The organism is Symplocastrum torsivum (genome assembly GCF_059505465.1).
In genome coordinates this window covers 1-41751 of sequence record NZ_JCACKQ010000058.1, presented here as the reverse complement: position 1 = coordinate 41751, position 41751 = coordinate 1, and the positions used below count along the sequence as shown (strand labels likewise).

Annotated in this window: 29 protein-coding genes and 1 pseudogene; 9 read left to right on the top strand and 21 right to left on the bottom strand. The window is 46.7% G+C overall.

Annotation, left to right across the window (positions count from 1 at the left end; translation table 11 throughout):
- Window positions 1-161 precede the first annotated feature (161 nt).
- Entirely contained in the window at window positions 162-458 is a 297-nt protein-coding gene (locus tag AC5JL3_RS18515) for a helix-turn-helix domain-containing protein (protein WP_496075882.1), read from the bottom strand.
- Between the two features lie 159 nt (window positions 459-617).
- Between AC5JL3_RS18515 and AC5JL3_RS18510 the strand changes: the two genes are divergently transcribed.
- Window positions 618-782, top strand: a complete 165-nt coding sequence (locus AC5JL3_RS18510; RefSeq protein WP_496075881.1) for a hypothetical protein — start codon at window positions 618-620, stop codon at window positions 780-782.
- Window positions 783-849: 67 nt separating this feature from the next.
- On the opposite strand, the gene AC5JL3_RS18505 is transcribed toward AC5JL3_RS18510, so the two are convergent.
- Window positions 850-4017 carry a plasmid replication protein, CyRepA1 family gene (locus tag AC5JL3_RS18505; protein WP_496075880.1) on the bottom strand — a complete coding sequence of 1056 codons (3168 nt, stop codon included), beginning with the start codon at window positions 4015-4017 and terminating at the stop codon, window positions 850-852.
- A 1024-nt stretch (window positions 4018-5041) separates the two neighbouring features.
- On the opposite strand from AC5JL3_RS18505, the gene AC5JL3_RS18500 reads away from it, so the two are divergent.
- On the top strand, window positions 5042-5254 hold the full coding sequence (locus AC5JL3_RS18500) for a hypothetical protein (RefSeq protein WP_496075879.1): 213 nt from the start codon (window positions 5042-5044) through the stop codon (window positions 5252-5254).
- A 55-nt stretch (window positions 5255-5309) separates the two neighbouring features.
- Window positions 5310-6497: a DNA cytosine methyltransferase gene (locus AC5JL3_RS18495; RefSeq protein ID WP_496075878.1), complete on the top strand. Its 1188-nt coding sequence runs from the start codon at window positions 5310-5312 to the stop codon at window positions 6495-6497.
- A 25-nt stretch (window positions 6498-6522) separates the two neighbouring features.
- Here AC5JL3_RS18495 and AC5JL3_RS18490 read toward each other — a convergent pair.
- Window positions 6523-6771, bottom strand: a pseudogene (locus tag AC5JL3_RS18490) (SinI family restriction endonuclease); the annotation flags it as partial.
- 99 nt (window positions 6772-6870) lie between these two features.
- On the opposite strand from AC5JL3_RS18490, the gene AC5JL3_RS18485 reads away from it, so the two are divergent.
- Window positions 6871-7641 (top strand): TdeIII family type II restriction endonuclease, encoded by a 771-nt coding sequence (locus tag AC5JL3_RS18485; RefSeq protein WP_496075877.1) that lies wholly within the window; start codon window positions 6871-6873, stop codon window positions 7639-7641.
- 264 nt (window positions 7642-7905) lie between these two features.
- Here AC5JL3_RS18485 and drmB read toward each other — a convergent pair whose 3' ends face one another.
- The 4 genes from drmB to AC5JL3_RS18465 are packed head-to-tail and all read right to left on the bottom strand — an operon-like array spanning window position 7906 to window position 15976.
- Window positions 7906-9837, bottom strand: a complete 1932-nt coding sequence (gene drmB, locus AC5JL3_RS18480) for a DrmB family protein (protein ID WP_496075876.1) — start codon at window positions 9835-9837, stop codon at window positions 7906-7908.
- On the bottom strand, window positions 9830-13327 hold the full coding sequence (locus AC5JL3_RS18475) for a helicase-related protein (RefSeq protein ID WP_496075875.1): 3498 nt from the start codon (window positions 13325-13327) through the stop codon (window positions 9830-9832). Before AC5JL3_RS18475 ends, drmB begins: the two co-directional genes overlap by 8 nt.
- The gene (locus tag AC5JL3_RS18470) at window positions 13320-14903 is read right to left on the bottom strand and encodes a DISARM anti-phage system protein DrmE domain-containing protein (protein WP_496075874.1); all 1584 of its coding nucleotides are present in this window, start codon (window positions 14901-14903) and stop codon (window positions 13320-13322) included. Before AC5JL3_RS18470 ends, AC5JL3_RS18475 begins: the two co-directional genes overlap by 8 nt.
- A complete protein-coding gene (locus AC5JL3_RS18465; protein WP_496075873.1) occupies window positions 14900-15976 on the bottom strand; it encodes a hypothetical protein in 1077 nt (358 codons plus the stop codon). The genes AC5JL3_RS18470 and AC5JL3_RS18465 overlap by 4 nt, the downstream gene beginning before the upstream one ends.
- A gap of 310 nt (window positions 15977-16286) precedes the next feature.
- Between AC5JL3_RS18465 and AC5JL3_RS18460 the strand changes: the two genes are divergently transcribed.
- Complete coding sequence (locus tag AC5JL3_RS18460) at window positions 16287-16433, top strand: hypothetical protein (RefSeq protein WP_496075872.1); 147 nt, start codon at window positions 16287-16289, stop codon at window positions 16431-16433.
- Window positions 16434-16512: 79 nt separating this feature from the next.
- On the opposite strand, the gene AC5JL3_RS18455 is transcribed toward AC5JL3_RS18460, so the two are convergent.
- The 14 genes from AC5JL3_RS18455 to AC5JL3_RS18390 all read right to left on the bottom strand — a co-directional run bounded on the left by AC5JL3_RS18455 (window position 16513) and on the right by AC5JL3_RS18390 (window position 36963).
- Window positions 16513-17376: a tyrosine-type recombinase/integrase gene (locus tag AC5JL3_RS18455; RefSeq protein ID WP_496075871.1), complete on the bottom strand. Its 864-nt coding sequence runs from the start codon at window positions 17374-17376 to the stop codon at window positions 16513-16515.
- A gap of 119 nt (window positions 17377-17495) precedes the next feature.
- Window positions 17496-18416, bottom strand: a complete 921-nt coding sequence (locus AC5JL3_RS18450) for a ParB/RepB/Spo0J family partition protein (protein ID WP_496075870.1) — start codon at window positions 18414-18416, stop codon at window positions 17496-17498.
- Entirely contained in the window at window positions 18406-19188 is a 783-nt protein-coding gene (locus tag AC5JL3_RS18445; RefSeq protein ID WP_496075869.1) for a ParA family protein, read from the bottom strand. The genes AC5JL3_RS18450 and AC5JL3_RS18445 overlap by 11 nt, the downstream gene beginning before the upstream one ends.
- A 279-nt stretch (window positions 19189-19467) precedes the next feature.
- Window positions 19468-20469: an ABC1 kinase family protein gene (locus AC5JL3_RS18440; protein WP_496075868.1), complete on the bottom strand. Its 1002-nt coding sequence runs from the start codon at window positions 20467-20469 to the stop codon at window positions 19468-19470.
- 346 nt (window positions 20470-20815) lie between these two features.
- Window positions 20816-21376, bottom strand: coding sequence for a hypothetical protein (locus AC5JL3_RS18435; RefSeq protein ID WP_496075867.1), 561 nt, complete (start codon window positions 21374-21376; stop codon window positions 20816-20818).
- Between the two features lie 33 nt (window positions 21377-21409).
- Window positions 21410-21841 (bottom strand): acyl-CoA thioesterase, encoded by a 432-nt coding sequence (locus AC5JL3_RS18430; protein WP_496075866.1) that lies wholly within the window; start codon window positions 21839-21841, stop codon window positions 21410-21412.
- Window positions 21842-21901: 60 nt separating this feature from the next.
- Window positions 21902-22357: an SRPBCC family protein gene (locus AC5JL3_RS18425; RefSeq protein WP_496075865.1), complete on the bottom strand. Its 456-nt coding sequence runs from the start codon at window positions 22355-22357 to the stop codon at window positions 21902-21904.
- Window position 22358: 1 nt separating this feature from the next.
- Window positions 22359-23972: a Dyp-type peroxidase gene (locus tag AC5JL3_RS18420; protein ID WP_496075864.1), complete on the bottom strand. Its 1614-nt coding sequence runs from the start codon at window positions 23970-23972 to the stop codon at window positions 22359-22361.
- A gap of 85 nt (window positions 23973-24057) precedes the next feature.
- Window positions 24058-25278: a hypothetical protein gene (locus AC5JL3_RS18415; RefSeq protein WP_496075863.1), complete on the bottom strand. Its 1221-nt coding sequence runs from the start codon at window positions 25276-25278 to the stop codon at window positions 24058-24060.
- Between the two features lie 248 nt (window positions 25279-25526).
- Window positions 25527-26735 carry a HEAT repeat domain-containing protein gene (locus tag AC5JL3_RS18410; RefSeq protein WP_496075862.1) on the bottom strand — a complete coding sequence of 403 codons (1209 nt, stop codon included), beginning with the start codon at window positions 26733-26735 and terminating at the stop codon, window positions 25527-25529.
- 344 nt (window positions 26736-27079) lie between these two features.
- A complete protein-coding gene (locus AC5JL3_RS18405) occupies window positions 27080-33037 on the bottom strand; it encodes a type I polyketide synthase (RefSeq protein WP_496075861.1) in 5958 nt (1985 codons plus the stop codon).
- A gap of 3 nt (window positions 33038-33040) precedes the next feature.
- Window positions 33041-33967 (bottom strand): hypothetical protein, encoded by a 927-nt coding sequence (locus AC5JL3_RS18400; RefSeq protein WP_496075860.1) that lies wholly within the window; start codon window positions 33965-33967, stop codon window positions 33041-33043.
- Window positions 33968-33970: 3 nt separating this feature from the next.
- A complete protein-coding gene (locus tag AC5JL3_RS18395) occupies window positions 33971-36010 on the bottom strand; it encodes a CRTAC1 family protein (RefSeq protein ID WP_496075859.1) in 2040 nt (679 codons plus the stop codon).
- Window positions 36007-36963 carry a DUF1702 family protein gene (locus AC5JL3_RS18390; RefSeq protein WP_496075858.1) on the bottom strand — a complete coding sequence of 319 codons (957 nt, stop codon included), beginning with the start codon at window positions 36961-36963 and terminating at the stop codon, window positions 36007-36009. Before AC5JL3_RS18390 ends, AC5JL3_RS18395 begins: the two co-directional genes overlap by 4 nt.
- A 602-nt stretch (window positions 36964-37565) precedes the next feature.
- Between AC5JL3_RS18390 and AC5JL3_RS18385 the strand changes: the two genes are divergently transcribed.
- The 4 genes from AC5JL3_RS18385 to AC5JL3_RS18370 form a co-directional block, all read left to right on the top strand.
- Window positions 37566-38057, top strand: coding sequence for a recombinase family protein (locus tag AC5JL3_RS18385; RefSeq protein ID WP_496075883.1), 492 nt, complete (start codon window positions 37566-37568; stop codon window positions 38055-38057).
- Between the two features lie 598 nt (window positions 38058-38655).
- Window positions 38656-39543 carry a hypothetical protein gene (locus AC5JL3_RS18380; protein ID WP_496075857.1) on the top strand — a complete coding sequence of 296 codons (888 nt, stop codon included), beginning with the start codon at window positions 38656-38658 and terminating at the stop codon, window positions 39541-39543.
- Window positions 39544-39775: 232 nt separating this feature from the next.
- A complete protein-coding gene (gene xisF / locus AC5JL3_RS18375; RefSeq protein ID WP_496075856.1) occupies window positions 39776-41371 on the top strand; it encodes a fdxN element excision recombinase XisF in 1596 nt (531 codons plus the stop codon).
- 20 nt (window positions 41372-41391) lie between these two features.
- Window positions 41392-41751, top strand: a 360-nt coding sequence (locus AC5JL3_RS18370) for a transposase (RefSeq protein WP_496075855.1), incomplete at its 3' end; no start/stop codon positions are given.

Below are 41751 nucleotides of genomic sequence, written 5' to 3'. Positions count from 1 at the left end.
ATTAGCTGATTGGAGTGTTGAACAACTGCAAGGTGTCTTGCCACAACCTCCTCAACAGAAATGAGCGATTTTCCGGGGAGCTTGTTAGGCAACCACTTCAAAATTTTGTGAGGGTGCTTCTCCGGCTCTCCCTACTCCCGTTTGCTATTTCTCAGTGAGGTCTATTGACCCAGACAAAGGCGATTCAAAAGTGTTGTTGGGATATCTTCGTAGCACTCCAACATGATATCCGCCAACGCCAAGTACCAACGGTGGTGAGGTCTAGAGGCTCGTTCGTTGCGTCCTCTTGTGAACCATCGACTGACTGTAGCGATGTCACAGTGGCATAATTGTGCCATCTGAGCATAAGTCACTGCCCATTTGGCATAGAAGTCTTTAGGTGTCATTTCAACTTGGCAGTTGGCAAACTGTTCGATTAACCGCAATTCTCGCGGTCCTATGGGACGTGGTTTAGTCATTGTCTTCATCTAAATCTGTAGAATTTGGCACATTTAATTGGGTAAATCTTTGCTTTTCAGTCGCGAATGACCGAGGCAGGGCTTTGGCTCTCTTGCTCTTGAACGGTCTAGCCTGGAGTTAGTCCACACCGATTGTGCGTGGGTTGATTCCACTGGCTCTTGTCGCGCTCTCAGTGGAGGAGAAGGCTTCGCTGGAGCAGCGCTTTTCGCTCGGATTTCCTATATCGAGATGAACTCGCTAGTCGTGGACTGTATCGACAACAGCAAGCGAAGGGAGAGTACACCTACAGCAATATCGCCCAGATTGAGGGTGGGCGGCGCTAGTAGAGAAGTGTGGAGGTTTTCTCCGTGAGTGAATTGTCTAGCCTCAGGAAATCTCCCCAATAGGTAGTTAAGTGTCTGTATTTTGCTCTGACGACAAATAACTTTTTCCGATTGAGCCGCTCTCAAACAAGGAAATCTGTTGTGTAGTCTCCCCCTCCTTTAAAGATCCAGTCTTCATATTTAAGGGGGGGATGACTACCACTGCTGTTTGAGAAGTGAGAGGATTGAAACTCTGATTTTGAGGCGCTTGTTCTCGCTTGTGTTGTCGATAGTTCAGGACGGACATGGCAAAGTCCCACACCTCCAGGTCTAGACCGTAAACCCGCACCTGATGTCCGCGACGACCCCGACGATAGAGTAACTTGAGCTTGAGACCGAGCTGCTCCAGTAAAACCCCCAGAATCCAAATCGGCGAAGCATCCGGTTTAAAAGTCACGTTAAGGACCGACTTAATCACGCCAGCATAAGTCTGACAGCACTGCGATAGAGCCACAAGTTCGGGGTCATCGGGGTGAAACTCTCGCTGCGGGTTCTCTAGCAGTCCCTGCACAATCTCCAGTAAACCAATCCGCTGGCGAACCAGGCGTCGAAGCGAGTAGTTTTTCCAATCGGTGCAGACCTTAAATCGTTCTCGTTCACGAGCGTCTCGATCCAAGACCACCTCTGCGGGGGCCAGTGCTAGCTCCAGTTGGATGAGTTGACTTCGCCATCTCCCCTTATTGTCCTGGCACACTAGCTCGACATCGGGTGAGCGCCCATAGAAGTCTTTGATATAGTAGTGCTCCAGTTGTTGGCGCTCCTCCAAATTGAGTCGGTCTGCCCGAAATTCCAAAGCTTCCGCCTCTACCTCTGAGATGTCCTGGGCTTGGGCAATCGCCTGTGCATTCATCAGTAGGACTTGCTCTCTTGATTCCTGCCAACGCTTCTGGGTCTGTTGGTTATTGTACCCTTCCATCCGAATCAGGGTGTGCCCTTCATCCTCCAGCAACAGCGCCAAGTCAACCCGGAGGTTGTTAAGTGAGAAATGATGCCGTGCTAAAAGCTCACTCCACAATTCCAGGTAATTGTCATCCTCAACTCCCCGTGCCCCCGTCTCCGGGTTGATGTGAATCAACAGCTTGGCTGTTGCCTGGTTGTTCTGGAGGAGAGAAAGGCGGATTTGAGTAGGATTAGTTGGCTTGTAGCCCCCCCTCAAGCGGGGATTGACCCAGATATGGTTTTCCACCTCCTCCGATGGACGGTAGCGAGAGAAACTCTGGGCGCATTCAGTTGCTTCCTGAGTTCCGCCAAAGTACAACCCAAAGCGGGCATGGAAGTGGAAGTCACAAATGTCCACCCCAGAAACTAGGCTCGGGGAATAACAGACGACACGATACTTCTTTGACTCTTCATTTGGGTCCTTGAGGAAAGCTTGCTGAAGCACTTCCCCAGAGTTCTCTCCGTGAATGGTCAAGATGGGTAGTTCCGGAAAGGCTTTTCTTAGGTCTTGCTCTAGCGTTTTACAGAAATTGAGGGAGTCACTTGAGACGATAAAGTTCTGTCCATTCAGTAACATCCTCACCATCGTGTCGTTCAAGGCGGTGTGATTTGAACCCTCATACCAGTAAATCTTCCTCCCTTGCCCCTGGTAGCGGTTCTCCACAAGAAAGGGCTTTTCCCCCTCACGTAGCTTGGACAGATAGTTCAAGGTAATATTGCTGAGATTAGCATCAAGGGCAATGACATACCGGGCCGTGCGGATGAAGTAGCTGAACACCTGTAGGAGCAGGTGATGGTTTTCCTTAAAGTTCCTGCCCTCCTTTGTGCAGAGGCACTTCAAGATTTGTTCCACTTCATCGAGAATCACAAAATCGTAGCGATTGCCCTCAGTGGCGATTTTCCACAAGCTATCAAGGGTGCAGGAGAGTCGCTGAACTCGTTCTAGTTGGCTCTTACACTCTGAATACATCTTTGTGCCCAGCCGCAAAGACAGCGAGCGTAGTAAGCTAACCAAGTGACCAAGGTTGAGGACTTTCGCTCCTGGATATTGCTGAAGCAGCCGGGAGAGCCACTCCGTTTTGCCCCCTCCCTTGCGAGCTTTGATGCCGATTAAGCCCCCTTGCGTCGGTAATGGGAAATCAGGTAGGAAGCGTTCGTTGAGGCAGAGCGCTGGCTCTAGAGTTAGGCGCTCCTGACGACAGTAACGGTTCAAGGAGACGGCTTGCTTCAACAGGGATTCAACGGCAGCGGCACCTCCCTCGCCACAGGCAACGATGAAATCATCAACTCCGGTCTTGTCTACTCCCGGTAGCTGTGGCAGTTTGACCAGCCACACTAAACAGCCAGCCTGAGCCAACAAGCCGCCGAGTTTTTTCGATTCCCGGCGTACAGCCTGGATTGTCTTGGGTTTGGTTTCAGCATCAAAGACAATATAGATTGTTCTCCCCGAAGTGGCAAAGGGAGCGAGGAAGGGGCGCAGTTGCTTACCCTGACCGTCGGGATTGAATGCTCCCATTGTGATGCCAGAAAGGGCAAGTGCCACATACCCCAAGCTCAGGAGACAGCCGGCTTTCTTCATCCCCTCTGTAATAAAGATGGGAATTTCTGGGTGATTGATGACCCAGTTCCAAAAACCCCACTGCCTGTCTTCGTCCGTGAGCGGTACTTCGTAACGTTGTGACACTTGCTGCCAAATTTCGTCAGTCACGGGAACAAAGCCCCCTAGCACCCGACCCGTACCCACAGGGTTTTCGTACTTTCGGACTTTACCCTTGTGGGAGTCGAAACGAGGATGTGCCAGCTTAACCTGGAAGGGAACTTTTGCCCAGTCATCCTCCGGGTCAAGGGTATAGATGATGGCAGCGTACTCAGTGGCTCTGGCCTGACGACCGAAGCGAACGACGTGCCAGTTGAGAGCCTCATGAATGGGGTAGCGAACTTCCCCACCCGCCTCGGACTCAGTGTCAGCGACAAGTTCAACAGTGCTGTGAAAAAGTCCCAAGCTGACTCCGCTTTCTTGCGTCCATTCGTGTCGGGTTCTCTCTTGAAACCGAACAATCAGTTCGCTGCTGTTTTCCCTGAGTCGGTCTGGTGGTTGAGTTGTAGACGTGGCAGGCAAGCCAGCACCCACGTTATTGAACGACGGCTCAGAGGTACATTCCTGCACAACGTTGGTGAAGGCTGATGTTGAAGTCGTAGAGCTAGATCGTGTGAGTGAGTCGGTCGGGATGGTGTTATCGAAGTTATCGGAATTCATTTTCTCTGTCCCTCATTTGAGTAGATGGACACAGAGAGCCATGTATTGACTAGTCGTGGTAGTTAGGAGTGCTACGACTAGGATTCTAAAAATTTGTGATTATACAAGGTCTCTCCGTCCAGGGTTTGGAGGGAGAGAGAGCTATGTGTCAGGTGAAGGAAATTCTGTTTGGCAAAAACGTCCTTATTGTCTGTTGGACACGGCAAGCCCTCAATCCCAGATGTGGAGAGAGATAGAGAGAGCAATGCCTTAGGTCAAGATCTGTCTTTTATAGCCCTACTGTAGGAGTTGCTAGAAACTACAGAATAGCCCTACAATAGACACACAGATCTATAGGCTATCTAACTGTCAAGTCGCCAAACTAATCGAGTTAGATTCCTCTATCCCTGACTGAATTAATTTCCCAAAAGCCCCTACTATTTTGCGGTGGGGGTTTTTTGGGTTCTAGTCGTTGGTTCTAGAACATGGCGCTCACCTCAACAATTTCAAATGTGGAAACTCTGGCGGTGAGCCTCCCAGACTCCTCTGGCTGATTAACCAGGTATTGGCTTATCTGGTGGTGAGAATGGACAGAAGTGAGAGTGTTTTCTGGGGTTAGGTACATGTAGCTCACCTGATGATTGTGGATGCTATGTTTACTCATTATTCTCTGAGCCTGTGATTAGTGCAACTGTTCTATTAAAGTATTCAAGGCCGTGTGAATACTTAAAGCCCTTAACGTTATAAACTTGCGGCTTTGGTTTCCAAACGTTTAAAGTTCGCATCCTTGCCATTTCGCCTCTAAATTTGTTCAGGATGAAAAGTTCTTGGATATTCCTTGACTTCAACAACTGTTGACTCTAATAATTTCCTACCAGATTGAAAGGGTAAGTGGATTTTTTGTCGAAGTTAGTTAATTAGTTAATCAGCCTCCCACTAAATGGTCATTTTTTTGGACGCTCCTGCGGACTAATGTTATATAACTTATGTATATAACTTAGTTAACAACTAAGTTATATAATTAACTGAGAGCTTAAAAGGGGAGATGGCGAAAAGAAAACTAAAGAAAAGTGATCGCACTCTCCACGGTGAGCAAAAGCAGAGATACAGCCTTAGCCTAAGTCCGTCAATTGTTGCCTATGTAGACAAGCGGGCAGCAGAAATTGGTATTTCTCGCTCTGAATTTTTTGAGCAACTGGCTAGAGCAGATCAAGAAGACCCAATTCTTGAGTTAGAGGAGGATGGTTCCGATGCCTAAGACCAAGGTAACGGTTAGAGCATAGAATGAAAAGTTTCAAAACCTACGAGGAGAAGTGATAGACGGTCAACTAATATCGATTAGCCTGTTTTCTGGAGCCTTCGGGCTAGACCTGGGATTAGAGCAAGCAGGATTCCGCACGGTTAGCGTGGTGGAATATGACGCGGACTGCACAAAAACCATAGCTCTTAACCGCCCACAACTTAAAGAGAGCGCTGTTCCTAGAGATGTGCAGCAGGCTACTGCCGAGAGGCTTTTTGAGGAGGGGGGAGGTGCCTTGGGCATCGGTAGATCCTTGCAACCAGGGGAAGTAGATTTAGTTGCTGGTGGTCCCCCCTGCCAACCGTTTAGCACCGCCGGGAAGCGTCAGTCCGTTGGCGATCCGCGTGGCAGTCTGTTCATGGATTTTGTCAGGCTTGTCCAAGGCATCCAACCGCGCTTCTTTATTATGGAGAATGTCAAGGGGTTACTCTCGGCTCCGCTCCGTCATCGACCCCATTCCCAACGCGGGGCTGGTTATCCACCTTTGGAACCCGATGAGATGCCTGGTGCAGCCCTGAAAGTGGTACTTTCAGAGCTGGATAGCCTAGGCTATAAGGTTGTTTATGGTCTCCTAGAAGCTGCCGATTACGGTGTCCCTCAGAACCGACAGCGGGTGATCTTCATTGGCTCAAGGGATGGTCTGCTGGTGAATTTACCCCGACCAACTCACAACCAGAAGCCTTCTCAAGGACGGCAACAGTGGTTAACGCTTAGAGATGCGATCGCATCTCTAACAGACCCTGAACCGGAGTTTGTCCCTTACTCGGAGAACCGTCTCAAATACCTACGACTCCTCTCAGCAGGGCAAAACTGGAGGTATCTACCCGACGAACTCAAGAAAGAAGCGATGGGTGGAGCTTATAATTCTGGAGGCGGCAAAGTAGGATTCTACAGGCGGTTATCATGGGACAAGCCTTCACCCACTGTAACCACCTCTCCACATCAGAAGGCTACGGATATGTGCCATCCAGAAGAACTTCGTCCTCTAAGTGTCCAGGAATGTGCGCGGATTCAAACGTTTCCCGATGACTGGATATTCTGCGGCTCGACCACTTCTAAATATAGGCAAATCGGTAATGCCGTGCCTATGCTGCTTGCAAAAGCCATTGGTGAACACATTCAAGATCTAATTGCGGGGAGGAATTTACACGAAAGGAAAGAGTTCGAGCAACTTACACTGTTCCCACTTTTTTCAACTTGATCTGGACTACCACTGGCTCTCGTATTTACATGAAATCGAACGGCAAAGACAACTGCTTGATTGCCTCTTTATCTTCCCAAACGCTACTCTCTATGTACAAGGCTTTAGGATTAGCAGTGATGGTCTTGCTAACAAATATAGAGAAGTCATCTTCAGAGACAGAGAGTGTTGGATGCCCCACTTGGCATTTCAGATTGTGCCATTCGTAACACCCCTTCTTTGCATTGACTCTATGCCACTTGATAATCGTTGTTCCCGTTCGTATATTACTCCGCGACCGAGATTCTACTGATGTTTAATCTTATGTCTCGCTGCTAGGCTAGGCACTGGGGCGATAACGGTGTTTCAGATGGACGCAGGGACAGCAAATTCAGTGAAAGTAGTCCTCTCTTCAAGCTTACGAAGGACTTTAGACCGCCGTGCCGTGGAGGAACCTTATGACCCCGAAGAATTTAGGCGTACTAGCCCGTTCCACGCACGGTTAGTACCTGATGCGATTTGGAGGGCATCGAAGTTTGAACGCTCGTTCGTCACGTCAATTGGTCAGGGAGTCTTCGAGCAAGTTGCTGTCATCGTTGCAAAAGGTGTAGGGCATCAAGCTACTCAAGGGAATCGGGAAGCTGGATTAATTTGGACGGGGCAACTCAATGAAATTGAGCGTATCCTCAGCGAGCTTAGGGGAAACAAAGGACGACCAAACTGGGACGCAGAACTACTGAGGATAGCTGCTACTACGGGGATGGGGCAACAACTTCCACTGACCGTTATTTCCGACCTATTTGTTTGGAAGTTAGATGGTACTAAACACTTTTATTCATTAAAGACCGTTAAGCCAAATTTGGATCAAACCGAGAAGGCAAAGTCGGATATGTTGAAGTTGAAAGCGATAGACGCGGCGAACCAGGCGTACTTTGCCTTACCCTATAACCCTTACTTGACTCGTCAAGCATATGGCTGGAAACAACCTTTCAAAATTTTTGATATGCATCATGATTCATGCATCTTAATAGGTGAGGAGTTCTGGGACGGTGTTGGTGATGCAGGAACTTACACAGCACTCTTGGATGTTTTTGAAGAGGTTGGTAAGGAGTTTGAACCTGAGATTCAAGAATATCTTGCTGGGTTCGAGGATAGAGAAAGCTGATTATTCTGACGAAACTTGCTCCTTTCCTGGAAAATATTAATATAGTCTTCAGGTTTGCTATAAATAAATGCAGGTTAGGAAGGGAGTCAGAGGTCAGAAGTAGTCAAAATATCCTAGCTCCTGAATTCCACCCTTTCCCAATGTGTGTTTAATTTCACCCACCTACTTAGCAAGCATTAAATCAACTTTCGTAGTTTGCTATTCAATTAGTTTCCCCAACCAGTGCATCTATGATCCAGAGCACCACTATTGTAAAGGCTTGCTTCAAGTGGAGACATCATCATAGGTAAAAAAACCAAGGCTACGGTTGTTGATATCACCCACAACAAACCCTCGATCCAAAAAGCGGTTAAATTCCTCACAGGATGTTTCAGGTACCAAACCGCAATTGTGGCAAGCCGCCAAGTTACATGAATCTGGTCCCTGTCCCCCCCTAACACCAATTTCCATACACACTGGGTCAGCGGAACACCAGCTAGCAACCTCAAGCGCCGCACGCACCATCGGCTCAAAATTATTAGGTTTGCCCATCCGCACAAGTCCTCCCATTGTTCCCTCGGAATCCCCAGCAGCGGTATAAATCAGCACCCCAGCCATTGGAGCATCGGGATTATCGGATACATATAGCCTTTCCCGCAGGGCAGCTGAGCTGTACCCACACTCGAAGGTAAGACGATTCATCAGTAAGTGAGCAAAGGTGTGCAAAAGGATGAATCGCGGTGTAAGAGGGCGATCGCGTAAATGCCGTTGCTCCTGTACTTGCTGGTAACGCTGTACCAGAGGCTTGATTCGCTCTTGAACCGCATCCTCATTTTGGTCTAACCACTGCTGGAGCCGCCTCTCGTTTAACTCCAAAAAGATGCCTTCACCATAAACTACATAAGCAGGCAACCATGAATTCTGGGGTGGTAATGAATTGCGCCTCAGAAGCTCTCGCAAGGAATGTAAATTTAAAGTCAGATCATTTTCGGGGAAAATACGGGTGAATCCGGCTAAAGCTCTAGTTTCCCTAAGCTTATTGACTAGCATGATTCGGGAGAAGTATCGGGCTATATCTAGATCGTAATTATCCAAATCAATCTTTCGACTTTTAAGCTGCTTCTCATCACGCTCAGTCCGTAGCACGTTAAATTCGGGACGGCGGAAATGGGTTTCTGGGTCATCACCCTCAACAAAAACTTCGTCTAATTCGTTATCTTCTCCTGAAAGGATTGTTTTTAGGGCAGCTTGGATATCCTTATTCGAGAAAGGTTGCAAAAGTTGTGGATATTGTTCTCGCAGGAATGCGGGCGTTATTATATCAATGTTAGCTTTTAATAGGGTTGCGATAAGTGTTGAAATAGGAGGTTCTTCCAGAGTAGAAATGAGTTCAGTATCATTGCCCCTTTGCAGGTAAATAGCACTCCGTACCTGAGAATAATACACATTAGAAGCACTGCGTAGAGAACCTCTCAAGGGTCGAGAACAAGATTCACTTTCTTCAGTTCCCAACCAAGGTCGTTTTCCTTGACAGAGAAACTGAGGAGACTCAGAATAGTCCTGAGCGGAATTTTTATTAAGATGTTTACTGAGAAATGTAGTGTCATTTCCATTATCTTGATCAGTCTCTGTAATCCTAGATAGCGAGCGTTTCTCCTTGCACTCACACTGAACGCTTAAACCTCCCAAAGTTGCACTTCCTGTTCCTACCAAACGCATTGGTTTCTGGCAAGTGGGATTATCAGAGCGATGTACCCACTCGCGCCAGGGGAAGTCTTGAATATGACCGTGATCGCACATCGCAATAATCGGAACCTGGACTAAGTACCTATTTCTTTTCTGCTCTTCGCATTTTGGGCATTTCTCCTTACTACGCTGAGGCAGTTTCAACTCCTTGAGGTGTCCACAGGATTGACAGTAATGCCATTGAGGAAAGCGTAAAAACGGGACAGTAAGAAGGGCATTAGGAACTGATGCTCCTTTATGGACTGTTCTGAAGTCCGGGGGAAGTCGAAAGTGATCGACTCCTAACTGCTGTGCCAGCCGCCATTCCTCAACTCGAAATTCTGATTGATCGACATCATCCCGACCATCTTCACGCTTATACCAGTGATCTAAACCAGCCGTAATCAAAGATGTTCCATCCCTAACAACTATCATTGCACCCACTCCGTAAGGTGCAATTAACTGGGCGCGTCTAATAGGACCTTTAGGCATCTTCTTCACCTCCTTCAAGTAAGTAAAGTTGAGTAATTTCTGCTTGACACTCTGCATCTACGTTTCTCATAGATGTCGGCGTAGCCCAAGATAGGCGCTGCCATTCTGGACTAGCGTAATCACCTGCAACTCTTAGCAGTGGTATGTCATCGACTGTTTGGCTAGTTCCTTTCCAGCGCGTCCTTTGCCAGCGTTGCCATTCTGAGGCTCGTTTGTCAAAAACCCGTTGGAAATTTTCTACCTCATCTGGATCAATAACTTCTATGCGAGGTATCAAGATTTCCCGCAACTGCTTAATGAGAATGTCTGGATACGGATCGGGGCTTTTTGCTATCTGTCCATCTCCGGTTTGTCTGACATAAGCCCCCATAATTGCGTGTAAGGCACGGTCTAAGACTGGGGGAGAAAATGGGGTAACGCTGGTGGGTTCAACTTGGGCATAAAGCCGTTCGTGATAGCTGCGGAATTTTTCAAAATGGGAGCGATCGCGGGGTCTAGTGGGACTATACAACGTTACGACTAAACCAGGACGTTCCCACCACCTGCGCCCCACACGACCTGTCACCTGAATATACTGAGACGTGGTTTTGGGTTGACCAACTACAGCCATAAGCGATAGGCGGTCTATATCAACCCCAACTTCAATAATGTTAGAAGCCAGACAAACATCAATCGGCTTTTGATTGTTTTTGTTATCACATTTGACCTCTAACTTGGCGATCGCTTCAGGAACTTGATCGCTTCGGATACGCCCAGTCAGTTCCAACGGTTGCCAGATGCGACGTGTTTGTTGTCTGTCCCAACCAAGTCGGTTTTGGAGCACCTTAAAATAGCCAGGAATATCTGACTGCAACAGGGAAAGCGTAAAACCCAATTCCCTGAGATTATTGAAGAACATTAGTAAAGTCCACCAAGGGTCTTGTTCCTCGCTAGTCAGAGGAACTGGAGCTTGCAAAAGAGCTGCTGATGTTCGCACTTGAGCAGTGAGTAAAGAACTCAAACCAGGTCCATGAACACCCGCATAAATTCGACCTCGTTGTAACGTGCCATCCTCATTCCTCGCATAGCGTGAGAAAAATGAATCCGACGCATCTAATCCTGGTGGTGGAAACAGCACCACATCCTCACGTCCATAGAGAGCTTTAACTTGCTCGGCATAACGGCGTATTGTTGCCGTAGAACAGACTATTTTCGGCTTAATTGCTTGCTCACCACGCCTGTCAGTGCAAAGCTCTTCAATCACCGTTTCATATAGCCCCACAACTGACCCCAGAGGACCCGATATCAAGTGCAACTCATCTTGAATAATTAGTCCTGGAGGAGAACTTTGCCGTTGTCCATCAGAGTTAATTCCAAATAATGCCCTTGCTTCCGGCTTCCAGGCTAACTGGGCAAACTTATCTACCGTACCAATGACTAACGAAGGACGGTATTCGTAAATGTCTTCATCAATGACATAAATGGGAAGTCCATTTTTAAATTCACAAGCCTGATCGGGACATTTGAAAACTACAGTGCCAGCACTTTGCTGATAGCCTAAAACCTTTGGGACTCCCCTTGGTAGTTGTCCGTCATAACGCCCCATCTGAGCGTTGCACCAAGGGCATTTGCCAATAATAAAAGGATTTTCTGCTGATGAACTCCTTTGCAGTTGATTCAAGCTATAAATTGCGTCTTTTCTAAAATTGGGAGTTGTTGTACCTCCCAGCCAAATTCCGATTGAAAAAGGTTCTCTACCAAGTTCAGAATGTTGGCGGCGGAGGTACTCCATCGCACACAATAGTGCTGAAGCTCGCTGAAACTGTTGTGCTGTCAATAATCGGAGCGTGTAGCGCATCAGCACATGAACTCCAGCATCTTCTCGGTTTTCCAACCGTCTCATGAAGAGAGCAAACGCAGACAAGCCCAAATATGCCTCGGTTTTACCGCCACCCGTGGGAAACCAAATCAGTTCAACCGTCTCACGCTCTTTCTCCTGAGCAGTAGACTGAAGAGACATGAGTAGGAAGGCAATCTGAAACGCACGCCATTTGCCGCGATTTTCTCCAGCTTGCAGGAGGTTAGGCGCTTGATAAGGTTCAGAAAAATTAAAATCTATTGCTTTTTTATCGTAGTTTGCCCTACGCAGCCCATCATGACTATGACTGCTGAGCTGTTGCAGCAAGATGGCATAGTTGGCTAATTGAAATGCTCTCTTGGCTCTTGGATCGTGTTGTAAGTAATTTAGCCCATCTCTCATCCTCTGAGCAGCTTTTTCACATTCATCCATATGATGCTGGGCTGTATCCTGGTATTGTTCCTCAAACGTGGTAATTTCATTTCTTTTCACCTCGATCCAGTTTTCATAACGTTCAACCACTTCCTGCAAAGCAGCCAAGCCATCATCACCCTCTACTAACCCTGCTAAAGTAGCCATAGGGACTTCTAGGCTGCTATTATCCTCACGCTTTATGTCAGGCGTAATGCTAGGAGTCTCAAAAGTAGGCAGACACTCTGCTCTTACAGTTTTAACTCGGTCATTACTGGCTTCTTCATCCCAATTTGCTGCACAACCATGCCCTGCCCCATAGGTTTTCATATGGCGGTAAAGCAGTGCGAGAGATTGCTCTTCCTTATATTGCTCTTCCTCTTGCTCTTCACTGCAAGAGAAACGTTGACCTGGATAGGGTAGGATATTTGCTTGTCCCTTTTGTGAAACAATAGTGGCTTCAAACCCCGCCTGGAATAAATTTTTTTCATGACGACCATAATCACTATCGCCACTGCTACGATTAACTAAACAAATTGTAATTAGACGAACTCCCTCTCGTTTATCTCGATTGGGTCGAGAGAATACTTCTACACTCAAATTAAGCCCGTTTATTTTCGCCGTTTTAGAAAGTATCGTTTCTTTTGGCTGACAAAGTTTATCACCATCGAACTCAACTGTAAATTCTACTGGTTTCCGCAACCACCAAGTTCTTTCACTTCCAGAAACTTTAACAATTTTGTGTCGATAATACCCGCCCCATGCTTTAATCAGCAGCACCGAATCTTGAGAAAATTCTCCTAAAAAACTTATACCCATGCTACTAGGTAGATAGGTATTAGCCGTTGATAAGTCAAAATCATCTGACTCGGTTTCAATACTATCTGCTATGCCTTTTTTAATGTTTTCAAGGCTTTGATTCGCCTCTTCTGTAATCGCTGCCTCAGATTCATCTATTTCTTCAGTTTTATTCTCCGGGTTTACCTGGTCGGCACGAGAGTCTTCGTCTTCACGTTTTATTCCCAGTGGATAAAGGACTCCCACACCATAACGGACTAGGGGAGGGTCTCGCTGAAGAATCTCTTCACCGTTTTCTTGCCGCCAAGGACAATAAAATTCTTGGTCAGATTGAAAATTCACTTCCCCAGAACAATCTTTAGGTTCTCCTTGGGGTGATGGTCCCACAAGTTCTTCTCGCAGGAACTGTATAACTTTGTCTCTATTAACTATATGATTAGGCATTATTAATCTCATGCTCGATTTCAAAAAGTTGTGCAATTTTTGATGCGGGAATCATCCTGAGTTCTGAGTCCATATCCACTACTCGCAAAGCAGTCATGCTACCGCCATCTGCTTCGTCAAGCTCAAAATCCATTCTGCCCAATCGCTGTAGTTGTGGAAGGTCACATTGACCAACTTGTTTAAGGAGTAACTTGCGGATGTACTTACCCGCCATTCTGTGGGCACTATCGAGCAGATTTGCAGCTTCGTAGAATTGGTGTAGTCTGTTTCCCACACCAACAAAACGCAAAATAGCCTCAAAATCTTTGTCACTACGCGGTTTTATGCTGCTATTTAACATCCAGCGGCGAACATTTACCTCATTAGCCCGAAGAGAGTCGAGTTTGACAAGATTTTTGCTAACAGCTAGTAAACCAATTGACTTTACCTTCTGTCTCAGAAGAGTTTTCCATTCATTTTGCAATTCTCTAGTACGTTGTGCATTTTCTCCCAATATTCGGTCTGCCAAGGGAATAATATAATCGCCACCGCTACTTGTACGTAAAAGAACAAACATACCCGGCTCAATGTCAACTACAGGAATTCTTTTGACAGACTCATCCTCTTCCATGTCGATTACCATTGCTTTCGCATCTGCATCCAGAAAAACAGCTTCTCCCCCTTCCAACAAAAACAACCGCGCCTCTGTATCTTCATCTTCTATATCGAGACTGACGAGAGATGAGTGAACAAAGCCCTTAGTAATTTGATTCCAATTGATTGATGGCAGTAGAATTTCCTCTGGTTCGAGATGGTTAATTACTACTTCATTACCAATTGTGTCGTTAGCTTTTTCTGGATTAAGAATCGGAAAAATTGCTGATTCTGCTACCTTGATAGAGCCAATGAAAACTGGTTCGGTTTTCCAATTATCCCTGATCCAGTTGTAGTGAACTATTTGAATATCAGGTGCGCGGGGCGCACTAAAAACGTATTCTGGAAACCAACGGGTTGGACCAATAACTACTAATTTTTTGTAGCAAGTGCTACTTCGTAGTTGGGATGGCACTACCAGTTCAATGCCGCGTAAACTAGTTATTGCAGCTAGTACATCTTCCACTGCATAAATTAGGTGCGATTCTTTTAAGAGTAAAGCTACTTCTCCAGATGTTGAGCATAGTTCTGCTAGAGAATGTAGTAGTGGATTATCATCTGATTTGGACAGACTGATGAACTGAGTGAAAATATCATCTGCCCCATCTGCGAAATTGGGATAAATTGATTTGCTTATGGACAAGTGCTTTTGTATAGATTCCAGAATTTCTGGTTTACAGACTGTTGGATGGTTGAACGGCACTGGTGCTGCACATAGGCAGAACTGATAGCGTCGCAGGGAATACAGGAATGTTCTCCAGTAATTATCCTCCGCCGCTTCGCCTAGCAATCGCTCAAATTTTTTCAGGGAAAGGCAAAAACTACGAAATTGGGAATTATCGACCCGATGGTATTGTATTTTGACATGACTGCAACACTCATAAATCTTACTGACATCTGATATGAGAAGCTTACTAACATTTGACAAGCCAATGTGGGTCATTGACGCTCTTCCTGATAAATAACAAGTTCAACTCCAGATGGAATAGATAGTATGTTTTGTATCTCTACTTTACTAAGGCGGTTTGAACGACGATAACCCTCGTTAATTTCGTAGACAGCCTCCATAAAGTGGAGTTCTGTGTTATCCAAGACAACAATCCAGTGAGAGTTACGCCAGTAATCGCGCCATTTTAGGAAGCCACTTGCCCCATCGAATATAGTTACAGAGGGAATTGAGCCGTGCTGAGTTCGGGGCGGTTTAGAACCATCCACCGATAAAACTTCTGATCGATAAGCTTGACCGTCACTCAACCATTCCCGTACTCGCAAAACATCTTGTAATCTGCCTTCTGTGTAAACTCTTTGAGATGAACAACAGCCAAAAGGTATTTCTTTGATTTCTTGTTTAAGAATGTTTGATCTTCCAAGAATCACACACTCTAAACGAGACTTCTTATAAAAATCAAACGATTCTATCCGACCAATACAGGCATCAATAAATGCTTTGCCAGAGAACTTACAACGTCCTGTCGTTCGCAGAGTGATTCTCTTATCTTGACTAGTTGCTGGTTCAACTTTCTGTGCTTCTCCCGGAGGGACTTTACAAATCATGTCACCATTTTTTGTAGGTAAACGCACAGTAATAAGGCATTGACCATTTTCATTAGAAAAACCACAGTAAATACCTTTACGTATCTTCTTACCTTCTCTATAAATAATTGGAGTTCCCTTTTTCAAACTACAGAGTTTGTCAAAATATTCATAAATTTCAACTTGATTAGGAGAACTATTAGCTCTCGCTAGCACAACGCCAAAAGCAGCAAGAGCCGCGGCACAAGTTCTCGTAGGAACAGCAAGAGCTATTACTAACCGATTTGATCCAGTCTCCCATTCTGCAACGTGACAGCCTATCTCAATGAAAAAGGTTCCCCAATCTGGCAGTGGCATTCGTTTATCAATGTACAGTTGGCTCCTTTTAAAAGTTGCCTGCTCCAAATTGGTAGAGCTAAGGTATGCTTCAGAAAGATTTCTTTTTCCTCCTGCATAACATTCAAAAAGTTTATTAGAATCCATTTTGGAAATTTGAGTAGTTTGCTCCCTTTATTCAAGTGTTCCCAAAGGAAAGCTCCCCTTTCTCAATACTTATGAAGAACCTGTGAAAACCTGATGAAGAAACAGTAAATGTGATATCCAAACACTAAATAATTTCAGATAGCCCTATCAACCTAACTAAAGAATCACTACCTTGCACATAGTATATTCACTGAGCTTTAGTAAGCCGAATGGCTGAAACTACATAATATGCGCGGTAAGGAGGCAACGGTTCACAAGTTGTCTAGTGTACAAACGGCGACATCCTTGCTTCTTCAGGGAAGGAGCAAGGATGTCGCCTAACCGCACTATCCCGACAACAATTACCAATTACCTAAGAAAATTCGTTTTCCTTGTAGGTATTAATGTACGTTTAGCAACCTATCGCTACATTGACCCACCTTTTCTGGCGACGGCACTAGCGATTGAAAAGGGATGAGGGTCAGACTAGCCGATGTGATCGCGTTGGGTGATAAATTATGGAAAGTAATCTTCTGTGACAGTAATGGGAAGATTGACTATCCCGGTAAGTACAAACTCGAACTATCTTCCGGACGCGCATGGAGGTAGCGGCTGGTAATAGCGACGCTGGAATGCCCCAAGGTTTCAGCAACGAGATGAATTTTTGCTCCCCGTTCCAAGGCATGAGTCGCATGGGCATGGCGCAGCCAGTGAGGTGAAACCTTGCCCTTGATTCCAGCTCGTTTGGCTGCGGCTTTCACAATCTGATGCACCCGTTCCCGCGTCAAGTGACCGGAGTGGCTACCCTTACGAGAGCGGAACACGGGTTCCTTATCGCCTGCGTCTCCCCGCATCTGCATGAGTTCGACCCATAACGAGGCAGGAAGCAAGATACTGCGAGTCTTCAAGCCTTTGCCCAAGACGGTGACTTGCCCGCTATTGCCCCGAAGCTGTAAATTCTTCCACGTCAACTGGCACAGTTCACTAGCGCGTAACCCACCTAGATACAATAGCCTCAAGATTGCCCGATTTCTGGGATGACTCTCCAGGGCAATCATCGTTTGAACTTCTAATTCCGTTAATAGCCGTTCGTTGAGGGTATCCGGGGCTTCAGGAAGTTCAACCAGTGCCCCAACATTTCGAGGCAATACCTCACTTTTATTGCCAAACGAAATCAGGGAGCGGACAGCCGCCATAATGGTGCGCTGAGTACTTTTAGCCTTACCCTGCTCTTCTAGTGAAGCCGCAAAACCCTGGACTTCCGCGAGGGTAACTAGATGTAGAGGCTTGCCCACAAAGTCAATAAAGCGCCTAGCATAGAGACGGTAATATTCAGTAGTGCTTAAGCTTTTGCCGTGCAGCCAAAGGTTAAGTAGCTGCTCCGTAGCGGTAACGGCCGTTTGTGTCGCGACTTGGTTCATTCCCCACCCTCCCTAGGGGCATCATACAGCCAATCGCGCACGGGACTGGGGAATTTGGCTATACTGGATTATTGTGAAATTGGGGGAGAAGACGAATGTTCTCAATCCCCAATTTATAATTACTCTTCTTCAATTAGGGCTTCCAGTTTTTGCAACAGTGTCTGAACCCGCTTCCACTTCTTGGGATTCTCCCATAGCTTCGCGGCTCTCAGGCGACGGGTCGTGGCATCAAATTGAGATGAGGGGGAAGAAATCTCAGTTTTTGGTTGAAGGGTTTTGAGGCGTTCCCTGATTTGGCTAAGGGACAGGTCTTGCTCAATGGCTTCCTCTAGCAAGGATTGTCGCGCCTCGTCGTCTTTGACTCGTGCGAGCGCCGTTGCTTTGGTGTAGGCAATTTTTCCCGTTTGGAGCGCTTCCAAAATGTCGTCGGGTAGGTTCAGCAAGGGAAGGCGATTAGACACAAAGGATTCCCAAGTAATTGACCCCAACTCCTCAAAGACAGCTTGAATTGTTTGCCCTTGCTCATTCCCCATAACGTTATGGGGAACTTTTTCTCGTTGTTCGTCACGCATCCGGTGTAGCAGAGAAGTGACTTCCTCCCTAGCCACATTGAGGCGGAGTGCTAGCAGTTGCAGGATACCTTCTGTCTCTTCAACCGGGTTGAGGTCTTCTCGGAGCAAGTTCTCCACGAGGCTAATCTGGAGCGCTTGTTCATCACTCAGAGAGCGGATGGTGACGGGGACTTCTTTAAGCCCAGCCGATAAAGCTGCCCGATACCGCCGTTCTCCGGCAATTAATTCGTAGCTTGAGTCCTTGTCCGGAAGGGGTCTTATCAGTAAGTTTTCCAAAACGCCATGAGCCTTAACCGACGCAATGAGCTGCTCCATTTTCGCCGGGTCAAAGTAGCGGCGGGGTTGAGAGGCTGGGAGAGTAATTGAGTCGATAGGAACTGTTTGAGGAGCAGTTTTAGACTCCTCCTCTCCAAATAAAACATCGAGATTGGCTTTGCCTTTGTAGGGGCGATCGCTCTTACGAGGCATTGAGTTGCTCCATCTGTTGGGCTAACTGGTCTAAGATTTTGAGGACAGGATGCTTAGGGTCATAGACTGCCAAGGGGACTTGTTCTTCGGAGGCATCTACAAATGCCGTCAGTCGCGGAATCGGTTCGTAGACCGTTCCTACAGTTGCCAACTGTGCTTGAATTGCCTTGAGGGTACGTTTGTCTTGAGAGTTACTGGCGGCATAGCGAGAGGGAACGAAGCCTGCTATTTGTAATTTTGGATTGCCTCTCTTTCTAACTTTAGCCACCGTTTGCAAGAGTAAGTTGGTTCCCTGGAAGGCTTTGTAGTGTGTCTCGATCGGAACGAGAACATGAGTAGCCCCAACCAAAGCGCTGTAGCTCAAGAGTCCTAAACTCGGTGGGCAGTCAATTAAGATAAAGTCGTAGTCATTTCGGACTCTGTCGAGAGCTTCAGAGAGGCGAACCTCGCGAAAATCCAGATTGACTAGTTGGATTTCGGCGGCGCTGAGTGTGATATTGGTGGGAGCAAGAGCCATGCCGTGAAGGGAGGGCAGGATGAACAGTGGCTCCTCGTTGACCAGGGTGTCGAACAGGGTCTTATCCAAACTATCAGGGTCAATCCCCATGAAAGTCGTTAGCGAAGCTTGGGGGTCGAGGTCGATGAGAAGAACCTTGTGACCCCGTGTAGAGAGTTGGTAGCCTAGGTTCTGAGTAATTGTCGTTTTCCCGACCCCACCCGCTTGATTGAATAGTGCGATCGCTCGGCTCATCTGGTTGGTTGCGTGGCACATTTAGCTTGAGTGCCAGCATACCGTGAATGAGTGGCTTTCCTTCATCTTTATCTGTCTAGACGTTATAAGGCAGTGTACTCTTTGTGCCATTCAGTTGGCGAGGTATACCTTACCCACCCCGATTTGCTTTTTTTGTTTACTTTTCCACGCTCGAAACTAGCCCTGTAGATATTTCATGGTAAAAAATCAGTGTTACTTAAACTGATAAAAAGCCATTTACTTCTGTGTTTTACAAGGTAAGCTCCATCCGTTCCATCGCTCGAATAACACTGGACTAGCTTACCTTGCCAATGCAGCCATCACAAACGGCACAGCTTCCTGCTGGAAGTTGAGATCGGGGAACCGCTGCTTGGCTACACCTTCAAAGACCAGCAGGGAGAGGATTGTCAGCGTGAATTGATTGGTACCGTAGATACCATGCTTGTGCTGGATCGCAAATAGCTCTCCGACAAAACCCGCCACCTGAAAATCCCTAGCTCGCAGTCCCCCCACCCGTTTGATCAAACAGGTGATGTCATCATCGAAGGCTCTGACATTGAGGTTTGAAGGGAGGCATTGAGCAGTTTCACGCACGATGCAGGCCGCGCTGCTGCCATCACGGAAAGCGATGGACAGAAAGAATTTAGCGAAACTGCGACGGGTAGAGTCATCGAGCTGGCACATGAATCCTGCATCCAGAATGACCAATCGACCATCGGGAGCCACTAGGACATTGCCGGGATGCATGTCGCAGTGGATGAATCCTTCCTTGAAGATCATGCTGTAGAGCGATCGCACTCCAACGGTAAGAGCTTGCCTTGCGATGTGTTCTGGCAACGCAGGGTCGCTGAGCTTTCGCAGACCAGGAATGAATTCCATCACAAGAATTTCTGGCGTGCAGAGGTCTTCGTGAAGCATCGGCACGAGAACGTCATTACTATTGGAAAAGAGGGCATGGAGTCGTTTCAAATTTGACGCTTCACGCGCAAAATCAGTCTGACCGATCAGGATATCACTGGCTTCCTTCAATGCCTCCTTCACAGGAATACTCTGCATCGCGGGTAGTCTCGCGATAAATTGTCCGAAGAACTGAATAATTTGGCAATCACTCTCTAATGTCCTCTGTACATTTGGTCGTAGGACTTTTAGCGCGATTTGGCGGCTATCATCGCAACGACTGCCACGATGTACCTGGGCGATGGTGGCGCTTGCTACCGGAACGAAATCAACGTCTTGGATGTTTTGAGAGAGTGTGTCTTTGTCTAAAATTCGTTTGGTTGTGCTTGGACTAAGAGCTTTCACTTGATCCTGCAAACAGCTCAATGCCTCGCAAATGTCGAGAGGTAATAGATCTGCCCTGGTAGCGAGGATTTGTCCCACTTTTGGAAAAGCACCACCCAGTCGTTCACAAATGAGCGGAAGCTCCTTAGCAAAATACGAACGTAAAGTTAGACGTTTCCAAAAAAGTATGTGGAAACAGAGAGCCAGAACTAATCGAATAACTTCAAATCCAACAATAAGAAAGACATTCAGGAATCTTATTATTACCATGTAGGAGTAAGCCAGTATGCACAACAGAGCGGTTGAGGAAGAGGAAAGTTTTTGGAGGAGCTACCGTTCATTAGGCATTCAACTAGGCTTTGGGTAATTATTCGGGTACAGAGTCACCTGGGAAACGATGGTAATACAAGGCAATCAGCATTGGTATGAGTATGATCGCATTGTAGAAGAGATGGAGTTCGAGGCGAGGAATCCACAGTTGACCGATGCTGGTGGGAACGGGAGAGCCAAACAGGTTTTCGTGGGTTAACGCTTGTCCCAGCAGCAGGGCATGCTCGAAGTGGTGATAAAACGCGATCGCAAATGTAATGTCCCACCAAATACGGGCGCGTCCGACTATGGCGGGGCGTAGAGCAGCTAGACCTAGTAGCATGAAGAGTGCATGCCCGTAATGCAACCATTCTGAGCGGACTAACCAGGGGTATATTAATCCCAAGGCACCTAATGCATCTTTACGAGACCAACCCAGAGCATAAACCTGATAGGCCTGAAAGACGTGTTCTAGCAGATGAGCCACGATGATGACCGTGAACACTTGCATGGCTGGTTTGTGCCATTGTCCATTGAGCTTGTGGAACACGGACTGAGCCATTAGCTTTGGACGTTGGATTAACTGAGTGTTGCTGATGGCAGTCTTGATCTGGCTCATGGTTATGCTCCTGTTTGTTAATTTATTTGGCACTTATGCCAAAGCATAAGGTTGTAATGAATCTCGTAATGATTTTGGAATAGGCGTTGGAACGAGTTTGTCTCCTTCTCGGCGCATACAAGCTACTTCTTGTTCACCTCGGGCGATCGGTTCTTTGGGGTTACGAGCAAGACACCAGTATTCAAAGATCATTGTTATTCGGTTTTGCTTTAGCGCCCCTAAACTCATACGGATGATGACTTCATCAAAGGCAAAAAGCTCTGCGAAGTATTCGCATGACACCCGAACTGTTGCGAGAGCAAGGTCTTGCGACAGTTCGGTCAACACATCAGGTGTGCGATCGCGCAAGAACATTTCTCGGCAACGCCCTTGCCAGCTCACATAATTTACGTAGTAAACGTTTCCAACCAGATTAGTCTCTTCAAAACTTACGATATGATGATATTCATACACATTAGAGTTCATAAGTAAGCTTCCTTAAGGAATTTGATTAGAACTTTTGTATTGATATAATTCTGTATAAACTCAATTTTGCTCTGTTTGGAGTCTATGATTATTCGTTTCAGCTAAAACCTTGAGGTTTTGAAGTAATTCTGTCCAACCCTTCTGATGGTGAGCTAGTAAAGTATCACCAAGTTGATTTGGAAAGTGTTCCAAACCTTTATGCGCTAGTGTTAGCAGGGTATTATTATCACTGGAAACCAATAAGAATGTCACTTGGGTTTCTGCACTCCAGTCTTCATCAGCCCAGCTAAGGATGAGTTCTTGAGGAGGTTGAATTGCTAAAACCTTTCCTCTAGTTACAACTGTTTGACCTTGCTCGTTTTCCCAAAGCTCCTCCAACCCTCCTTGAAGATAAGGCTCCAGTTTTACTTTGCTACTCCACCATTGATGAATATTCTTCGATTGGGTTAAACAATCCCAAACATGAGATATTGGAGCAGCAATAAGTAGGGACAGATTTATACTCTTTGTATCCATACTAATTACTAGCCAAATATTTCAATGCGCTAATTGAAGGGGCAAAAAAGTAGCCGCCTCCTGTTGGTATAACCCAATCATTTGGTAAGTCAATTGAGATTTTCTCAATAGTACCATCGCTTTTCTGAACTGGAAGGACAAAGGTTCGAGCGCGATTCTCCCCAGCGTTGTTGTTTTGGCCAACAATAGGATCATAACCATCGTTGCTATCCCTGAAATTAGGATTGTTCATCCAGGAACGCGTGATGAATTCAAACTGCCGTTCAAAAGATGTTTGGTATGCCAGAAATAATAAACCTCGTTCACCTGAAGCAGGATATGGTTCACCGAAGGGGATACCTCGGCGCAATAAGCGATGAGTCTGTATAGCAGCTTCGGCTCCTTGAGTATCTAAATCGTCACGAGGGTAGGCTTTACGAATGTGAGCAGCATGAGGACAAATTAATCCCAAGACATCTTGTTTAAATCCAAAGTTGTTGTTGATGCTCTCATCTTCTGCAATAGCAGCATTGTCCGTTTTAGGCGAAAGAAGAATTGGTGCACCGCTTTGCCACCGACCCATAAGCTTTGCAGCAATTTCTTCAGATTTGATACCAGAAGATGTAGGGATCTTTTTGGATAACTCTGCCACAACCGAGTGTGTGAAGCTGCGAAAACCTTCTATATCCTGACGAAGTCTACGGAAAACTAGGAACGAACCGTTCTTAGCCCAAGATGGACCAGCGTCTGCTATCTGTCCAGGTTTCAATGGATCAATTGGGTCTTGCTTTGGATAGCCGAAAACAAACTCGCCAGGCCAAAGGAGGTTCTGCCCAGGCTTACCCTGGTTTTGGTTATCAGGGTTTTCGCGCAAAGTAAGAAAATCCTCGGGATTTTTTGAAAGGCGTCCCCGTATTCCAGGTTGAGAGATGCCATCACGGAAGCCAAAAGGTTCATATCCCGTTAAGGGAGGAGGAGGCGCTTCTCCCTGCTGCTTAAACATAATTCTCAAGCTACTATTTAAGCCTGCCTCAACCTCAGCTACTTTATCAGCCAACTTGGTTTTTTCATCGCTAGCAATTATAACAACAATGTCTGGTATAGAAGTGGGACTACCAATTAACCAGTTATTACAATTACCATCCGAGTTGCCCTCAGTTGGATCTCCTAAAATCGCTGAACGAGTATGCATACCTTCACGAAAGGCAGAGTCTGAAAATTGCTCAACACCTTTAACTAACTTTCTCAATCCACTATACGAGAAAGCAATATTGATCCATGTAGACTGAACTGTTCCAGTATGTGGACCTCTACGCTCACGAATTTTTTGATAAAGTTTTTTAAAAATCAAAACTTCTTCAAGAGTAGCTATTGAAAACTCTATTGATTTGATCCAAGATTTAGCATTTTGTGGTTCAAGGATTTTCAAAAAAATAAGCGATTGAAAATTCTTACTAAATCCAGCTAAAACATTACCTTGAATATCATTAATATCGAGTACTGGTTCTTGCTCAAAATATACCAGCGAGTCGGATAACGAGTTAGATAAATGCTCTACGTTCAACAAGCTTGGAGTATTTAGAAAACCTTGCAAGAAAGCCTTGGTAGATTTACCTAGACGGTAGAAATCATTCATAATTTTTGTTCATTTTAACTTAAAGTAAAGCTTACTAGCTAAATCTACGAGGAACAAAGCTCAATCCCTCAATCTGAACTCATTTCTACTTCTGTTTCACATCTTTAGGAATAACAGAAATGCTTTCAATAACGTCATATGAACTACGAAATCCTCGAATTCCTCCTCGAATTCTTGTCGCATCAATTTCTTGTGTTATGCTTCTCGTTGTAAGATCAATCCTCAGTATTTTATTTTCGTAAGACTCAGCCACCCAAAGATAATTACCATCTACATACCCTTGCGAATAGAAACGGGGTAAACCACGAGATGCTGTTATTATTGAGTCAAACTCTCCATTTCTTTTATTCATGATTAAAATGGCGCTAGTCTCTAGAGCGGGTAGACTATCTCTGATAAGAATTAGTTCATCAGGGTTTTGAGATTGAAGTATATCAACCAAGGCACCAACGCTCTTTCCTTGCCTTTGGACTATAATTGTTTGTTTACCGTTGGGGTCAATACAAACAACATCTCCATCTTGAGATGCCTGATCTGCGTTAGCAACCCAAATAAAACCATCATTATCTAGTACTGCTTTAATGGGATCAATGAACAAGCTGCTACTGATAGTACGTTCTCGTACACCAGTAAATCGATTAATAATATAAACAAAGCCAGTTCCACCAAAACCATTAAAGTCAGCAACAAGAATACGATTGTTTTCTAAAAACTCCATCCCTAAAGGATCTACAACGTTATCTCCTACAGCTACATTGACAGAGTCTTCTGCTAGTGGAACAACTCTATCTGTCCGTCGGTAATTTATCCTTACTACACCACCTGAAGTGCCAAATATAGCACGCTGGTAGGGTTCTTGACCAATTATATTACCTGAATAAGAGCAATAAATGTTTCCCTCTCTATCAGCAATTGCACGCCATAAAAATAAACCTTGTTTCCGCCGAAGAGAAAAAAGAAATTCAACGTCTCCAGATTCAGGATCAATCTGGTAGCAAGCCTTTCTTGGTTGAAAAGTTACTAGTAAGTTGCCTGGTTTCAGAATTGCTCCTGGATTGAAATCATCTATCTCTGCATAGATAGTAGGTTCGAGAGAGCTAGTGCCTCCATAACTTCCATAATTACCAGAGGTTGAATTTTGTGCTTCATTTGAAGTTTGACCTGAATACGTAGAACGTTGCATACTTGTATCTGGTGTAGGTTCAGATGGATTACTGAATTTGACATCTTGATTAGATTCAGAAACTAAACCCAACAAAAACTTTCTAAACTGTTGCCCCAAATTAGACCACTGTTCTTGAGACATGATTTTTACCTCTTCTGTCAAAGCATGAAACTTAAGTATGGAATCAGCTAATCAACATTCTCTGTCAGACGTTGCTGAATGAAGAGATGATTCTAGCGGGGTACACTCCTAGCCAGACTTCTATACTCTTTCAAGCAGGGCATAGAAGTCTGTTGCGAGAACCTCGCCTACAATGTAATTCATTCCAAAGTTCAGCAACGCCCAAGATTGATATAAAGTTCTTGTTCCTCAATAATTTATACCTCTATTTAGCAACGTCCTCTGTAGAAGGGATCAAAAGGATCACCGTCTGCTAAATGATCTAAATCAAAATCGAGCTTTCCATCCACTGTTCCATGGCAAGGCTCAGTATTTACATCTAAATAGCCGTCACCATCAATATCAGATAACTTACCCTTGAATGTTCCAAAGAGTAAGGTGTTAGTCATGGTTCCAACTATAGGATGTGACAAGTTTGAAAGTTGAACCTCGCCAGGGCCTATGTTCATTTTATTTTCAAAAATTCGGTTCAAATCAACATACGCTACACCCATGTAGCGTCCTCTAACAGATTGGACTATCTTCCTACCCGGAAACTCTTTCAATTCTACTCTTAATGTTCGAGCTCTACGTTCAAGCCTTGCGACAACATCATTAAGGGGAGGAACTGATACATCTTCTACCTTTCCTGAAGGATAGAAAGTGTGACAAGCTTCGCATTGGTACTGGTGATCGCAAACGTTTGTTGATATTTCCTGGGTAAAACCATAAAACTTATAAATTTCAAGGTGATCTGTCCCATCTGGATGATAACCAGAAATCTTTTTCTCAATAACCAAATCTGTATTAAAGGTTTCCTCGCGAGTACATGCCATTACACGACCCATAATTGACTCGAACCATTGTGGTGATAAAGTAGCTTGAACAAAGCCCATAGTAGGAACAAGCACACGAGCATAGCCAGCTATCAATAGGGGTAAAGTTTGATCGAAGGGATTGCTTTCATCAATTTTTGCTTTTCTACTATCTGGCTCCCCTTCTCCTGTTCCGGTAATTTCTCTTAGTAAAAGATGAGCCCAATCTCTAACTTCAGGATGTTCATCTTTCAATGATTCACCAATAACCTCCTTACTTTGAATACCTCCAAACTTCTGAATTGCCCAGAGCGTACTCCATCGAATTGAAGGATCTGAATCTTGCCTTGCTACTTGTTTTAGTAAAGGTAAAGCACGAACTTTATTGCGATCAGCATACTCCCATACAGCTCTTTCCCTTTCCATAGAGAGGATGTGTTGAAAGGCAACATCCTTCAATTCATCATCGCTTCGCGTGTCAAATCTATTAATCCCTATTTTGGATGGGCGTGAAAATTCCAATCGTTCAGATGGATCCATTGACTCAAGTTCAGGATCTAAATCCGCATTAGCTGTCGCGAAAATATTCTCAGCAGTTTCTTGTTTTTTTGATTGCAGAAACATAGAAATCCTCCACCTTTGGAATTATCTTGGACTTATTACTTTTTAGCTTGTTTCATTTTAAGCCAATTAACTACTATTGGATATCGGTAAACCTAAAAAAATAAAAATTTTATTTGTATATTTTTGTGTAATTTTATTTATTTGATGTATTACCCAAAAAATTTCTAGCATAGCCGAATGTAACCACTAGGTTTTGCATCAATCTCAGTGTATTGAGTAAATTATGTATCCCATTATTCGCATGTAGTCAGAGTTTAGTAGACCAGTTTTTGGGAAACATTAATATACATAGTGTGTTCCATGTTAGGTAAAGTGTTTTTGCTATTCACTTTCCTCTCCTTTTCTCAAGCAGTTATGCTCACTGAGAAACCAAGACTTTCATCGATGTTACTTTCCTTGCTTATTAATACAGCTAGTGTTAGATCTTCCGTCCAACCCTGTACTGATACGATGGACGTTGCAATAATAAGCGCTCCCGATTTAAATAAAACCCACCGTTCTGCAACAGAACTTAAGAGAACCAATGGAACACTCTCCATTCTTCCTATTTTTTTCAAACATTCGTTGACAGCCCAAACTCGAGTAGCTGCTACATTGAAATCTTCTCCCTCTTGAGCAACATACTCTGCTAGTGAGAATCGAGTTGAACTAAGAAGGTTCTTCCACAAATCAATAGAGCGAGTTACTACTGGCTCAATATCACAGCTAAATAGTGCTGAACCAGTAACTACTAGCGTGACATCACGCGAATGTGCTAGTGACACAACACGATTACATATAACATCTGGTTTCCCATCAGAACGCCGCCAGATGGGTACACTTGAACCAATTGCTTGCTGAATCGCACGATCGCTCCTTACTCGACGTTCAACATTTGCATCCCTATCTACGACAACTGTTAAATCCGTTGTAGGAATTAGCTCTCGAATCCGGCGCTCCAGATAAGGGACTAAGAGCGGCTCTGGCCATACCCGTTCTGAAGCTGATTGATGAACAGCCTGCAATCGTAACCCTTCCCAAATCTCCAGCACAGTGCCATCTGCTCCAATCATTTCCAAGTCATAGATGAAGGTATCACCTACTTGCGATCGCTCTTTGGCATATACGAAGTGGACATTAGCTGACTGCACTGCACTCGAAATCAGCCGATCCACTCCAATTGGCAAAATGGTTGCATGAGGGATACAGGCTTGGAGCGCATGAATTGCAGCATCGCGAGTCGCTGGATCGCCTAGAACAAGATCTCTTGGTAAATAGCGGCTAAACCAATTAGTTTCGGTAGCCAGTGCAATCTCAGCCAGACACTCCGTCGCTCTCAGTTTCCGGTAACCATGCAGCCGTTGAAAACGTCCGCCATGAAAGAGAATTTCACCATAGAGGTCTTGTTCAGGATTGAGCGAAACATGAGGTTTATTATCCTTAATATCAGCAAAGTGCTTGGACTGCTCACCTATCCCTGATACTTGCTTGCCAACCCAACAAATAGCTCGGAAATGATCGACCTGAAAAGCCGTTTGCTCACTTCTCAGAACAACCTCAATCTGGTTCTTCCCTCGTACCAGTGCTGCCAAACGAATTTTCAAAGGAGCACTCTCAGAAACTACAACAGGACGATTGAACTGCACATCTTCAAAAATCGGCAACTCAGTAGTTTCTAACAACGCCATTGCTACCTGAGCCATTGCCTCAAGCCCCAGGACTGCTGGAAAAACTCGCTCGCCTTGAAATACATGATCGTTTAAATAGGGATCGTTGTTGACTGACAGCTCGACATCAACAACCAGTTCCACACCGGGGTAATAAACCCTTGGCTGCTCAAGAAATCGTAGGAACGGTAGCTCTGGCTGTTCCAACTTGAGCGTCGGTGCCTCTCCAAACCGCCCCGTTACAACTACAGAAGTCATTGGCAAAGGCTGTGCAATCAAACGCTGCAACATTGTGATGCCAATATCAGGTGTAATTGGTGTAATGCCCTGCTGCATCAGCACATCAACTCGACCGAGGCGATCGCCCATGCCAACACCCGACCAAATTGACCACTCTACATTCAGACACCGACAGTTCGGATGCTCTGTCTGAAAATGCTCAATTAGCTGAGCTAACCACTCATTTGCCAACGCATAATCCGCTTCTCCTGGTAAACCAGTACGGGCAATAATCGAACCAAAGGTAACCAAGAGCCGTAATTGCTCTGGATTCACTGCTGCCAGTACATTACGAATTCCCTGCACTTTGGGGGCTAGCGTTTTCAAGAAATCCGCTCGCTCAAGAGAACTTAGTAGCTGTGGCACATTCACCCCAGCACCATGCAGAATAGCTGCGATCGGTCCCAAAGATGCCTCAACTTTTTGAACTGCATCCCGAACTGCATCTGCATCAGTAACATCAGCCGCAACATACTGCACCTGGACACCCGCCGCCGCCATTCTCGCCAAGTTGGTGGAAAGTTCAGAATCTGTATCAGGGTGCGATCGCCCCAATAGTGCCAGCCGAACTCCTGTTTCTCGGGCTAAAGAGAGCGCACATTCGGCAGCAATTCCTTTGCCACCACCTGTCACTAACAAAACATCATCTGGTCTTAGTGAAGGTTCAATCAGTTCTTCTGGTAAGGGCAACAGACGCAGCGCTGCCTCTCGTCGCCTTCCAGAGGCATCATAATGCGCCTCAGAATATCCCACAGCCGCCCTAGCTTCTGCCAAAATCCATTCCACAGCTTGTGGATGATCCACTGGTACATTGACAACGCAAGTCGTCACCTGCGGTGCTTCTAGATAAAGGGTTCGAGCAAATGCGGCTCCACCTCCACCCTGTTGCACCAGCACAAACCGAGCATTCTCTCGCTCTGCTAATACTGCGCGAACTCCCTCTAATAACAGCTCAATGTGAGGCATCTCCTGTAAAGACGCTGTACCAATCTCAAGTTCAGCAGGAAGACACACGACAACGCCATGACCCTCACAGTGCTTGAATGCCTCCTGCAACAGTTCTGCTAAAGGATGATCGGGGGTTGCGATCGCTCGCCAAGACCCTTGCGAACCAGCAAAACTCTGACGACGAGGTAGAGAACGCTCAACCAGTTCAACGGTAAACGTGCGTACCCATGAATCCACCCCCAACGGTAGTCTCTCTTCAATATTGTCTGCCCGCGAACCACCAATTCGTAAGAGTTCCTCTAATGCCTGAGCCGCCTCAGCAACCGTTGCATTGGCGTAATCGGTCGGAGCAACAGGTGGTGCTAAATTGAGCGATCGAGCAGCTTCCACCACAACTTGGCTAACGGTAATTGAATTGAGATGAAGATCGCCCAACAAACGATGATGATCTTCGACAGCAGAAACAGGAAGTTCTGCCCGTTGAGCAACTAACTGGCGAACTAGCTCTAAGGGTGATTTATCAAGGTGGGAATTATCTACTAAATCTTCAACCTCTGATAAAGAATATTGAGCCGCAGGGGAAATATTTTTGAGTTGCAATCCATTTTTTAAAGCGCTAGAGTTCGCTTCTTCCATCCGATCAGGATTGGGCAACGATTTAATATCAAGCTTTAGCGCTGCTGGCTCGGACTCCTCTGGGAATTTTGGTGCTAACTCACAGGGATTCACAAAGAATCGGGGATGCCAGTTCAGATCGAACGGTCGTGTAAATCGGTCAGCAAATAATGCTCTGTGATGAACTGGTGCTCCAAGTACAAACGCTGCTCCAATTGCCTGTAGCAATCCTTTTAGGGAAGCACTGCTGGCATCTAGGGCGACAACTGGAACGTTCGCGAATTCAGCAGCCAGTCCACTTAGAACTCGACCCGGTCCAACTTCAAGGAAGAGATCGACTTCTTCCGCTGCCTTCGTTACGGCGTCAATAAACCTGACTGGAGCAGTAACTTGGCGACAAAGGAGCGATCGCAGATCTTCACGATCTGCAATTGGAGACCCCGTGACAGTAGAGATAACAGTACGTTGCAAAGGTTGGAACGCTTCACCAGCAAGATGTTCCGCCAGTGGCTGTGCGGCGGCGGCGACTAACGGGGAGTGAAAGGCATGGGAGACGGGTAAGTTCACCGTCTTGAAGCCCCGAGCAGCAGCCCTAGCAACAACAGCAGCCACTCCCTCAGTTTGTCCAGAAATAACAGTCTGATGGGGTGAGTTCAGTCCCGCGATGACAACTACTTCGCCATTGAGTAATCCTGCCACCTCAGGCTCCGGGGCTTGGATACTAGCCATCGCACCCGTTGGATGCCCCAGTTCCGTCATTGCCTTTGCCCGAACAGTAGCCACTCGTAGCAATGCCGCCTCATCCAGAACACCAGCCCAGTGGAGGGCACTCAGTTCACCTAAGCTGTGTCCAACAGCGAGGCTTGCTGTAACGCCGAGCTTATCCAACACGCGCAACGCTGCCATTGAAGCTGTGACGATTGCCGGTTGCGCCACTACAGTTGCTTTGCTGTCACTCACTGTAGGGAAAGTTGCTCGCTCATACAGTTCTCGCACCAACTCAAAACGGCGGCACCACGCTCCCCCACTGATATGTACGGGTGAACCTTGTCCGGGGAAGAGGAAACCGATACGCGGCGCAGGTATACAGTCTCCAAGAAACACGCCTTTTCGACTGTCTAGCTGAGTTGTTACTCCATCTACAAGCCATGACCTCAGTAGTTCCAAGCAGCTTGTTAACTCCCTTGGACTGCTTGCCACGAGCGCTGCCCGTACAGGCACGGAACTTTTCGGGGTTCTTTCCAACTGGGCAGCCAGGTCAATCACCTCTGCCCTAGACAATCTGGGAGCTAGCGTCAGCAGATGTTCCACCTGCCGCCGCAGTTCGTCTCTATCCTGGGCACCGAGCAGAAGTAACTCAGCATCCTGGGCTGAAGTCAGCAGAACACGCTCTTGGGAACTGAGGGTCTGGCGTCGCTCAGCAGCAATCCCTTCCAGTACGACATGCGTGTTGATTCCCCCAAATCCCATAGCGCTGGCACCAGCACGAAGTGGCAAGTCAGCTGGCCAACTCTGACCTTCGCTCAGCACTCGCAGGGCAGGTTTTTCACTGGTCAATTCTGGGTGGGGCTGTTCGCAACCCGTCGTCGGTGGCAAGATTTGAGTGTAGAGAGCCATCGTCGCCTTAATCAGCCCAGCCACTCCAGCCGCTGCTTTGGTATGACCGATATTCGCTTTGATAGAGCCGATGACGGCGGGGGGGGCTACCGATGCTACTTCCCGACGAGCGCGAGATAGGGCTTGAAGTTCGGTGGTATCGCCAACGCTGGTGCCAGTGCCGTGTCCTTCAAAGTAACTAACGGTTTCAATACTGAAACCAGCCCGACGATAGGCATGGTGCAACGCTAAGAGTTGACCTTCAACTTCAGGGCGGGTAATCCCACCACTGCCATCCGATGAGATGCCCCAACCGCGAAGGGTTGCATAAATGCGGTGCTGCTGGGCTACGGCATCCTCATATCGCATTAACACCACAAATCCACAGCCCTCACCTGGCCAGAAGCCAGCCGAACGAGCGTCATAGACTCGCATCTCTTCAGATGCCAGTGCACCTGCTTTGGCAAACCCTACCAGCTCAAATGGGTCTAGGCTCAAATCCACGCCGCCCGCCAAGGCTACATCAAGATCTCCTGCAACAAGCGCGTTCGCCGCATTGGCAACAGCTAAAAGTGAAGAGCTACAGGCACCGTCAAGGGTATAGCCGCCTCCCTTAAGATTGAAATGATTGCAGATACGTCCGGCAATGGTGTTGGACAAGTTACCGGCAAGGGTTTCTTCGCCAATTGGAGAGAAGGGGGCTTTGTATTGTGCTTCTAGATTTTTTAGGAATGTAAGAGTATGCTCTGGCGACCAGCCTTCTTGCATCAGTGAAGCTTCGACGACTCGACGCACATAGGGCCAACGCAGCCGCATCGTATTCACTCTGGAGAATTCTCCAGTCAGTGTGTTGCCCAGCAAAACTCCAGTCGCATCACGGGGTAGGTTTTCCCCCTCAGAAAATCCCGCATCCGCCAAAGCTTGGGCAGCAACATCTAACGCCAGCCAGTGAACCCAGTCAGCGGAGCGAAACGTGCTGCCAGCGACTCGGAAACTAACGCGGTCGAACTCGTAGCCCTCAATGAGTGCTGCTTCAGCAGAGTAGGTGCAATCAGGAATACTTCGGTCAGCAGATAGATAGTCTGCCAAATTGAGGCGTTCCGCTGGTAGTTGCCTGAACGCCCGACGCTGGGCGAGTGCGTTTTCCCACAGCTCAATGGGTGAGCGAGCATCTGGATAGCAGCAAGCCATGCCAACAATAGCGATCGCAGGTATCATCGCTCACACTTCCCCGACTACTGTGGATGCTGGCACCAGAACCTTCGTGCGTGCCATGTTGGTAGCCAATGCTTGGGCATAAAAAACCAGTCCCCGCAAGGTGCAGACTAGTGTGAGAGCGAAGAAAAACCCAAATACGATGTGGCTGACCATCAGTAACCCATAAACCGCTGCAACTGACGCTCCAAATATCACTTGGTTTAGCGGTTTACTGGGCGTTGTGCCTGGATCTGTCACCATATAAAAGGTGAACAAGAGAAATGCCACACCCGTCATTGGCACGAATCCAGCAACGATTGGCATCCCAAACACTAAGCTTCTTAATAAGGCTTGTACAGCGAATCCGCCTAACCAAGCGGCTATAAGGGGAAGTCGATGGGTGAAGCGAGCGTTCAAGAAGGTTCCAGAAACGATCAGCAGTCCGGGCAGAATCCAATCGCCTATACCGCTGAGATTTTCAGTGAATTGATAAGGGGGAGCAATACCCACCCAGGGAAAGAGCAGGAGAGTAATCGTGATGCCCAAGTTAGAAGGGTTCAAGAAGTGCCGCGTGCTATTGCCAACTGGCGCACGAACGATCGCTTTCGAGCCGATGGCGACGGCAGTGGCAAAAGCGATTAGTAACAGACGATCATTCGCGTAAAGCAGCATAGCGATCGCCAAACCTGTAATGTGGGCGGATAGCAGGAAGTCAACAAGCTGCCCGAAACTACCGACGAAGCCAGGTGTACGTTGATTAACCCAAGCGTCAACCCATTCAAGTAGTATCTCCAGGCTGTAGGCAGTAACCAGAGCAACTAAAGGCTGCGCCCAGGATTGCTCAAAGCCCAAGATGGTGTGTCCCAAAATGTTCAAGAGACTAATCGCTACAGCGAAGCGTCGCAACCCTGCAAGGCGGTTCGTTCTATCCCAGTTGCTATCTATGACCATCAATCACACCTGTCCTTTTGCTGAAGATGTTCTCGGCTCTGTTGCTAGGCTGGAGCCAACAGCGTTTGTGTCAAGCAGCACCGTGTGCCAACCCGGCGTTAATTGCAACGTTTCCTGATGCACCTGACCTTCCAAATCTCGCCAATGCAGCTCAACTGGCATCTGAATATCGCGCTCAAGCTGACCTAGCCCGAAGTGGAGGTCAGGACTGCGGGCTCCGGAATGACCGTTGCCGCCATCCACCTGGGCTACCAGTCGTCGCCCATCTGGAAGGTAGACCGTTGCCGTAGCTCCAATCGCAGGTCGTCCTAGTGTCTCAGTCCCCGGATGACCAGGACGAAAACTAGTTCCTGACAACTGTTGTGAGTGAAGTGGCAGCAGCAGATGGAGTCCTAAAAAGGTGCCAGCCTGGGGACTCTCATTGCGATACAAATAGGAAGGCTCCCACTGGTTCGCTACGGCGAAATCTAAATCGCCATCACCATCTACGTCAGCTGTGGCAATCCCACGAGTAACTTGGGGTTTGTCAAGCCCCAGTTCCTTGGCAAGGTCGTAATACCGTCCATTAGAGGCACGCACAAAAAACGGGTTATGCTGATGGCCGCTCAAGTCGTCACCGGGTTGGAAACGCGGCCAGACACCTGGTAGCTTCAGAAGTTCATCATTGCCCATCGCCAGTTCGTGTAACTCTGGCCAGCGGTTGACAGTGCCTTTGGCGAAGCCTGTTGCCTGTAGCGCCTCAAGACCTCCGTCGTTATCAAAATCACCAAACTTTGTTTCCCAACCCCATCCACTTCGGGATAAGCCCAAGGGTTCGCTGCGATCGATATAGGGGGCAACACCTTTACTCATGCGATCGAGTTCGCCTGTGCTGACAAAGAGAAAGTGACTTTCTTCTAGGGCGTATTCAGCAGCAATGTTACTCACATAAATGTCGAGCAATCCATCCTCGTTTACGTCCCCGAAGTCCACCCCCATGCCTTTGAATCCATCATGACCCAGCACTTTGGAATTGGGGGTAGTCAGTGTTTTCTTACCTTCTAGAAGCGCAAACTGGAGTTCCCCTGGTTTTGAGCGATTGTGCAGTAGTCGGTCGGGTCCAAAATCATTAGCAAAATAGATTTCAGGGAGGAGGTCGCCGTCAAGATCCGCCGTTCCCACAGCTAGCGTCCAACCGCGAGCAACAGACTCGTCTAAAACCCCCTTAGCCTCTTGGAACCGCACTGTCGGTTCTGCCCCTATCGTTGCCCCTGCCCACAGCATCAGCCGATTATGCCCACCGTTGTAGGCTCGGGTCATCGAATGCTGCATGGACTCTACGCCAGTGGCATTAACGTTGAGAATTTCAGCATCATCCTGAAAGTAGTTGCCGACAATTAAGTCAGGGTGTCCGTCACCATCCAAGTCTGCAAACGTAGCGGCATTGGTGTACCATCGCTGTTGCTTTGGTACTATCTCTCGCTGTACATAAATGTTGCTGTTGAGAGTAGAAACATCTCGGCTGGTTGTCTCTACCGTGTTTGCTTCTGCCTGAGCATGGAGAAAGGCAATGGGGGTGCGTCCCCAATAGTAGACAAGGATGTCCATCAGCCCATCTTCATTTAAGTCTCCAGGCAGGCAACCCATTGGTGCCATTGTGGCTGGATTGTAGGAGAGAGCAGTTGGCTCTAGCTTGAAGGGTTGATAACGGTTAGTCGTTCCCGGCACCGACGCTACAATGACTCGATCGGTTCGTGTGTCTACATAGCAAACATCGTTGGATAATCCATCTCCGTCGAGATCGTTCAGCGCTACGGAGGCACCGACGGAGGAAATCCAGGCTGAGTGACGCTCCAGACTTGGGTGAACCGCTCGCACAAATCGGGGCGATTGTCCCTTTAACTCAGGCAACGGCAAGCTTGAGAAGTCAAAGCGGTCTGCGATCGCAGCTTGTTCGGTAGCCGACAAGGCGGGAAGGCGGGTAAACCCGAATAACCCTAAAATTACAGCGATCGCTAGCAGCCGCTTGACATGCTGCTGGATGAAACCTGCCAAGATACTCATGCTTTGACCCCCTCAGCTAAGAATTGATTCTGAATGCGCTGACGCCAGAGTTCGTAGGTCGGCAAAGCTCCGTTAGTCGGTAGCTCCTTCAGAGCCATGTCTGTAATCTCAGCGGCTGCTTCAGCCGACATTCCGCACAGAACCTGGCACGCCAACTCGGTGTGAACAGCTGGGTTGCCAGCCCTAGACCGTGCCTTCGCAGCAAACGCCGCTCCTTGAGCTAGCTGAGGCAAGTAAGACTTAGCGGCTGTCCGCAAAGCGTCTATGTCTGAACGCTCCACACCACCGGCATAAGCACAGGCGAGACCGATGCCACTCCAAAGGTCAGCCTGACGCGATGGGCAAAAAGCGGCGATCGTAACCGGGATGTGATTGACATCAGCACCGTTGACAAACCACAGACTGCGCCCCAACCCTTGGTCAAAGACACGGCGGGCGTAATCAGAAACTCCTGTGGGGATAGCCTGCTGCTCCACATAGCGTGAAGCGTGGAAATACCCCTCGTGGAAGCCATAGCCATCAACTGATAACCAACCCAGTAAGGAGTCCAGTTTTGCTAAAGATGGCTCGATGCGCTGACGCATCCGTGCCAGCATCCAACCCACACCCACATGTACCATGTAGGCATGAGCAGCCCCAGCGTCTGCCAAGAAAACCTGCACCCGATTCCGATTCCAGGGTGTTAGGTAATCCAACAGGGCAAGACCCATTGCTGCTCCCTCGAAGGCAAATCCACGTAGTTCAGGAGCAACTGCATTTAGCTCAGTGATAAGGGCTTGAGGCTCATCGTTTTCGATGGCTGCTGCATGATAGCCATATAAAAAGGTGTAACCAATCTGCTCTAGGCGCTGCTGCGCTTCGACATTATTTCTCCGAAACCCTCGTCGAGCAAAGGTTGCTTCTTCGAGAGATATGCCAAAAGCTAGCTGGCGCAGCCGTTTTAGAGAAACCATTCTTTACTTCCCTTTGGCAATTAAGCACAGATACATTGCAAAGCTGTTGTTACTCAAAAGTGGCTTTCCCTAATTGATTTATTTAATAACTATCAGGAACCAATACCCAAAATAGGGTGTAGCCATAGCTACAGCTTTGCCGCAAGTCTAAAACATAAAACTTTTGTAGCTTATAAAATTTATCTCCAAATTAAGTAACTTTAAAGGCATCCTAAATTCAGCTTTATCCTAAGAAGTTAGCTTTTTCTATAAGGCTAAAATAGCTTTTTTAAGCTAACGCACTTTCTCGTTGCACTTTTTGTAGCCCAAATCCCTTACAGCAAGGAATTCAGTTAGAAAAGTGAATAACTGTTTGCTTAACTCTTAGGAAAGGTAGAGTTTTTTGGCAAAAGAGCTTGAATTGATTAAATCTACACTGCGCTATATGGAGAACTAGAAAAAATTCCATTTTTTTTAATAACTTCTATGCCCGGAAAAAATCTTAGTAGATACTATCGGGAAAAATTAAAAATTGTGATATTTTTGTCGAAATGTTAAGTGAATATATATGAATAATCTTGTTCGCGTGCCCCCCAATTTTTTTAATCATCCCTTGACAAGTTATTTCATTCTTTAGGTACAGGACAAACTCATATACAGACAAGGTGAGTGGAGCTCTCGCATCGCGCCCTGGGCTTGATAAAGCACTGGAACAACTCCGCCCAGGTGACACACTGGTCGTATGGCGACTCGACCGTTTGGGACGTTCCCTCAAGCATTTAATAGAGGTAGTGGAAGACCTTAACGCTCAAGGGATTGGGTTCGCCAGTCTGACCGAGAGCATTGACACTACCACCAGCAACGGAAAGTTAATCTTTCACATCTTCTGTTCTCTGGCGGAATTTGAGCGCAACATCATCCGCGAGAGAACAATGGCTGGATTAGCAGCGGCTAGAGCTAGGGGGAAGAAGGGCGGTAGAAAGCAGACTGTCACCCAGAAGAAGATTGCAACAGCCCAGAAGCTAGCAGACACTTCGACCGACTCCATCGCCGACATCTGCGCGTCTCTAGGAATCAGCCGCAGCACCTACTATCGACGCACTCGCCCCCAATAGGGAGCCAATCGATGTAGACTAATGTCCACTCACAAGCGGACGCGGATACATCCCAACTTGCAGTCATTCACCTCAATGTCTTCGTCAGCTTCCCCCTAGGTTTAAGGGTCATTAAGTTTGAACTTGTCGCCGTGTTTGCGCGGTCGTCCTTTCCCAGATGCTGATAAGCCGCTTGAGGAATTGCTCCATCGTCTGTCAAGTTCCATGTTGGCTTCGGAGAGTTGGTGGTACTTCTCTCAACTTCTGCCAGAGTTGAGCAGTTAGTGCAAGCCACTGGCTGCTCTTTACCACCCACTTCACGCTAGACTATTCACTCTCTCAACCCCTGTCACAGCTTGCCTACTTGAAGAGCGCCTATTCATACGCTTGCGCTCACGAGAGCGCTGCTGAGTAGAGCGCCTTAGTCTGAAGTACAGAAACTAACTTCGACAAAAAATCCACTTGCCCTTTCAATTTGGTAGAAGTTATTAGTCCTCAAGCGATTAAAATTATGCCAAATAGAATTATTAGACCCAATGAGTTTTTTAATCTAGACTGCTTTAGGCTAGATAGAATTCGTTATATCTCTAACGAGAAGAATTATCTCTTAATAAAAAGCATGCCTGCAACAATGGAGGTATGTGTGCGCTGGGGCAGGCAAGAGATCGCTCATGACGAAGCACTGGGTTTTGAACGAGTGCTCACTCCTACGGTTTTCCCTTACTTAGAAGACACGCCTCAAGCTCGCGAATATTACTTGCTAGCCCAACGTATTAAAGATGTTGCTTTATTCAATTTCTCTCCCCAGAATGATGATCAGGCGGGTGTGATGCGAAACGAGCAGCACTATTGGCAATGCAAATCCATTTTGCTGGCTAACAAAATCTTGAAAGTGTTTCCTGACCACACTCAACTAGAGGATCTTGTCCAACAACTCTTATCGGAGAGGTCATTCAAAAGGCTTCAAATCGACGTAGCGGCTTACTTAAGCCTTTATTACCTTCTTAAAGCCGGAGAATCTGAGATTAAAGATTGGGCAAAACCAAAAGGCATTGACTATCCCTTTAAGGATTTTCTACAACTCTTCATTCACATCCTCAAAACGAACTTTGACTACTCTTATCAAAACGTAGTTTCCGACCCAAATCCCCTTTGGTTTTCTAAGAGGGCTGAAAAAGACCGCCTTCGGAGATGGATAAAGTTCTTTGCCGATCACTATAGCGACGATGAACAAGAGGAACAAAAGTATATCAATTTTTTGATGGATACGGGTTGGGAAGGTTATTCGCTCCTAGTACTAAAAAACCTGAAAAGAATTAAGCCATTCGGTCAACTTTGGAATATTTATTTGAAATTTCAAAGAGCAAGAATCAAAGCGATTGATGATGTTCTTTACTGGAAAGACAATATTCCTTATCAAACCACACAGACTTGTCAGAAACTGCCGATCAAATCTATCAGATCTCCCACAGGCGCGTCAACGTTTGATTTCGTTTATAAGACTTAACTGAATTCAAAAGCAACTTACTTTTTTGTTTTGGTATCTGACTACCCGACTCAAAATGGTTTAGCTCTCATCAACAATCTGCCCTGACTTACCCATCTAGATAGAACGGCTAGAAACCTCTTTCCCTGGTTAATTCCAAGGCTAATTTTGTGCATCACCAAGACCTGATGGTGATGCACAAAACTCGCTGGTCTTTTTTCAACAACTACCCAACTTTTGAGGTTAATAAATCATGAAACAACGCCCACCACTACACAAATTACTTACAACGCCACCAGAGCCGCCCACAAGTACTAGCCCGAAACTAGTTCTGGGTTATGTACGAGTTTCTTCTCGTGAACAAGCCCTTAATTCTCATGCCCTTGAACAGCAAATCGCACGCTTGGAAAATGCGGGAGTTGATTTGGTTATTTGTGATGTTCAAAGTGGCAAAAAAGATAATCGCCCTGGGCTAAAGAGACTGTTAGCCATGATTGAAAGGGGTGAGGTTTCTGAAGTTGTCATCACCCGCATCGACCGTTTAGGCAGACGTATCCCAATCATCCGTAAGTGTGTGGATGTCTTCCAAAAATACGAGGTCAATCTGCGAGTGTTGGATCAAGATATCACTTTAGGTAATGCTGGGGGTCGGCTCATGCTGAATCTCTTGGCGAGTTTTGCTGAGATGGAGGTGGATCAACTCTCGGAGCGGGTGAACCACGGCATTCAGCACCGACGCAACAAGAAGCTCGCTTGTTCTTGTATCCCTTTTGCTTACACTACGGTTAACGAACGCTATGCTCTTGATCGTACTCCGTTTCTTTGTCTCCTATCCGAGCGCCCGGCTAACTACCAAGACTTTTACCAATTAGAGATGGAACCGTTACCAGGACTGTCTCCAGCACAACTGGGAGAGGACTGTATACGCATTTTTTTTGAAACTCAAAGCGTTAGTAAAGCGGTTCGGAGCCTTACGAATAAGTATGGTCTCCAGCGCTGTCGAAGTAAGAGGAACGGTAATGACAAAATCTTCTACTGGAACCCACATGGTCTAAAACGTTGGTTAACGAATCCGGTTCTACAGGGACATACGGCTTACCTGAAGCGACGGACGTTACCCGATGGGAGACGGCAAACTTTGCCGCCGGAACAGTGGCAGATTGTGCAAGATACCCATCCCAATGACCGCTTACTTACGCCGGAGCAGGCAGCGCAGATTCATCAAATCCTTGAGTTCAATGCCCGTCATGTTGGTGGAGGCTTCTTCACTGATGATTTAGAGAGTCTTGATAATTACCGAGAGTTTTCCTATCTCCGGGGTTTAGTCTTTTGTGCTGAATGCCACGCCAAAGCGATTACCAAGACTAGGTACTCCAAGGATGGACAGCAAACCTACCACTACTTCGCCTGCCGCCATGCACGCCAAGGATGTAACAACTTGAAGGGTACTCGTAAACACCTAATTGAGGATGAACTGAGCAAGTACTTTTTGCAGCAGTCTCAGGTCGTTGTTGTTGAGCCAAATGATACGTCCCTTGTAGTTCCTAAGCCTACAGAGAAACTCAAGCAACTGGAGGCGGATTTAGCCAACTTGGAAAAGATACAGATGCACTCGGACGACTTAGAGCGAATAAAGGAAAATCTCCGCCAACAAATTCAGGACGAGCTAAATCCCTTCTCCCAGCGCTCTTTGGAGCGTAAGACGGTTCAAGAAATTCTTCAAGCTGGAAATAATTTAGCGATTTGGACTCTGCTTAGTGCTGATGAACGGATGGCGGTGATTCCCCGGTTGGTCGAGCGCGTTACGGTCGCTAACGGACTTGTTAAATCCATTGAGCTAAAAGTTTAGGTCTTTGCAAGGAGCATCCCATGACTAAATGTAATTTCGAGCTGATCAAGCTGCGGACTGAAGTGGCTCTTCAGCAAGTGCTGGTTGAACATGGGCATCAACCCAGGGTGTACGGTCGTGAATGTCCTTTTTGTCACTCGACTGATTTTGTCAAGTGCGGTATGGAAAACGGCAAACAGCGCTACCTTTGCTGTTCTTGCAAGCGACGCTTCAATGAACGTCCTGTGTTTGAGTGTGATTGTTTGGCGGTCGGGCAATCTCCCAAGTGTCAGGATTGCCCACAGTTCCAGTCTATTATGCAAGCGGCTAAGCAACGGGTGAAGGAATTAGCTGATTGGAGTGTTGAACAACTGCAAGGTGTCTTGCCACAACCTCCTCAA

What these genes read in the sequence shown, in the direction of transcription:
- drmB (WP_496075876.1), bottom strand. Translation starts at nt 9,837, where the DNA reads ATGCCTAAAGGTCCTATTAGACGCGCCCAGTTAATTGCACCTTACGGA.
- AC5JL3_RS18445 (WP_496075869.1), bottom strand. Translation starts at nt 19,188, where the DNA reads ATGTGCCACGCAACCAACCAGATGAGCCGAGCGATCGCACTATTCAAT.
- AC5JL3_RS18455 (WP_496075871.1), bottom strand. Translation starts at nt 17,376, where the DNA reads ATGAACCAAGTCGCGACACAAACGGCCGTTACCGCTACGGAGCAGCTA.
- AC5JL3_RS18450 (WP_496075870.1), bottom strand. Translation starts at nt 18,416, where the DNA reads ATGCCTCGTAAGAGCGATCGCCCCTACAAAGGCAAAGCCAATCTCGAT.
- AC5JL3_RS18515 (WP_496075882.1), bottom strand. Translation starts at nt 458, where the DNA reads ATGACTAAACCACGTCCCATAGGACCGCGAGAATTGCGGTTAATCGAA.
- AC5JL3_RS18465 (WP_496075873.1), bottom strand. Translation starts at nt 15,976, where the DNA reads ATGGATTCTAATAAACTTTTTGAATGTTATGCAGGAGGAAAAAGAAAT.
- AC5JL3_RS18435 (WP_496075867.1), bottom strand. Translation starts at nt 21,376, where the DNA reads ATGAGCCAGATCAAGACTGCCATCAGCAACACTCAGTTAATCCAACGT.
- AC5JL3_RS18395 (WP_496075859.1), bottom strand. Translation starts at nt 36,010, where the DNA reads ATGAGTATCTTGGCAGGTTTCATCCAGCAGCATGTCAAGCGGCTGCTA.
- AC5JL3_RS18505 (WP_496075880.1), bottom strand. Translation starts at nt 4,017, where the DNA reads ATGAATTCCGATAACTTCGATAACACCATCCCGACCGACTCACTCACA.
- AC5JL3_RS18380 (WP_496075857.1), top strand. Translation starts at nt 38,656, where the DNA reads ATGCCTGCAACAATGGAGGTATGTGTGCGCTGGGGCAGGCAAGAGATC.
- AC5JL3_RS18400 (WP_496075860.1), bottom strand. Translation starts at nt 33,967, where the DNA reads ATGGTCATAGATAGCAACTGGGATAGAACGAACCGCCTTGCAGGGTTG.
- AC5JL3_RS18390 (WP_496075858.1), bottom strand. Translation starts at nt 36,963, where the DNA reads ATGGTTTCTCTAAAACGGCTGCGCCAGCTAGCTTTTGGCATATCTCTC.
- AC5JL3_RS18460 (WP_496075872.1), top strand. Translation starts at nt 16,287, where the DNA reads ATGTCGCCTAACCGCACTATCCCGACAACAATTACCAATTACCTAAGA.
- AC5JL3_RS18475 (WP_496075875.1), bottom strand. Translation starts at nt 13,327, where the DNA reads ATGCCTAATCATATAGTTAATAGAGACAAAGTTATACAGTTCCTGCGA.
- AC5JL3_RS18410 (WP_496075862.1), bottom strand. Translation starts at nt 26,735, where the DNA reads ATGTTTCTGCAATCAAAAAAACAAGAAACTGCTGAGAATATTTTCGCG.
- AC5JL3_RS18430 (WP_496075866.1), bottom strand. Translation starts at nt 21,841, where the DNA reads ATGAACTCTAATGTGTATGAATATCATCATATCGTAAGTTTTGAAGAG.
- xisF (WP_496075856.1), top strand. Translation starts at nt 39,776, where the DNA reads ATGAAACAACGCCCACCACTACACAAATTACTTACAACGCCACCAGAG.
- AC5JL3_RS18500 (WP_496075879.1), top strand. Translation starts at nt 5,042, where the DNA reads ATGGCGAAAAGAAAACTAAAGAAAAGTGATCGCACTCTCCACGGTGAG.
- AC5JL3_RS18425 (WP_496075865.1), bottom strand. Translation starts at nt 22,357, where the DNA reads ATGGATACAAAGAGTATAAATCTGTCCCTACTTATTGCTGCTCCAATA.
- AC5JL3_RS18470 (WP_496075874.1), bottom strand. Translation starts at nt 14,903, where the DNA reads ATGACCCACATTGGCTTGTCAAATGTTAGTAAGCTTCTCATATCAGAT.
- AC5JL3_RS18415 (WP_496075863.1), bottom strand. Translation starts at nt 25,278, where the DNA reads ATGTCTCAAGAACAGTGGTCTAATTTGGGGCAACAGTTTAGAAAGTTT.
- AC5JL3_RS18405 (WP_496075861.1), bottom strand. Translation starts at nt 33,037, where the DNA reads ATGATACCTGCGATCGCTATTGTTGGCATGGCTTGCTGCTATCCAGAT.
- AC5JL3_RS18420 (WP_496075864.1), bottom strand. Translation starts at nt 23,972, where the DNA reads ATGAATGATTTCTACCGTCTAGGTAAATCTACCAAGGCTTTCTTGCAA.